The following is a 57,671-nucleotide window of genomic DNA, read 5'->3' as shown; positions in this document are numbered from 1 at the left end:
GTGTGGCGACGCTCGCCGGCAAGATTGGTGTTGCGAGAGGGACCATCAGTCATCGACTGCGAAGGCTGGAGGAGCGAAACATCATCGTGGGATACACGTTGAAATTGCGGCCCGACGCAGAACCATCCGATATCCGCGCTTGGATGGCAATTCAGGTGGACGGGAATCGGACTAACGAGGTTATCGCCGGGCTGCTGGGCGAGCCGAACGTCATCGCGTTGCACGACACGAACGGCCGCTGGGATCTAATGGCCGAACTGCGCGCGGCGTCGCCTCGCGACCTGTCGGGTGTCCTCGAGCGTGTTCGGTTGCTTAAAGCGATTCGTCACACCGAGACGAGCATTTTGCTGAGGACCTATCGGTAGGCGATCGTCCACGCGTGCAGACAACGCCTGCCGGGACGCTTTGAAATTGAGCGATCAAAAGGAATCGGAAACATGACATGCCACGTAGATGCCATCACTCAGTCGGTGATTCAGCACCGGCTTTCGGCAATCGCAGAGGAGATGGGCGAGGCAATGCTGCGCACAACTTATTCGCAGATATTGAACGCGAGTCGCGATTTTTCCATCGGCATTCTCGATACAAATGCCAGGCTGATTTCCCAGGCCGACCACATCCCCATTCATGTGGGGGCGTTGAAATGGGCGGTTAAGGCTGTAGAAGAACGGTTCGGGGGCGATATTTCTCCCGGCGACGTCGTTCTGTTGAACGACCCGTACCATGGCGGCAGTCATCTGCCGGACCTCACGGCGTTTGTTCCGGTGTTTTCCGGTGATCGGCGTTGTTTCTGGACTGTCGTACGCGGGCACATGGGCGACATTGGCGGCGCGACCCATGGCGCTTACAACCCTCATGCCACTGAGATTTGGCAGGAAGGACTACGTATTCCGCCGATGAAGCTTGTTGAGGCTGGCCGCATGCGCGAGGATGTGATGGAGATGATTCTCGCCAACGTTCGGCTCCCGCGCGACTTCCGCGGCGACCTGGCTGCGATGATTGGTGCGGCGCACTTCGGCGAGCGCAGTATGCTCGCGCTGCTCGCACAATATGGAGCTAGTGTGGTGAAGACCGCGGTCGACAATATACTCGACGGCGCGGAACGTCGTGCGCGAGAGATTGTTGCATCGTGGACCGACGGGCAGTATTTCGGAGAGGCATTCCTTGACGATGACGGTCACGGTCGAGAGGACATTGCCATTCGTGCCAGGGTTGTAAAGTCTGGGAGCACTCTCCACATCGATCTGTCTGAGTCAGACCCTCAGTCAAGGGGGTTCGCCAATTCATCTTATGCCAACACCGAAGCAGCGATCGCCATGGCGTTCGCATACCTGATTGGCCCTGAGATCCCCAAGAACGATGGGACTTTCAGGCCCATCACCACGACGCTCAAGCCCGGTACGGTTGTCTGCGCAAACAATAACGCGGCGGTAACCCTTTCGACGACTCACCCGTCAAATGAAATTGTCGAGGCGATCGTCCGTGCCCTAGCCCTCGCATGCCCTGACCGCGCAATGGGTGGATGGAGTCGCCGATTCCGGATCTCGATTAAGGGGGAGAACCCGCGAACCAACAAGCCATTTATCTGGCACATGTTCCACGCGAGGCCTGGCGGAGGAGCCAGTCCCGTGGGTGATGGGTGGTCTGCCGCAGGTGAGTGGCATTCGGTCGGCGGCATCAAATTTGGAAGTATCGAAGTCACCGAGTCCCGGTTCCCGTTGTTTTTTGAGCGCCATGAATTCCGTCGGGGTTCCGGCGGCGACGGAAAGTACCGGGGCGGGCTGGGCACGACCATGCATTTGAGGGTCGAAGTACCGGCTGTTGCGCATACAGCTGGCGAGGGAGCGCGTCATGGGGCGGCCGGCATCCTCGGCGGGGGTGACGGGAAGCCGCACGACTACACCTTGGTCAGCGAAGGCCAGATGCGCAAACTCCGCACGAAGGAATTTGGAGTTGTCATCAAGGCGAACGACGTCCTTGACGTGCGCTCGGCCGGCGGTGGTGGATGGGGGGCCCCTTCGCAACGCAGCGACTTTGCGCGCAGACGCGACGCCGAAGACGAACTGATCTGAATTCTGGCCTTATCCAAACCGCTTCTAGAAAAGGAGCACACGAAATGCCCTCGCAATACATTATTGGTATCGATGTGGGCGGTACGTTCACTGACTTCGCCGCTACAGATACGGACGGAAAAGTGACGTTCGCAAAGTCTCCATCGACTCCTCAAGATCAATCTATCGGCGTACTGGAGGGCCTTCAACGCCTGGCTGAGCAGCTTGGAATCACGTTGCCAGCAATGCTTGGTTCCACGCTCCGAATTGTGCACGGCATGACTGTCGCGACGAACGCATTGTTGGAGCGCAAGGGTGCACGAACGGCGCTTCTTACCACGGACGGGCATCGAGATGTGTTGGAAATGCGCGAGGGATTGAAGCCCGAGCGATACAACCTCGCGATGGTGCCGCCTGAACCCCTTGTGCCGCGTCACCTGAGGCTTGGTGTCCAGGAACGCGTGCGCTGGGACGGCACAGTTTCGACTGCTCTCAATGAGGCCGCGCTTCTTGAACAGATTACCTTTCTGAAAAAGAGCGGTGTGGAGGCGGTCGCTGTGTGTTACTTGCATGCGTACCGCAATGCTGTACATGAGCAGCGTACAGCGGATCTTCTACGGGAACACCTGCCGGATGTCTATGTCTCGCTCTCGTCAGAAGTGCTGCCCCAGATCAAGGAGTACGAGCGGGTATCGACCACGGTCGTCAATGCCTATGTCGGGCCCGCCATGAAGCGTTACCTGACGAACCTCGAGCACAAGCTGAAAGATGCCGGTCTTGGCAATCCGCTGCACATCATCCTTTCGCATGGCGGTATTACATCGGTCGCTGAGGCAATCAAACTCTCAGCAGCAACGGCGCTGTCAGGCCCGGCAGGTGGTATCTCGGGAACGCTTGCTTGCGCGGATATCGCGGGGACACCCAAGCTGATTCCGTTCGACATGGGGGGGACGAGTACCGACATTTCATTGGTGTCCGACGGAAATGCGGTCGTCTCGTCGGAGCGGGGCCTGGCCGGGGAGCGTATCGCATTGCGCAGCTTCGATATTCTGTCGATTGCATCGGGTGGAGGATCCATCGCACACATCGACGCAGGCGGCGCCTTTGATGTTGGACCCCAGAGTGCCGGCTCGTGGCCCGGCCCAGTCTGCTACAACCGGGGAGGGAAGAAACCCACGGTGACCGACGCGAATCTGATGCTCGGCTATCTCGACGCGGATAATTTCCTGGGTGGTCGGACGAAGCTCAATCTCCCTGCAGTGCAGAACGCGATGGGCGAACTAGGGGAGAAGCTTAATCTTTCAGCAATTGAGACTGCGTCTGGGATTCTGCGCCTCATCAACGTCAAAATGGCCGACGGTGTGCGGCTAATGACGCTGCGGCGAGGCGTAGACCCGCGGCAATATGCGTTATTGAGCTTCGGCGGTGCGGCTGGATTGCACGCGACCGAAGTCGCACGCGAACTCGACATTGCGCGCGTTATCGTTCCGACAGTGGCATCGGTGCTGTCTGCGTGGGGCATGCTCGCAACCGATCTGAGGTACGAGACAACCCGTAGCCACCTGGTCGACCTCAACCGCTTGGACGGCGCTGGCCTCAAGGCCCTGTTTGACGAAGCCGAGTCGTTCGCCTTTGCACAGGCAGACTTTGTCGACGATTTTGCGGCACCTCTGAAGGTCGAACGTAGTGCGCAGATGCGTTACGGCGAGCAAATTTATGAGGTCGACGTCAGCCTCGACGGCCTCGATTTCGACGACGCGAATCTGGTCGAGCACGTTTGCAGCCGTTTCCACGAGCGACATGAGGCGCTATACACCTATAGCTCTCCAGGACAGGAGGTCGTGCTGGTCAATGTGCACGTCGCTATTGTCGGCTCTGTCCCGCGGTTGCTCGGTAATACGAAAACATCGGCTGAAGCTAATAACAGTGTGAAGCGTCGGAAGGAAATCTTTACGGAAGGCGATTGGGTGGAGGTCGACGTTTTCGCAATGGAAAAGCTTGTATCTGGACAACAGATTTCGGGTCCGGCGGTTATCGAAGCCGAGACGACGACTATCATTTTGCATCGCGGTGACAAGGCGATTGTCACTGAGAACGGCTGGTTGGACCTCAGTGTGCGACAGAAGTAGAACGATGGCGCGTGTGGGCACACGCGCTGCGTCGGATTCCGGTTGTCGAGTAAAGCGGTAACACGGCACGCTCGCAGAAAATGCATCGACGCTGCGCGAGCGTGTGCCTCCATTTTTCTCCTATTGAATCTAAGCTATGAGCGCACCGAGCAATTTTGGCGTGACACGCCGAAACAACGTTGAACAAGCCGGCAACACGGAATCACAGCAAGGGCTTCGCCGGGTCGTCATCGCCGCGATGGCAGGAAGCGTAATCGAGTGGTTCGAGTTCTCGGTTTACGGGTACCTGGCCACCATCATGGGAAAGGTCTTCTTCCCGACTAGCTCCCCTGGTGTACAGATTATTGCGTCATTCGCCACATTTGCTATCGCTTTTCTGGCACGCCCTTTTGGCGGAATTATGTGTAGTGTTCTGGCGGATCGCTATGGACGAAAGAGCATCTTAAATGTAACGCTCTTTGTGATGGCAGCTGCGACTTTTGGAATCGGCCTTTTGCCATCGTACGCAACACTCGGAACGCTTGCCCCTGTCTTGCTTGTCGTCTTGCGACTGTTCCAGGGGCTATCGGCGGGCGGGGAGGTCAGCGCGGCAGCTATATATGTTGCCGAGCGCAGCGAAAACCATAATCGCACACTGATGACCGCCTGGGTAGAGGTCGGTGCTATGGCGGGCTTCTTGGCGGGTGCTCTCGTAAGCTACGTTCTCCATCTGATGTTTGACGACGCTACGCTTGCTGCATGGGGTTGGCGCGTACCGTTCTATTTCGCGGCTCCGCTCGCGTTGATTGGTCTTTATATCCGCCGCCGTCTTGAAGAGTCGCAAGCCTTCGTGGATGCCCAAAAGCGGGGACGCGTCGAACCAGCCACTATCCTAAAACAGGTTGCGAGGCTTGTGGGCTACAAGAAGCACATGCTGCAGGCAGCGGGCATGGTGATTGTGACCAATATCACGCTCTTTACGGTATTGAGCTATATTCCGACCTTTCTGAACCGCACTCTTCATCTAAGCGGAACAGACGCGCTAGCGATAAGCTTGTTGCCTATGCTTGTGCTGGTCCTGCTTATCCCTCTTTTCGCGATGCTTGCGGACCGCATTGGCCGAAAGCCCGTAATGATCGCGGGGAGCCTCGCTGTGCTCGTACTCGCAGCACCTAGCTTCCATCTTCTTCAATCTGGAAATCTGATTTTGCAGGTCACAGCCTTGGTCACGTTGAACGTATCCCTCGCCGCGCTGACCTCATGCATATTTGCTCAGGTACCTACGTTGTTTCCAATCAAAGTCCGCTTCATGGCGATGTCCGTCAGTTACAACGTTACGATCGCCATCTTCGCAGGAACGGCCCCTATGATTGACGCATGGCTCATCGAGAAAACGGGCAATCCAATCACCCCTGCGTACTACATGATTTTGGGATGTGTTGTGGGGTTGATCGCATTGCTCTCCTCGACTGACCAGACGGGGCAGCCCATGAAAGAAGAGTGAGTTTCCCCTCGGGTTTGCTTATACAGGGCCGGCTGGAATGCGATATCGGGGGGAAGCTCAGGCGGCAGGAACGAGCTCGTTTGTTGTACGCCACAACTTCTGGGTGAAGAAAATGCGCAGCCAGGGTGCCGGATCCAGAACCGAAGCGGCAGCTAAGTGGCATATCGCGATGTAGCTGCCGACAGTATTGGGTTCTTGCCAGCGAAAGCTATTGACACGAGCAAGTTCGACGCGCATTCCTAATCTCGATAAATGATGTTCGGAGATCATTCGGTGTGGTCCGAATACGAGGTGTTTTTATGGGGGAGCCTTGTGGCGAGGGGGGGTATGCACCTGGTGGTCGCGAGCGATATGCGGCTGGAGTCGTGCCTGTCCATCTCTTGAACGCCCTATGAAAGACCGCCACGCAACTGAAGCCGAGGGATTCTGAAATCTCGTCGAGAGTCTTTCGACCAAGACTCAGATCACGAATGGAGATGTCGCGGCGGAGGCCGTCTTTGATTTGCTGAAAAGTTGGACCTTCCGCGGCGAGCTTGCGAATCAAGGTTCTCCGCGACATGTTTAACTGCTTAGCCGCTTCATCCAGGCTTCTGTTCAGATTCGAGGACGTAAAGAGGTATTCACGCACCTTCAACTGAATCGAGTGTTCCTTGAAGTCGGTAAAGATCCAGTCTCTTGGTGCTCGAATCAAGAACTCGTGCATATCCGCCTTCTTTCTCTCGACGGGAAGGTCTCCTACTTCTGAATGAAAGACGATTGCCGACGACGGCGCATCAAACGTCACGTTCGACGGAAATAGAATCGGGTAGTCGTCGGCGAAAGGGGGGCGGGAGAACGAAAAGGCTACGCTTTCGACTGACAACTCTCTGCCAACAAGCCACGAAGCGATGCCATGAGTCAATTTCAGCAACAAGGCATGTCCGAAGCGATTCGGGGTGCTGTTTGGCGCTCGGCTGCAAAGTGCCAACGTAAGAGTCCGATCAGTCTTCTGGAGCTGCAGCTCATAGTCGTCAAGCAAGAGATTCCATACTTCCGTAAACCGGTGTAGGGCCACGCCTACCGAAGGCGCATCGATGACAACCCTGCAGATAGTTTTCAGTGCCTTGGGGCGAATGGTTCGACTCCACAGCCCCATCATTTCGTCGCCCGTGCTTGCGGCGGCGCTCTGATAGAGTTTGACCAGTTGGTCGTGGGTGATACGAGCTCCAGACGCGCGAAAGGCCGGATCCGAGATGCGGGCTTCCTGCAGGATGTGATCAAATGCCTCGGGTGAGCAGATGCGACGGAGGCTTTCCAGCAGGTCTTCGATGACTAGGAATGATACGGTCGAGATTATCGGAGCGTCGTCGCTTTTCATGGCATGCACGAATACCTCTCTTGTCATGCGAGCACCGCGTCGGATCAATTACATCCAATGATCATACCGCCCGACGCGGACATAGGAGGGAAAATCGATACTGCGCGCGTAGAACGAGGGCGCTCTTCATTTTTGTGACGGCATTAGTTGGTACCAGTCAGACTGCGGATTCATCCGTAGATGAGGAGTAGATCGAGATTTCTGATAGTCGTGTGCTTGCGGCGCCTATACCGATAGCAACCCGTGGTCTCCATGGCTGCGTGCCCTGGGCTAGACAAGGCACGCAGTTCCGGATGCGGTTCGTCGGACGGCTTGTCGACGGAGGCGTTGATGTGCGGTGTTTCGCTGAACGAGGGCGAACGCGCGGAACGATACCGACTACGTTACCGGACGCGTTCTTCGCCTCACTTGCTAGACCCTCGAGCCTTCTTCAGCCGGGCATCTTGGATGCCGGCTTGACTTTGTGGGCTCGCTTATTGACAAAGTCGCCCAGTCGTTCCTGAACGTCGATCCCCGTCTGTACTACTGCCGCCATCAATCCTTCAGCAAACAGTCCGTCGGTTGAGGCCATGTCTGCGATCCGGTTGATCGAGCTGACGATCGCATAGTTCGACAACTCCGCGTTCTCGGCGATACGCTGCGAAGTTTCGAGCGCGAAATTGTAAGCACTTACGGGGTTGCTTTCGGTACCGCAAACATAGTGAGCAAGTCCAATGCGAAGGCCTTCCTCCGCATCGACCACACGACCTGTCAGCATCATCTCGACCATACGATTGGGCGTGACGATTTTTGCCGTTCGCACCGTAGCGCCGCCGCCGGTGAAGATGCCACGCGTGCCTTCAGGCAACGAAAAATAGGTACTTTTATCAGCGATCCTGACATGGGCCGCACTAGCCAGCTCCAATCCACCACCGACAACCGCTCCCTGCATGCAAGCGACTACCGGGATGCCGCCATGTTGAATCTTGTCGAACGCCGTGTGCCATGCTTGGCACACGCGCATGAACTGTACCGCACTTCGCTGTTTGTCGTGGTGCTCTTTCAGGTCCAGGCCGGCGCAGAAATGATTGCCCTCCGCTCGCATGAGGATGACCCGGATATGCTGCGGGATGTGGGAAAAATATGCGTCGATTTCGTCGATCGCACTCTCGTCGAGTGCGTTCCGCTTCGCCGGCCTGTTCAAGGTCACCACTCCAACCTTGCCGATTTCTGAAATCTCAAGATACTTGATTGACATCATGTGCTCCCTGCTCAATCGAGGGTAAATGAATATATTGTTCTGACCAGACAATGCTTCCCGAGGTCTGGCTTTATGATTCTTTCCCGTTGCGCTCAAGGGCATGTCCTGGATGATCTGAACCCAATCCGGAATGGATCTCTCGGAACGCGTTCGTGAAATACATCGAGAATCTGCTGGGCAGACATACGACTACCTACCCGCGAGACACAAACAGAACAGGGCGCTCTCCCCACTTCTCGTCGGGTTTGGCGACACAAGCAGCGAGAAGAACGTCTTGCTTCCAGAGCGATGCTCTCAATCTCGAGTGACGATATTAATTCGCCACCGCTCTTGATCATGTCCTTACTACGGTCGGTATTTCGTAGATAGCCGTCGGCGTCGATGGTCGCGATATCCCCTGTATCGAACCAACCATCGTCCAGTGCGGAATGCATCCCAAAGTAACGTTCGATGACCCCGTTTCCTTTGAACATCAACCGACCGGGAGAGCGGCCGTCCTTCGCGACGTCGGCCCCCGAAACGTCCGGCAATTTAAACTGCAGGCCGAACAGCGGGCGACCTTGTGCTGCGAGAATGAGATTTCGGCTCTCGTCGTCAAGTCTCTGGTGCTGCGGCATCAGTCGACCCACGGAGCCGAGCAGGGAAACTTCGGTCGTGACCCAGCGTGGAAAACCACGATCCCTCGATCGCCTAGGTCCTCAATCATCTGTGGCGGGCATGCTGCACCTCCGATCACCGCTCGCTTCAGCGCGTCGAAGTGGAGGTTCCGCGAGCTCATGTATTCGAGAAGAGCTTTCCAGACTGTCGGGACGCCCGCTGCCACCGTAACTCCCGTTGAAGTACAGAGGCGATAGATCGCATCACCACCGAGATTGCCGCCCGGCAAGACCAGCCGCGCGCCAGACAACAAGGCGGAATACGGAAGGCCCCATGCTTTGACGTGAAACATCCGTCGAAGAATCGAGGTGACCACCAACGGAATCGTCACTATGCTTGTATCTGCAGGCATCATGTCTCCTTGCTCCTTTTCGCAATAGTAGGAGCATGTCTCGCCTCTTTCTATGAGGATCGGTGTCGAGAAATTTGCATTTCGGGCCAACTTCGGTGGATCCGGCAGGGGCTGAACACGATAGGAAGCGTATGGATGTCACATCTGCCTGGCGGTATGTTTGCGGCGACCGTAGGGGAGTTTGAATGCGCCGCATGCGGTTCGCTTGGCAGTAGCACTCACGTCAGGTTTGCGCGTCATCGCTGCCGTAATAGCGTCGCGCCAAGTCGAGGCGGTCGCATTCCACGGAGAGCACGATGCACGATGTCCGTGTACTCTTGCGTTGCTTGTGCAGTTCAACGCATAAGGAATGCTGTCCTATGCACCATCAGGTCCTGTAACGCACCAATATGCATGCCGCCATCACACCGCTCTTCGTCGGGTGGATGCGCGAGTGCATGCAGAATGACCACCGCGGGATTGCCATTGGTGAGCTCCGAGGAGTCGTTGCGCGGGCAAACCGGCCTCCTAGACGTGCCGGATCACCTGAGGTCGACTCTTCGCAAAAAGGGACCTTGACTCGACCCCTCAAGCCAAGGCCAAAGAGCTACGGACGGATACAGGTGGTTGCCCGTTAGCCGAAAGTTTTGCGGCTGTCGGGGCAGCTGAGATGTGCCACGAAGGCAGCACTTGCGTCATCGAGCGGTTCCCTTGACTTCTCGAGCTTTGAGCACATCACGGCGCCTTCCCATGCGTTCCAGAAGTATCGCGCGAGCGCCGTTGTATCTGCATCCTGGCGAATCTCGCCAACCCGCTTGCCTTCTTCAAGGCATTCACGGATCCGATAGCGCCAGTCGCCAAGCACGTCGAGCAGTGCTTTACGGAAATTCTCGTCCAGCGCGGCAAGTTCCTGGCTCAGGTTCCCTACGAGACATCCACGTTTAAATTTGTGTCGCTGCATGCCTCGTGCAGCGTCTTCGGTGAAAGCCTTGATTCGCTCAATTGGGGAAAGGGTAGTGTTTGTCAGATGTGTATCGAGTTTCTTCGCAAAGTATTCGCCATACGCCTGAATGACCTCGATAGCGTAAGCATCCTTGTTGTTGAAATAGTAGTGGAAGGAACCCTTTGGTACTCCAGCGAGTGCAACCAGTTCATCAAGCGAAAAATTGTAAAAGCCTTTTTCGGTCAGTATGGCTACCCCCAGCCGAACCAGCTCCGCGCGGCGACCCGTGTCGCGTTTTGTTGTTGTCGTTGCCATTTACCCGTCCTTCAAATTATCCAAGTTCGTCTACCAACGTGGCTTCTTCGCTAGTAGCGGCGACATTGCAAACAGGCCAAGTACCGGCCCCGGAAGTAGTAACAGCGAAATCCACGCACCTAACGAGTGGTACACGCTCGTCGAGGCAAATATCGAACATGCCGACAGAAAAAATCCAATACTGTTCTGCAGTGTCAGGGCGCCGCCGATTTGTTCCGGCGGGCACGCCCGCACAGAGAGGGCTGAGAACTGCGGAGAATCCGCGATGACAGCCAGACCCCAAACAGCCAGCAGCGCCAATGGAGTGACGCCATGGAACTTGTCGGCGACCAAGGGGTATATAAGACAGAGACTACCCGACACAAGGAGTGCGATAAACGCGGCGCGTGCACTTCCGAACCATTTACTGAAGAAGCCTCCCGCGACACAGCCGACCGCACCAATTCCAATAATAAAAAACGATAGTAAAGCTACATCTCTTGGGGATTCCATGGGGCCGCCGGCGACAGCTCTCACAACCAGCATCGGCACCAGCGTCCAGAAAGCATAGAGCTCCCACATATGGCCAAAGTATCCAAACGCAGCGGCCCGGAATTCACGAATTCGGAACACCGCACCTACTCCGCTGATCAGGGCGCCGGGCGCAGCACGACGGGTATATGGCCCCTCGCCAAGCGATAGAACCATCAATGCGCCCGCAACTGCCAGTAGCGACGACGTAAGGACAACAAGATGCCATGAAACGTTGTCGAGCACTCCCCTGATTGCGTGTACGGATGCTGTACCCAGCGTGAGCATCGCGACCAGCCAGGCAAGTGTTTGCGCCGCTCGCTTTGGCGCCCATGTTACGAGCAGCTTCATGCCAAGCGGATAAATCCCGGCCAGCGCAATCCCCACTCCGAACCGGAACACAATCGCTGACGCGACGCCAGAACTGCACAGCGCGAAAAGCGCGTTCAGAGCTGCACCCAAAAGTCCACATACGGCGAAAACTCTGCTGGTGGGGAGTCGATCCGCAATTCCAGTCGATGCTGAAATCAGTGTACCGACGATGAAGCCGAGTTGAACCGAGTTCGTCAACCACCCAATGCCCGTCGCGCTTAGATGCCATGAGGTCTGCAGGTCATGCATGGCCGCATTGGCGCTGAACCACAACGATGTACCGAACAGTTGCGCGATAGCGATCACCGCAATAGCGCGGCTCGCACGAACGCTCGTACCCGCCTCAGTATGGCCTGCATCAACCTGCGTCTCCACTTCGCATGTCTCCTGATGGTCGTTTTCGATTCGCCGCCCGATGGTCATCCGGCTTCCCGAAATGTCGGTGCCAGGACTTACCCGTAACCACTATAGTTTTTTGTAGACGACCAGTCAACCTAGAGCTATAACATCACTAACTGACCGGCCGTCTAGTTCATCCCATAACACTGAACGCCACCGAGCGTTTCAGACCAAGGAGACATGAGCAATGGAGAAGGTGAGCACTGGAGCAGCGGCGCCGATGGACAAACCGGCGCGGTCATACGGATTGCATGGGTTTACCCGTATGTGCGTCGTACTGGTCGAAAGGATCATGCCGGATCCATTCGTGATCGCGATTCTTTTGACCCTCATTACGTGCTCTCTAGCGGTAGCTATTGCGCCGCATGGAAGCATCGGTAACGTCGTAGTTAGCTGGTACGACGGCGTGTTCAAGATTGCCAGCTTCGCGTTTCTGGTTGCACTGACACTGGTCACTGGTCATGCGCTGTCAACATCGAAGCCGGTATCGCTACTTCTTCGCAAAATAGCTTCGATCCCGAAGACGGCAGGCGGTGCAATGGCACTTACGTTCTTCGTCTCGATGACTGGCGGATTGCTGAACTGGGCGGTTGGTCTTGTTATTTCGGCACTGTTCGCACGAGAAATCGCGAAGCGTGTTCGCGTCGATTTCGCATGGCTCGTGGCAGCCGCATATGCGGGCTGGTCGTTCTATGTGTGTGGCATCTCGAGTTCAATCGCGCTTCTGAGTGCGACACACGGCTCGCCCCTGAACATCATCGAAAAGGTGACCGGTAATGTTCTGCAGATGAAGGACTTTCTGCTTTCGCCGCTGAACTTCGTCCCCCTCCTTGTCCTCGCGGTAGTCATCCCGGTGGTGTTCCGCATGATGATGCCGCGAGACAATGAAACCATCGCTGCAGACCCCCGGCGGCTTATCGAAGAAGACGTCGTCGAAGTGTCGAAGAGTCGACCGACTACGTTGGCTGCCAGGCTGGATTCAGCGTGGGTACTAAACCTGATTCTCGTTGTCCTGGGTCTCGGTTATATCGTGATGAAGCTTGCCGTCGGGTCGTTCACGATGGACCTTAACATGCTGGTGATGATTTTCCTGTTGCTCGGTCTGGTGACGCACTGGACGCCGCGCGCGTATCTCACCGCTATCAACAATGCCGCACGAGTTGCGGGACCTATCCTACTCCAGTTCCCAATTTACGGCGGTATCATGGGAGTCATGACGGCAACCGGCCTTGCCGATGTCATCGCGAAGTGGTTTATCGGCTTCTCAACGACTCACACGCTTCCGTTCTGGAGTTTTGTGTCCTCGACGCTCATCAGCATGTTCGTTCCGAGTGCCGGTGGCCATTGGATCGTCCAGGCTCCATTCGTTGTTCCTGCCGCTCAGCACCTCGGTGTTTCGCAACACGCAGTAGCCATTTCCGTCGCGCTCGGCGAGGGTGTGGCAGACATGATTCAGCCGATGTGGGTCATTCCGCTGCTCGCGATTGCTGGGGTTGGTATGGGGCGTGTGATGGGCTACACGGTCATCATCTTCTTCATCATGTTCGCAGTGATGGGGGGGACGCTTCTCCTGCTGTAACTGGTTCGTTAAATCCTGACGCCCACTTTTATGACCTAAAGCTCATGGACGAAATGCATAACCTTGGTTTCCTGCTAGCAGCGGCGTGCCGAAAGTTCTATTCTGCGACTGCGATCGATGCTGTAGGGTCGACGTTGACCTATCAGGAGTTGTTGGAGAAAGCGAACGCAGTCGAACATGCCCTGAAGAAGCACGGCTGCCAGCAAGATGAACCTGTCCATGTCGCCGTCTCTAACCACCCATCCGATCTCGCTGGCTTCCTTGGGGTATGGTTGGCCGGAGGAGTAGTGGTTCCGATTCATCGGATGTCACCAGCCGAAATGGCCATCAGCATTCGCGAGAAGACAGGGGCCCGACTGGCGGTGGACCTCGCACGTTGTGCGGAGGCTAACGGTAGTCCGGTAATTCAGGTCGGTGAAATGCCTCCACGACCCCGGGGGGAACTCTCCAGCGCGGCACTGGTCATTTTCACGTCGGGCTCCACGGGTACCCCGAAAGGGGTCGTGGTCGGTCATCATGCTTTCTCCGGGAAACTCCGGGCAATCGACGCGATGATTCATTTCCGTCGCGGCCAGCGCACACTTCAACTGCTCAATATCACCTTCAGCTTTGGGATCTGGGTCAGCCTGCTGACCTTGATGGGCGGGGGGACCATTGTATTGCCGGAGAAATTTGTTCCGGCTCTTCTGCTGGAACAACTGAGCAACGAACGCATACATCGCGTTGGGGTTGTGCCAACCATGCTGCGAGCGATGCTTGCCGTGCTTTCGCAAGGGGTGGGCGCATGTCCGGGGTTCGTGCCGTCATGCCCAGCCCTGCGTCAGGTTCTCACGGGCGGCGAGCAATTGAGTGAGCAGTTGGCAGCGCAGGTTGCCAATCTGTTTCCGGAGACGGACCTTGTGAACATATACGGCCTCACCGAAACTTTGACGTGTGACTTCTTCCAGTTTCCGGCCGACAGACAGGCGAATCCTCACTCTTTGGGGCTTGCGTCGAGCCGTGTACGGTATCGCGTGGTCGGCGAAGTAGGGCAGGAGGCGGCTCCAGGGGAGGTAGGCGAATTGCAAATCAATAGCCCTTTCCTCATGAACGGTTATCTCGACGAACCCGCACTCACTGAATCGGCATTTGCCGGTGTTTGGTTCAAAACAGGAGACCTTGCGGCGCTCGACGGTGAAGGCCAGATCCGTCTCATGGGCCGCTCCAAGGAACTTATCTCACGTGGAGGCAACAAGGTCACCCCCATGGAAGTCGAGCGCGCAATCAAGCAGTTTGACGCGGTAAATGATTGCATGGTCGTCGGTGCGCCTGATGAGATTCTCGGCGAACGCATTCACGTTCTCATCGTCCCCAATTCAGGCTGCGCCATTGACGCCGATCCGCTGCGTGCGTTTCTCCTGACACGGCTTGACCGCTTTAAGTTGCCTGACTACATCTATGTGGGCGAGGGACTACCTGTTGGTAGAACTGGGAAGGCCGACCGCGGCGCCCTTCGAAACATGATTACAGGCGGCGCGCTCGTACCGCTTGTGGGTCGTTCGTGAAAACAGGATGGGAGACCGCAATGACTGACTTCTCGACGCTGAAATACGACGTCAGCGATTTCATCGCGACCATTACGTTGAACCGACCCGAACGACTCAATGCGCTCGGAAAGAAGTCGCTCGAGGAAATCAACGCTGCGATGGATCGGGCTGAAACGGACGGACGCGTGAGAGCAATCGTCGTGACAGGTGAGGGTAAGGCGTTTTCGTCCGGCTTCGACCTCAAGGAGCAGATGGAGGCACGGCCGGAGGGCGAAGCAATCTGGCGCGAAATTCTCGACCGGGATTTCAATACGACGATGCGATTCTGGGACTGCCCGAAACCAACTATCGCTGCCGTCCATGGCGCCTGCCTTGCCGGTGCCTTTGAAATTGCGCTTGCATGCGACATCACGGTAGCAGCCGACTCCGCTATTTTCGGAGAGCCCGAACTGAAGTTTGGCGCGGGCATCGTCACGATGCTCCTGCCCTGGATGGCTAATCCGAAGCAGGCAAAGGAAATTATCCTGACTGGTCTCGACCACATCGATGCTCGCAGGGCAGTCGAACTAGGGTTCGTCAATCGCGTTGTCCCGGATGGCGAGCATTTGACTGAGGCACTACGCATTGCACGCACGATGTGCGTCATCGACCCGAATCTGGTCCGCGCAACGAAACGGGCAATCAATCATAGTTTCGAGGTGAGGGGCATGAAGGAATCCCTACGCCACTCCCTCAATATCGACCATGCAATCGAGTCGGCAGGGTCGCCCGACAAGAAGGCATTCATGGAAGTCGCTCGCGAGCAGGGTATGCGCGAAGCTATCCGATGGCGCGACCGTCGATTCGAAGGTTGACGCCAGCTATCACAAACATCTGACAGGAGAACAACTGATGTCTGAACAGACTTTCAACGCAATGGTGCTTCGCGAAGAGGACAAGAAGACCAAGGCTGCCATCGAGAGCCTCACGTTCGATGCGCTGCCAGGTGAAGACACGCTAGTCAAGATTGAATATTCGACCCTCAACTACAAGGACGCCTTGGCTGTTACGGGGAAGGGCAAGATTGTGAAGTCGTGGCCCCTTGTTCCGGGTATCGACTTCGCGGGGGAGGTGGTCGAGACGTCGAATCCAAAACTGAAAGCGGGTCAAAAGGTCGTCCTGACAGGCTGGAGCGTCGGCGAAAAATACTGGGGTGGCTACAGCCAGTACCAGCGGGTCCGCGGCGAGTGGTTGGTGCCGCTGCCGAAGGGCCTTACGACGCGTCAGGCCATGATGATTGGCACGGCCGGCTTCACGGGCATGCTGTGCGTGAACGCGCTTGAAGACGCTGGCGTCACTCCGCAGAGTGGTCCGGTTCTTGTCACCGGCGCGGCTGGCGGCGTTGGCAGCGTCGCGGTCGCTATTCTGAGCAAGCTGGGCTACAGTGTCTCCGCTCTCACCGGCAGCACTGACAAGCATGAGTACGTGAAGGCGCTTGGAGCGCAGGAGTTTGTGGATGGTCCGGAATGGGCTGACCCGCCTCGTCCGCTCGAAGGCCAGAAATGGGCTGCCGCAATCGATACGGTGGGCTCGAAGGTCCTGGCACGTGTGCTTGCCGAGATGAACTACAACGGAGTGGTGGCGGCGTGTGGGCTTGCAGGTGGCGCGGATTTGCCGACGACCGTCATGCCGTTCATCCTTCGTGGCGTGAAGCTCCTGGGCGTGGACTCGGTCATGCTCCCGTCGAAGGACCGCGTCATGGCGTGGAATCGAATTGTTATCGACCTGCCCGGCGACCTCCTCGATGGCATCACAGCGCAGACGGTCCGACTCGAAGAAGTCGGCGCTGCGGCAGAAGCCATGCTTGCAGGCCAGCTGCGCGGCCGCGTCCTCGTTGACGTGAACTGAGAACGACTACATAAGCGGAGACTTGAAATGCAAGAAGATTCCAGCAATGTTGTATTGTGCGATGTGCAAGACGGTATCGCCTGGTTGACCATTAACCGTCCGGACAAGCTCAACGCCCTGTCCTCAACGGTCGTCATCACGATGCGTCAATGGGTCCAGAAGCTCAACGACGACGATGCAGTTCGCGTCATCGTCATCAAGGGCGCAGGGAAGGCATTTTCGGTCGGCTATGACATTGCCGAGGAAGTCGCTGCAGGCATCGAGCGGCCGGAAGACTGGCACAACGCCCTCACGCGTAACGTAGACCTGTCGATGTCGGTATGGGCCTCGCACAAGCCGACAATCGCGGCGGTTGACGGATGGTGCCTGGCTGGAGCGTGTGAGCTGGCGATGGCTTGCGATATGGTCATTGCCACTGATCGCTCCCAATTTGGTGAGCCTGAAATCCGCTTCGGTTCGGGCCCGGTCACCATCCTTATGCCGTTCCTTATTGGTCAGAAAAAGACCAACGAGCTGCTCCTGACGGGCGACGTTATCCAGGCTGCCGAAGCGGAGAGAATTGGCATGATTAATCGTGTCGTGTCGCCGGACGAACTGCTTGAGACCGTGGAAAAACTCGCAAAGAAGATTGCCGTTACCCCGAATATCACGCTCAAGCTGACGAAGATTGCCCTGACCCGCGCCTACGAGGCTATGGGATTGCGACAGGCGGTGAATGCAAATCTGGACGTCGCAGCCACGCTGAACGCAGCATATTCTCCCGAAAAGGCCGGTTTTGCGCAGCGAGTCAAGGACGAGGGCCTTCGCAAGGCACTCGATTGGCGTGATTCTCGATACGGCAAGCTTTGATTCGAAACCACGGCGGTGTCGCTATCACCGATAGGGCACCGCCATCGATTGTTGCACGTCGCACGGCTATGCTTCGGCTGTTCCGAGGAGCAGCGCGCTTGCCGTGCCATTGAACAAGAACAGTTCGGCGTCAGATTTTATTAATTTGGTATCCGAATCATTGGAGACAATGATGAAAAGCACCATGCAGGCAAATCAGCTCGGCCTTCCGTTGTTGATGCGTCATGCATACCGCGTCAACGGTCGCTCACTGCTGGTATCCGTGTCTTCTTCTGGAGAGCGAATCGAGCAGACCTTTGCTGATACGGCGTTCCGCGCGGGCCGGCTCGCTGACGCGCTCGAACGACGTGGATTCCCCACGGATACGGTTGTCGGAACGCTGGCCGGCGCTTCGCGCGAGCATCTGGAGGCATATCTCGGCGTCCCCGCGAGTGGACGCCTCCTTCACACCCTCAACACGAGATTGCACTCCGACCAGCTGGTGTACATGGCCAAGTGCGCCAAGGATGAAGTGTTCATCGTTGATAGCCAGAATCTCGAGAAGTTCTGGTCGTTCGCCGACGAACTGGAGAATCTGAAACTTCTGGTTACCGTAGGCGCCAGGACGTCTGGCGAGTCTCCAAAATCGGGATTCGAGGTCATCGATTATGAGGAGCTTCTGGCAGAAGGGCAGCCACGAGTAGACTGGCCAGATATCGATGAAGGCAACGCGGCCATTATCTGCTTCACGGGCGGGACAACAGGTCTGCCGAAAGGCGTCGCTTACAGCCATCGGTCCATCTGGCTTCAGGCGATGAGTCTCTGCACTACAAATTCCGTGGGGCTCAGCAGTACTGACCGTTTGCTACCGGCGGTCCCGCTTTATCACGTGAATGGCTGGGGACTTCCATTCGCAGCATTGATGGCCGGATGTGACCTTATTTTGCCTGGGACAGCGTTGCAGCCGTCGGCCCTCATTAATCTCATTGAATCTGAGTCACCGACAGTGGCCGCTGGTGTCCCTACCATTTGGTCAGACGTGCTTTCGACGATGCGTGAGCGAGGCCTCATCGATTTGGGACGATTGAGGACCATCAGCTGTGGTGGAGCGCAGGTCCCGAGCCGGTTGTCCGACGACTACCGGGCACTTGGTATCCGCATGGTTCAAGCATGGGGCATGACGGAAACGTCATCCATGTCTGCAATCGCGCAAACGCCGGCATGGGCTACCGACGTTGACGACCTCCAGCGCTGTTCTTCAGCTCAGGGGCGTGTGGTGTGCGGGCTGGAAGTTCGCGTTGCCGACCTCGACGGTACAGAACTGCCGAACAATGGCGTGGCGGTTGGCGAAATACAGATTCGGGGTGCGTGGGTCACGTGCTCATATCTGGGCACCGACGACGAGAGCCATCTTCAGGACGGATGGCTGCGAACAGGCGACCTTGGCACCGTAGACCCGGACGGATTTATCCACCTCTCGGACCGCATGAAGGATGCAATCAAGTCGGGCGGGGAATGGATTCCGTCGTTAGCACTTGAGGATGCCATTCGTAGCCACCCCGAAGTCCTGGATGTCGCCGTCATCGCGGTGCCGGATGATCGATGGCAAGAGCGCCCAGCGGCAATCGTCGTTGTCGCGAAGGATAAGGTTATCGGTCCAGCTGACCTTCAGGAGTACCTGATGACGAGGGTCGCGAAATGGTGGATACCAGACAAGTGGGCGTTCGTCGACGTGCTGCCTCGCACGGCTGTTGGCAAGGCTGACAAGAAACGCATGCGTCAGCTTGCCGAATCGAACCTTAGCTGGGTATCGACCGCTAAGCCGAATGTGGTGACCAGTTCCGCAACGTCAACATCAACGTCGTGACAGCTTTCAAGCTTCACTCTTCTTCCCGCTGCCGTGCGGCGGTAATTTTGACTTTACCAGGAGGCATCTAATGTCCAATGTACACCCGTTCCTTGACGCCAAAGCACTTTCCGAGACGATTGACGCGGTCCGTCAAGACCGAAGCCTCGGGCACGTAACATTCTCGCTGGAAGGCAAGTCTGCAGGCGATCTGCGCCTGGTTTCCACGACGGGACCCATCTCACAGGCTGGCAACAAGGATGAGAGCCGCCGCGGAAAGTTCACGCTGCAAAGCGACGAGCCAATGTCGCTTCTCGGGACAGATTCCGCGGTCAGTCCGGCAGAATACATAATGAAGGGACTCGCGGGCTGCTACGCGGTGACCCTTGCCGCCTTGGCGTCGCAGGAGGGTATCGCGTTGAAGAACATCGCCGTTGAGCTTGAGTTCGATGTGGATCTGAGCGGCTTTCTCGGTATCGACAAGTCCGTTCGACCTGGCGCCAAGCAGATTCGCGTCGACGTCGCTCTCGACAGCCCCGGTACCCCCAAAGCCGACCTCGAGCGCCTTGTCGTGAGGTTGCAGGAGCACTCGCCGATTCGTGACACGCTTGCGAACCCCGTGGACGTCGTGACGCATCTCAGGTAACCAACGATACCACGTGCAGGACGGCACTTCGTGTTCCAGGCAGCAACAGCGTGTGCCGTCCGCTCATAGGGTTACGCAGCACTTACGGGCCCGCGTGACCGCTGCAGGTTGGTTTTTGGGGGCGGCCAGGTGTCCCCGAGACGGAGAAATATATGCGAGTGATTCTTCTCGGCGCACCGGGCGCCGGAAAAGGAACGCAGGCTCAATTGCTGAGAACGAAGTTCTGGATCCCCCAAGTATCGACCGGGGACATGCTGCGCGCCGCCGTTCGCGCACAGACACCGCTTGGGGTTGCGGCCAAGCGGTTCATGGATGCCGGCGAACTCGTTCCCGACGCGCTCATGATTGGACTTGTCGAGGACCGCCTTCGCGAACCTGACTGCATGAACGGATATTTGTTCGACGGATTTCCACGCACTGTCGCTCAGGCCGATGCGCTCAGGAATGCCAACGTCCACATCGACCACGTCATCGAGCTTGACGTGCCGTTCGACTACATCGTAGAGCGCATGGTAGGTCGTAGGGTGCATTTGGCCTCTGGCCGAAGTTACCACGTGAAGTACAACCCGCCCAAGCGAGAGATGCTTGACGACGTCACGGGCGAGCCGCTCACGATACGTGATGACGATGACGAAGAGACGGTTCGTCGCCGGCTTTCTGTGTATTCCAGCCAGACCCGTCCGCTTATCGATTTCTACTCAAAAAGGCGATGTTCGACAGACGCTTCTCATCAGCCTAGGACACCGTTCTATCACAGGATCTTGGGGCTTGGCGGAGTCGATGAAGTGCACGAGCGCATCGTCGATTCGATTGCGCGAGTCGATGTTGAGGCGCTGGATACCGGAACGTTTACCCGGAGGGGCTCATGAAGCGGGTTGAAGTGGTCGTGTGGTCAGATTTTGTCTGCCCGTGGTGCTGGATAGCAAAACGGCGACTCGAACAGGCAATAAGGGCAGTTGAGACGGAGGTTGAAGTAGTCGTCGAGTTGAAGGCGTATCGCCTGGCCAAGGGGATGATGCCAACCGACTTCGCGACGGCGCTGGCGCGTAAATTCGGCTCAATCAAACAGGCAGCCGAAATGATGGGTGCCGTGTCAGACCAGGCTGAACTGGAGGGGCTCAGGTATCGATTTGACTCAATGCGGTTTGGAGACACGGTAGATGCCCATGCACTCGTGAAGTCCGCAGCTTCCAGAGAGGCGAGGGCGAGCATTGCTGAGATGCTTTTCCAGGCTGGCACAACAGACGGCAAAGATATTTTCGACCGTGCAGTGCTTTTACAAATTGGTGCTGATGCTGGAATAAGACCCGGTGAGGTCGACTTTGAGGGCAAATCGCTGTTGGCTCAAATCAAACAGGATGAGATGGAAGCAAACGCCATCGCAAGCGGGGTGCCTCTCTTCGTCTTTAATGCGAAGACATATATATCGGGCGCTCAACCCACGCGGATCTTTGAAAGAGCGTTGCGGGAAAGCGCTGTGAGTATCGATGCACAAGGGCAGGTGCAGGGGCAATCGTGCGGTCTGGATGGCTGTAGCTGATAGGGTGAGCTATCAAGGCGACGTCACCGCTTGGAACGACGCTGTTCCGCATGGGGTGGCAGCGAGGCCCACTCGATGTGGGAGCCAGTTATCATCAAATCCGGCGCAGCAGTCGATTAGCACCGGTGGTGATGCGTCGCACGGCAATCCAGTGAATCACAATTGCCCACAATTGAAAAGCCGCCGGGGCGTACTCCGTGGACATCGTTCCAGTTTGGGGCGGGATTATTTTTCTTATCCGGTCCACAATTGGAGGGATGACGGCGGACCATCGCAGATTCGCCGCGCGCGAAGCGGGCTAACCCTTGTCCACCGATGAGCCCAGCAGCTCCTCGATCAGCTTCTTCTGCAGCAACTCCGACGCCTTGTTGGGGTTGCTGCTTCGCCACACCAGAAACAGTTCCGCATGCACCGGCGGCTCTATCGGCAGCGCGCGAAACACCACGTTCTCGAACTTCAGCCGCCTGGCGGATTCCGGCACGAGGGCAATGCCGGTTCCCCCACTGACGAGCGAAAGCATGGTGTGTGTATTCGCGACGTACTGCACGTAACGCGGCGTCACCGACGCTGCACGGAACAGGCCGGCCAGCAGCTCATACGAATAGCGGCCATCGGACGGCGAGTACATGACCAGCGCTTCGCCGTCGACGCTGCGAAGCGTGAGGCGCCTTTCCTGTGTCAACGGATGATCCGACGGCATCGCCAGCACGAAACGCTCGCGCAGCAGGCACACGCTCTCGAGCCCCGGCGGACTCATCGTGAGCGGCCGGATCAGGCAAAGATCTAGCCGCCCGGCGTTGATCGCGTCGATCTGGTCGAGCGTGGTCATCTCTTTCAATTCCAGCTCGATGCCGGGGAACTCCTCCCGTACGACCGATACGACCTTCGGCAGCACGCTGAAGGCGGCCACCGCCAGAAAGCCCAGCGTGACGCTGCCCGTTTCGCCACCCCGTGCGCGTCGCGCCGTGAGCTGCGCATGTTGCACGCGCCGCAGGATGTCCTCCGCTTCGGGCAGAAACGCCTTGCCGCTTGCCGTGAGCTTGACCGAGCGACGGTCGCGTTCGAACAGCGATACACCGAGTTCGCGTTCGAGCAGCTGGATATTCCGCGTAAGCGGCGGTTGCGTCATGTTGAGCCGCAGAGCGGCGCGCCCGAAGTGGAGCTCCGCCGCAACCATGGTGAAGCAACGCAGGTGAATGAGCTGGATCATATTCCAGATTTTATATCACCGGATATCAACAGGGAATTGGACGCTCATGTGCCGAGCCCCTAGACTGCTCAACAACAAGTCGAACTCCAGTGTACGAGTTCCCGACCCACAATACCAGGAGACGTCATGTCGACCATCAGCATCGGCGACGAGCGGGCCACCATGAGCGACGTATTGATCCAGCTGCACCCGGACGATAGCGTGGCCATCTGCAGACGCGCACTGCGCGAGGGCGAGCGCCTTACGCCGGACTTTTCTGCCCGCCAGGACATTCCTGCTGCGCACAAGATCGCGATCCGGTCGTTGCAGGAAGGCGAACCGGTGCGCAAGTACGGTCAGGTCATCGGCTACGCGTCGCGCCCGATCGTGCCAGGCGATCATGTGCACGAGCATAACCTGAGCATCGGCGAAGTCGACAAGGACTACGCCTTCTGCATCGACAGGAAGCCGACACACTTCATCTCTCCCGCTGCGACTTTCAACGGCATCGTACGCGACGACGGGCGCATCGCCACGCGCAATTACATCGGCATCCTGTCGACGGTGAACTGCAGCGCGCACGTGGCCGAGGTGGCTGCGCGCTTCTTCGAGAAAAACCCGTTGACGGGGGAAGATCCGCTCGCCGCGTTCCCGAACGTCGACGGCGTGGTCGCCTTGACGCACAAGACCGGTTGCGGGATGAGTTCCGGCGAGCCGCTGCAGATCCTGCGTCGCGTGATGGCGGGCTACGCGACCCATCCGAACTTCTTTCGTGTCATCGTCGTGGGCCTCGGCTGCGAGGTGAACCAGGTTTCGACCTTCCTCGACAGGACTGGATTGCAGGACCGCGTCGTGTCGCTAAGCATCCAGTCGATCGGCGGCAGCCAGAAGGCGATCGAACACATCGTCGGAAGCGTCAGGGAATGCCTGCCGCTCGCAAATCAGGTGAAGCGTGAGCCGGTGCCCGCGTCTGCTCTGTCGGTCGCCCTCATCTGTGGCGGCTCCGACGGCTACTCGGGCATCACCGCTAATCCTGCCCTCGGCGCGGCGAGCGATCTGCTCGTGCGCCATGGCGGCACGGTCATCCTGTCGGAGACGCCGGAGACGTACGGCGCGGAGCATCTCCTCACGCGCCGCGCCGAAGACGAAGCGATTGGCAGGAAGCTCGTCGAACGGATGGCCTGGTGGACGCAATACGCCGAACGCGAGAACGTTTCGCTGAACGCGAATCCGACGCCGGGGAACAAGGCCGGCGGCATCACGACGATTCTGGAAAAATCGTTGGGCGCGATGACGAAGTCCGGCAGCACCAATCTGCGCGAGGTTATCGAGTATGCACAACCGGTGACGCAGAAAGGCTTCGTCTTCATGGACGCACCTGGATTCGATCCGGTCCAGGTGACGGGGCAGATCGCGAGCGGAGCCAACCTCGTCGCATTCACGACAGGGCGGGGCAGTGTCTTCGGCGCGAAGCCGGCCCCGTCGATCAAGCTCGCGACCAACACGAAGATGTTCCGTCACATGCAGGACGACATGGACATCAACTGCGGCACAATCGTGGACGGAACGGAGACGCTCGAGCAATGCGGGCAACGGATCTTCGATCTGTTACTGCACGTCGCCTCGGGAGAAAAGAGCAAGAGCGAACAGATGGATTTCGGCAAGTCCGAATTCGCGCCGTGGATTCAGGGCGCGTGCATCTGAGCGCCTGTGTCCCGAACCTTCGCATACGGACGTACGCATCCGTCAAAAGATAGCCCTCACTATATTCAGGATTTGCCATGAATGGAGCCAAGAGTCTCGTCGAGACGCTGTTGAAGTCCGGCGTAGATACCTGCTTTGCTAATCCCGGCACGAGCGAGATGCATTTCGTTGCCGCGCTGGATCAAAGTCCCGGCATGCGGTGCGTGCTCGGTCTTCAGGAAAACGTCGTTACCGGCATGGCGGACGGTTACTACCGCGTCTCCGGCAAGGTTGCCTGCACGTTGCTGCATTGCGGACCGGGCCTCGCCAACGGCATGGCGAATCTGCATAACGCGTATCGCGCCCGCAGCGGTGTCGTGAACATTGTCGGTGACCAGGCAACCTACCACCGGCAGTACGACGCACCACTGACAGCGAAGACCGTTGCGATGGCCGAGACCGTCTCGCAGTGGGTCCGTTCCAGCAGCGACAGCCGCAAGCTCGGCGGCGACGCGGCGCACGCGGTCGCCGCCGCGCTCACGACGCCGGGTCAGATCGCGACGCTGATCGTGCCGTCGGACACCTCATGGAACGAAGGTGGCGAAGTCGCCGCGGCCGTGCCGGTTCCGCAGCCGCCGCATGTCGCCTCCGCAGCGATCGATGCTGCTGCAAGGGCATTGGAGGACAACGGCGGCAAAACGCTGATCCTGCTGTCGGGCAAGGGCGCGCTGCGCGAAGGCCAGGCGCTGGCCGCGCGGATTGCGAGCGCGACCGGCGCGCATATCATGCTCGACTACACCGCGCCGCGCGTGCAGCGCGGCGAAGGCGCCCTGGCACTGGAGCGCGTGCCGTACGCGACGGACCGTGCGGTCGAGGTACTCGGCGCCTATGAAAACATCATCCTCGTCAACGCGAATCCGCCGGTCGCGTTCTTCGCGTATCCGGACAAGCCGTCCATCCAGTATCGACCGGACGCTGCGTTGCTGGTCCTGACGCAGCCGGACCAGAATGCGCTGGAAGGCTTGTCGCGGCTCGCCGACGCACTCGACGCCCCGCCCGTGAAGTTGCCTTCTCATGGCGAGCGAGCGCAGGTCGCCAGCGGTTCGCCGTCGCCCGAGAAGCTCGCTCAGACCATCGCGGCGGTGATTCCTGAGCACACCATCATCTCGGATGAAAGCGTGTCGTACGGCCGCGGCTTCTACGCGTTTTCGAACGCGGCGCCGGCTCACGAATGGCTGCACCTGGTGGGCGGCGCGATCGGCGACGGACTGCCGATTGCCACGGGTGCGGCGATCGGGACCGGCGGCGAACAGCGCGTGGTGTCCATCCAGGCCGACGGTGCGGGTATGTATTCGCTGCAGGCATTGTGGACCCAGGCGCGCGAGCGGCTGCCCGTGACGACCATCGTCATCAGCAACCGCAAATACAACATTCTCATCAACGAGTACAAGAACGTCGGCGCTGTGGCGGGCGAGACCGCAATGAACATGCTGAGTCTCGCGGACCCCGATCTCGACTGGGTCGCGCTGGCGAACGGCCTGGGCGTCGAAGCCGCTCGCGCGCACGACATGGAAACGCTGGCGGATCTGATGACGGCAAGCTTCAGGGAAAGGAAGCCTTTCCTGATCGAGCTGATCGTCTAGGACAGACAAACCACAACAATGGAGACAAGGAAGATCATGGAAGCCGTTCATAGCAAGACGTTGACCGAAAGAGAGATCCGCTGGATTCCCGTGATGGTCTTCGCCTATCTGCTGCTGCTGGCGGATGGCATCGACTTTCTCTATCTGGCGCTCAGCCTCACCAGTCTGAAGCACGACTTCGGCCTGACCGACGTGCAGGCGGGCTCGTTCGGGAGTGCTTCGCTCGCTGCGATGCTGGTGGGCGGTATCGTCGGCGGCTGGGCCTGCGACCGTTACGGCCGGGTGCGCTCGCTGGTCGTGGCGACCGTGATCTTCTCGCTGGGTACGTCCTGTCTTGGATTCACACAGGACTACTGGCAGTTTCTGCTGATTCGCTTCATCGGCTCGCTCGGTATCGGTGCGGTGTACGTCGGCGCGAACACGCTCGTCTTCGAGTACGCGCCGGTCAAACACAGAACGACGGTGCTCGGCACGCTGCAATCGGGCTGGACCGTGGGCTATGTGGTGGCTTCGGTGCTGGCGGGTGCGATCCTGCCGCACTACGGCTGGCGCTATCTCTTCTTCACGTCAGCCGTCCCGGTGGTGCTCGCGATCTTCATGCACGCGTTCATCCGCGATTCGGACGCGTACCTCGAAGCGAAGCGCAAGCGTGAGGCCGAGGCGCGCAGTGGTGCAGGCAAGCAACCCTCGATCCTGCGGAGCATCTTCGACAACCCCGAGCAACGCCAGCGCTTCATCGTCTGGACGATCGGTGCGACCCTGCTTCAGTTCGCATATTACGGTGTGGTCAACTGGATACCGGCCTACCTGCAGTCGCAGATGCACATCTCGTTCTCGTCGATTGCCGGTTTCCTGATTGCCACCTTTATCGCGTCGACCTTCGCGAAGATTGCGGCGGGCTGGCTCGCCGACCGCATCGGTCGACGCCTGATGTTCTTCCTCGCGAGTGCTTTGACTGCGGTATTCATTCCGATCGTCGTCCTCTACAAGACGCCCGACAACATTCTCTACCTGATGACGATCTTCGGCTTCTTCTACGGGATGCCTTACGGTGTGACCGCAACCTTCATGAGCGAGAGCTTCCCGACCGACGTGCGCGGCTCGGCAAGCGGCACCGCCTACAACATCGGGCGGCTGGGCGGCGTGCTGGCACCCGTGACTATCGGCTACCTCAGTGCAGCGGGACACATCGACGCCGGCTTCATGCTGATGGCAGTGGCGTTCCTCGCCTGCGGCCTGGTTCCCGCTCTGTTGATCCGGGGCAAGACTTACTAGATCCGTACGTCGTGGCGTCGAGACGTAGGGAATCTGTTTCCTTTCTCAATGTGATCTCTGTCTCCCCGCTGCGGTGGGGACGGCATCCTCTTTTCGCTCTTTTCATGGGATAGCCATGTGTGCAAGCCAGTTCATCGATAGCGACGAAATCAGAAGCCGCTTTTCGAAAGCGATGTCCGAGATGTACCGTCTCGAGGTCCCTCAATACAGTACGTTGATGGAGCTCGTCGCGGACATCAACGAAAGCACGATGGCTGATGCCGGTCATGGCATGCAGGTCAGCGCACCTGAGCGCAACCGTCTGCAGGTGGAGCGTCACGGCGCGATCCGTCTTGGCAAGGCGAGCGAGCTCGCTGACATCCGCCGGATCTTCGCGGTGATGGGCATGTTGCCTGTCGGTTACTACGATCTCTCATCGGCCGGCGTGCCGGTTCATTCGACCGCATTCCGGCCCGTCGCAGACGAGTCGCTGCTGCGCAATCCGTTCCGGGTATTCACCTCGCTGCTGCGCCTTGAACTGATCGAGGACGAAGCACTGCGCGAGCGTGCCAGAACGATTCTCGCCAGACGAGAGATCTTCTCGGCGCGGGCGCTGGAGCTCGTGCGTCAGTTCGAGTCGAACGGCGGCCTGACCAGCGAAGAAGCCGACGAGTTCGTCGGGGAAGTACGGGAGACGTTCCGCTGGCATCGTGAAGCCACGGTGGACGCAGACACTTACCGCGAGTTTCACGATGCTCATCGTCTGATTGCCGACGTGGTGTGTTTCAAGGGACCGCATATCAACCACCTCACGCCGAGAACACTCGACATCGACGCTGCGCAGGTGGAGATGCCACGCCGCGGGATCGGTGCGAAAGAGCTGATCGAAGGGCCTCCTTCGCGACGTCATCCCATTCTGTTGCGGCAGACGAGTTTCAAGGCGCTGGAGGAAGCGATCCTGTTCCCGAATGGCGCCGGCCATGAGGATGGCACGCACACTGCCCGCTTCGGCGAGATCGAGCAACGTGGTATGGCGCTGACCCGTGAGGGACGCGAGCTGTATGACACACTGCTCGCACAGGTGAACGCGCGCAGCGACGAGCGCTACGAAGTGCGCCTTACGCAGGCGTTCGCGTCGTTTCCCGACGACCTGGGTGCGCTGCGCGAACAGGGTCTCGCCTTTTTCCGCTATGAGGTGAAGGATGCCGCGCGCCTGAAAGACATGGCGAACGCCGGCGCCGGTTTCGACCTCGAACGCCTGATCGAGTCGGGCATCGTCGTGGCGCAGCCTGTCACTTATGAAGACTTCCTGCCGGTGAGCGCGGCCGGCATTTTCCAGTCGAACCTGGGCGAGTCGGGCCGCACGCATGGCAAAGGCAACAGTGCGCGGTATGCGTTCGAGGCGTCTCTGGGTGCCCCGGTGCTCGACGAGATGGAACTGTACGAACGGGCGTCACGCGAGTCGCTGGAACAGGTGCGCAGCGCCCTTGAGACGAAGGTCGCGTCCTGACTTCGGCCGCGGCGCAGAAAGCCATAACAAAAGGAGACGACATCATGATCGGAAGTACGCAATGGCAAGGGCGACGCGCAATGAGCGTCGGAGTGTTCATCTGTGCCGCACTCGGTGCGCTGGCGAGTCAGACCTGTCGTGCCGAGCTGCTCGTGTCGAGCAACGATGGACATACAGAACTCAAGGACGGTCAACTGCTGCCCTCCGCGTCGCCCAGACCCGACACGCTGACGGTCGTGGACGTCGCGAACAACGGCTATCGCGTGCTCAGCACGACCGACATGCCGGGTAGTGTGATCGGTCCGCCGATGAGCGTATGGGTTTCGCCCGATGAGTCGTGGGGGATCGTCACCGCCTCGTCGAAGATCGGCAACGACACACCGAAGAAGATCGTGCCGAACGACGAGGTGGCGGTCTTCAGCCTGGGCGGCGAACCCAACGGTGCAAAGGCGACGATCACGCAGCGCCTGCCCGCGGGCGCAGGCGCAACTACCGTGCGTCTGTCGCCGGATGGCCGGTACGCTGTGATCCCGAACCGCAACGGCGGGTCGGTGTCGTTCTTCAGGGTTGACGGCCACACGCTGACACCGTTCTACACGATCGATATCGGCAAGGACAGCGGCACCAACGGTGCGGTGTTCCTCAAGGACAGCCGGACCGTGCTGGTGACGGTGCAGAACCAGAACCGCGTGGCGGTGCTGCATATCGACGGCGACAAGGTCGTCGAAGACAAGCGCTCGATCACCACCGGTCTCGCGCCGCTCACGATCGACGTCAATGCGGACCGCACGCTCGCCGCAGTCTCGAACATGGGGCGCGGCGCCGGCGACGTGGATACGGTAAGCCTGATCGATCTGACCAGCGCGCCGTACCGGACGGTCGACACCGCCGCGGTGCCGAGCGGACCAGAGCCGATGAAATTCTCGCCCGACGGGCGCTTCCTTGCCGTGGGCTCGGAAAACGGATCGAGCAAGGGCTCGACTACACCGTTCTACCACACGTATGGCTATCTCTCGATGTTCGCCGTGAACCATGGCCATCTGTCGCTCGTGGCCCAGGCCCAGTCAGGCGCCTACCTCGAAGGGCTCGCGTTCTCTCGCGACGGATCCCGGGTATATGTTCAGGAAAACAGCAAGAACCTGATCTGGGTCTACGGATGGAACGGCAGCCAGCTCAACGTGATGGCGAAGATGCCGACGCCCACAGGCCCGTCAGCATTGGTAACGGCATGGCCTTGATGCGTATGGTAACGCCAGGGCGCAAACGACGCGGGCCGACTATTCCAACCTCCCATTGCCAATCATGACATCTTCACACTATACCGATACGCAACTCTTTATCGACGGCGAATGGTGTCCGTCGTTGGACCGCTCGACCATCGAAGTGACGAATCCAGCCACTGGCGAAGTGATCGGCACTGTGGCGCGCGCGCGCCACGCAGATCTCGAGCGGGCGATCGTCGCTGCGCAGTCGGGCTTCGTGCGCTGGAAGAATACCCCCGCGTTCGAACGGGCAGCAGCAATGCGTCGCGCTGCGTCGCTGCTCAGAGACCGCCTGGAGTCAATCGCCCGCCTGCTGACCCTTGAGCAGGGCAAGCCGATCACGGAAGCGCGCATTGAGGTGCTGTCTGCGGCGGATATCATTGAATGGTTCGCCGACGAAGGGCGCCGCGTCTACGGCCGCGTAGTGCCTCCCCGCACCATGTGGGCACAGCAACTGGTCCTGAAGGAGCCGGTGGGCCCTGTCGCTGCGTTTACACCGTGGAATTTTCCGATCAACCAGATCGTACGCAAGCTGTCTGCCGCACTTACCACTGGTTGTTCGTTTCTGGTGAAGGCGCCGGAGGAAACGCCGGCGGCGCCAGCTGCACTCATCAAGGCGTTTGCAGACGCGGGCGTGCCGGCCGGCGTACTGGGTCTCGTGTTTGGTGATCCAGCCGAGGTCTCGAGCTATCTGATTACACATCCCGCCATCCGCAAGGTGACGTTCACGGGTTCCACTGTCGTTGGCAAGCAGCTCGCCGCGTTAGCCGGCCAGCACATGAAACGGGTCACGATGGAACTCGGTGGACATGCCCCGGTCATCGTGGCTGACGACGCGGACGTTGACCTTGCGGCGAGAGTGATGTGTGCAGCCAAGTTCCGCAACGCCGGGCAGGTCTGCATCTCGCCCACGCGGTTTCTCGTGCACGACAGCATTCGTGACGCCTTCGCAAATGCCCTGGTGAGCCATGCGCAGGCGTTGAAGGTTGGGCATGGTCTTGAAGAGGGCACGCAACTTGGGCCGCTCGCCAATGAGCGGAGGCTGCAGGCCATGCGCGACATCGTGCGTAATGCTCGTGAGTGCGGTGCGACCGTCGCGACGGGCGGAGAACGCGTCGGTTCCACAGGCAATTTCTTCGCGGCAACCGTGCTGACGGACGTCCCTCTCGACGCGGACGTCTTCAACAATGAGCCGTTCGGTCCGATCGCGGCTATACGGGGCTTCACGAATCTCGAGGATGCGATCAACGAGGCAAACCGTCTGCCCTTCGGACTCGCCAGCTATGCGTTTACGCGCTCGGTCAGGAACGTCCACGTCTTGAGTCATCGGATGCATGCGGGCATGTTGTGGATCAATCAGGCGGCAACGGCCTGGCCCGAACTGCCGTTCGGTGGAGTGCGCGATTCGGGTTATGGCTCGGAAGGTGGCCCGGAAGCGCTCGAGCCCTATCTCGCTGTGAAGACCGTCTCTGTATCGGCAATAGAGTGACCAGCATGTGAGAGCTCATGTCTGATTGGCCAGGCGCTTGCCTCGGAATTTGCAGCCTCTACGTGAGACACAGATGACAGCACATCAGGAGCGTCGCCGTCGCTTTCTGCAGCAGGTGATCGCTGTAGTTCCCGTTTCCACCGCCGTTACAGTGACCCAATCGGCCTGCAGCAGCCGCACGAGCCCGGAAGGTCCGGCGACAGCGACCGGTCCAGCAGACAGCGGCGCCATGTACTATCCGACCTTTTTCACTTCGGATGAGTGGACCTTCATCCGGGCGGCCGTCGACCGTCTTGTACCCGAAGACGAGCTCGGCGCTGGAGCGTTGAAGGCGGGCGTGCCGGAATACATTGACCGTCAGATGGAAACGCCCTATGGACACGGCAAGCTCTGGTACATGCAGGGACCGTTCCATCCAGACCAGGCTCCCGAGATGGGCTACCAGATGAGCCTGACACCGCGCGACATCTACCGTAACGGTATCCGCGACTGCGACGCTTATTGCAGAAAGCAGTACGGAGGCAGGATTTTCGCGCAACTCGATCACGCCAGCCAGGAGGCTGTGTTCCACGCCATCGAGGCGAATACGGTTCACTTCGACTCGCTGCCGGCGCGTACCTTCTTTTCCTGCCTGCTCGGCAATACGAAAGAAGGCTTCTTTGCAGATCCGATCTACGGCGGCAACAAGGGCATGGTCGGCTGGAAGATGGTGGGTTTTCCAGGCGCGAGGGCGGACTTCGCAGACTGGATTGATCAGCCCGGCGCACATTATCCGTATGGCCCGGTGTCGATCGATGGCAGGCGGGGGTGAGGAATACCAATGCGAAAGGAAAAAGTCGATTGCGTGATTGTCGGATTCGGCTGGACTGGTGCCATTCTGGGCCAGGAGCTGACTGATGCCGGGTTGAATGTCGTTGCACTCGAACGCGGCGCGATGCGTGACACGCCCACCGATGCGGAATATCCGAAGGTCGCCGACGAACTGAAGTATGCGGTGCGCGGGCATCTGTTCCAGGATCTGTCCGGCGAGACAGTGACCATCCGTCATGGTGTGAACGATCTTGCTGTGCCTTACCGGCAGCAGGGTTCTTTTTATCTTGGCAACGGTGTGGGGGGCGCAGGGTTTCACTGGAACGGCATGCATTACCGCATGCTGCCAGAAGAACTGCAGTTGCGGACACGCTACGAAGAGCGGTACGGCAGCAGGTTCTTTCCTGAAGGGATGCAGGTTCAGGATTTTGGCGTGACATACGATGAGATGGAGCCGTTCTTCGATTTCGCGGAGAAGGTATTTGGCACGTCGGGCAAGGCTGGTAACCTCAACGGCCGGATCCAGCCGGGCGGCAATCCGCTCGAGGGAAGACGCACGAGCGAATTTCCGACTCCACCGCTGAAGAATGGTCTGGGCGCGCAGCTCTTCGAGAAGGCAGCACGTGACGTCGGATTTCATCCGTATCCCGCACCGGCGGCGAACACATCGCAGCCGTATACGAATCCGTACGGCGTGCGGCTTGGTCCGTGTAACTTCTGCGGATTCTGCGAAGACTTCGGCTGCTATATGTATTCGAAGGCGTCGCCACAGACGACAATCCTGCCGGTCCTGCTGAAGAAGCCCAACTTCGAACTTCGCACGCAGTCCTACGTGACCAGGATTCTGCTCTCACCCGACAGGAAGTCTGCAACCGGAGTGACGTATATCGACGCTCAGGGTCGGGAGATCGAGCAGCCGGCCGACATGGTGATCGTCGCGGCATTCCAGATGCACAACGTGCGTCTGCTGTTGCTGTCGGGCATCGGCACGCCGTACGATCCCCACACGGGTCTGGGGACGGTCGGGCGCAACTACGCCTATCAGATGAATGGCAGCATCAACGTACTGTTGCCCAGGGGCGCGCAGCTCAATCCTTTTGTCGGAACGGGTGCTGGGGGGGTGGGCATCGACGATCTGAACGGCGACCAGTTCGACCACGGGCCGCTGGGCTTTGTGGGCGGTGCGAGCATTCGGCATATCCGCTATGGGGGCCGTCCGATCAAGCAGACGCCGACTGTTCCCGGCACCCCGACCTGGGGTCGCGGCTGGAAGGCTGGTGTGGTGGATGCCTATCAGCGCTTCATGACGATCGGCATTTCCGGTTCAGTAATGCCCTACCGCGACGCGTATCTCGACCTCGACCCCACGTATCGCGACCGTTATGGCTTGCCGCTGTTGCGGATGACGTTTGACTGGCACGACAACGAATACGCAATGATTGGCTACATGGGTGACCGAATGGAGGAAGTCGCGAAGGCGATGAATCCGGAAAGGTATTTCCGCGCGATTCGCAGGAAAGGTCAGCACTATGACACCCGGGTCTATCAGACGACACATACGACCGGCGGCGCGGTGATGGGCACGTCGCCAGAGACGAGCGTGGTCAACCGGTATCTGCAAAGTTGGGATGTGCCGAACGTGTTCGTGATGGGTGCGTCGGCGTTCCCCCAGAACATGGGCTATAACCCCACGGGAATCGTGGCCGCTCTGGCGTTTCACACGTCGAAGGCGATCCGTGAGCAGTATCTGAAAAATCCCGGCGCTCCGCTGGTTCAGGCTTGAGGCGCAGTGTGAAGACCATGAAGACGCACATGTCGATCGTGTTCTCGTCAGCAGCCATTTTCGTTGTGACGGCGATGGCCGTGTTCGGCCGGATTCAGGCTGCCACGCAGCCTGGCGAGGCGATCGTTGCGCTGGCACAAACCGGTGCCACGGACAATGCCGACCCCGCAATGATCGCAAAGGGCAGGTATCTTGCGACTGCGGGAGACTGCATTGCATGTCACACAGCAAAAGGAGGCAGGCCATTCGCCGGGGGGCTCGGTCTGGACTCACCGATCGGGCAGATCTATTCGACGAATATTACGCCGGACCGGCGCACCGGTATCGGTGACTACAGTTACGCGGACTTCGACAACGCCATACGTCGCGGGATCAGAAAGGACGGTTCGAGCCTGTATCCTGCGATGCCGTATGTGTCCTACTCCAAAATGCGGCCGTCGGATGTGAGGGCTTTGTACGCTTACTTCATGCACGGGGTGACGCCCGTCTCGCAACCGAACACGACTGAAGATATCGCGTGGCCACTGTCATTGCGCTGGCCGCTGCGTTTCTGGCGCATGGCATTTTCACCGGAGGCTGAGGTGAACGAGTCGTCGGTCTCAGCGGATCCGGTCACGCGAGGTCGATATCTGGTTGAGGGTCTCGCGCATTGTGGCGCATGTCATACGCCACGCGGGGTTGGCTTCCAGGAGTTGGCGCTCACCGATGATGGCAGGACCTTCCTGTCCGGGAGTGTCATCGATGGGTATGTCGCGAACAATTTGCGGGAAGACCAGAAGGATGGGATTGGCAAGTGGACTGAATCCGATATTGTCGGGTTCCTGAAGAGCGGCCGCATTTCACATTCAGCGGCCTTTGGTGGCATGGCGGAAGTCGTCGAGGACAGTACCCAGCACATGACCGATGCGGACCTCAAGGCGATCGCCGCGTACCTCAAAACGCTTGCACCGAAAGGTGCGTCGACCCCCGCGCTGCAGGGCAATAACGCCGCAGGCAACGCACTGCGTGCAGGGACCGTTCATGGCAACGGTGAGCTGACGTTCATCGACAATTGTGCCGCCTGTCATCGCACCAGTGGCAGCGGCTACGACAGCACGTTCCCGAAGCTCGCGCTTTCATCAGTTGTCAATGCGGACGATCCTACCTCGCTGATCCATATCGTGCTTGACGGTGCCCAGATGCCCTGGACAAACGCCGCCCCAACGCACTATTCGATGCCAGGCTTCGCCGGACGTCTGACCGATCGGGACATTGCAGATGTGCTGACGTTCGTGCGTTCGAGCTGGGGAAATCATGCAGCACTTGTGTCTGCAGGACAGGTTCGCAAGGTGCGAGAGTCGTTGGGATTGCCCGGACAGCCCGTCCTCCCACAAAACTAACGACGGACCTGCCACTCGTCGGACGCGAGTCCAATCCGGGAGCGAACTGGTCATAATCGTCGCTGCTGACTGTTGACGTTCATCCAGAGATGACCTGATGGCACCCTCGATGATTCTGGGCATCGTCCCGATGCCCATCCTCGCGGCTGGCTCAGCCTTCGTCAGGCCGCAGGCGAGAAGACGGGACACCGATTTCAATTTTTCCGGTTGCAACGTCGTACACGAGACCCGAGACTGCGTAACCTCCTGGGACATCGGCGTTCGCCCTGAGCGCCGCCACGTCCAGCGCCACCGCTTTGTATGGGTCGTTAATTTCCAGGGTGTCGAGTTCGGCCGCCGTAACGCCCATATGTTCTGCCAGGAGCCTGGGCTCATGACAGTAGCACCGTTTGATGCCGCAGTCGGTATGGTGCAGGACGATGAGGTTCGAGTCGGGCCCGATGTTGCCGCCCGCCGCAAGGGTGACCGTGCGCAGAATCCGGAGCGTTTCAACTACGGACGGATTCACCCGGCCGCCGACATTACGGAAGATCGCGGCTTCCCCGGGCGCTAGCTTGAAAATATCCATGGGGTCGACGCGCGGGTCCACGCATCCAATGATGAGCGATTTGCTCGTCGGCATCATCCGTAGGCTAGGGTTGAAGCCCTCTCCGGCGAACTCAGCGTTACGACGCATCAGGGTGTCGATGTAGTCCATGACGTGTTCCTTGGAGATGAAATGTGAAGAATCCAGGCATTAGGGCAGTCTGGTCGACATCATTGCCTGCAATGCCTTCGGGTCCGCGGTGTAGCGCTCGTAAAGCACGCGCGATTGGCCGCCCGCCACGACCTCGTCATTCGCGCCCGCTTGCACGGCATCTAGCGCGTCTGTAACCAGTTCCCGCGGCGGCATACGCGGCTCAGGCATGTTTGCACCCATAGGTGTATCGGTCTGCACGGCAATCACACCAACCACCTGTGTGCCATTCGCGCCGAGTTCAGCGCGGATACTTCGGGTCAGCGAAAGCGTCGCCGCTTTGGACGCGGAGTATGTCGCCGCCTTCGGCAAGCTCACGAGCGCGAGCATGGAGAGCATGTTGAGCACAGCGCCACCGCCCGACGCCGCGAGAATTGGAGCGAAGGCACGCGTCATCGAAAGCGTGCCGAAGTAATTCACTTCCATTTCGCGTCGCGCAGCTTCCATATCAGGTGCCGCAATCGAGCCCTCGAAAGCCGAGTAGCCAGCGTTGTTGATGAGCAATGACACGTCACTCGCCACGCTGGCTGCAGCGGCGACCTGGTCCGGGTCCGTCACGTCGAGCGGCAGCGGTACGAGGCGCTTGTCGCCATCTTTGAGAAGTTCGTGAAGCGAAGCGGTATCGCGTGCTGCCACGTATACCTTGGCTGCGCCGCGGTCCAGCAGGTCCGTGGCAAAAGTCCGTCCCAAGCCGCCATTGGCACCGGTGACAAGAGCAATCGAGCCTGTGATGTTCATGATGATTTTCCTTTTCTCGGGGGGGCCGGCTCGAAAGCCGGAACCTTGGCTATTAATGAGCGTTGAGTCTGTCTGCGTGGAGCCTGGCGAATTCACCAACTGTCATGGAGCGGCGGCCAGTCAGCGTCTCGACGTTGTTGTCAGAGCCGGACATATGGCCGTTCTGATAGTCGAGCATTGCGCCTGCGAAGTGCTTGACGACGTATTCAGGTACGCCCATTTCGGTGAGCGACGCCGTGTACTCGTCAATCGGCAGGTCTTGAAACACAATCTTGCGACCGAGCGCTTCGCTCAGTTCTGCGGCCATCTGCTCGTGGTCCATTTCGGACGGACCCGAGAGGTCAATCGTCGTACCAATATGGCCTTCCGGGTTCTTCAGTAACGCTGCAATCGCGCGGCCCTGGTCTGCGACTGCGATGGGCGAATGGCGACCCTTGCCGGCCGGAATACGCAGGATCCCGTGCTGGAGGTACGGGAGTTGGAACGGATACAGCAGCCAGTCGAGGAAGTAGGTAGGGCGCAGATGAATGACAGGCACGCCCGACCAGTTGAATACTGCTTCCGAAATAAACGTATCACGACATGAGTCGCTGGTCGAATGACGATTTGCTGACCGCTGCGAGAGGTTGATGACCGCCTTCGTGCCCGCTTCCTTTGCCGCCTGTGCGAAATTGACGGTGGCGTGGAGAAGTCCCGGCGCAACAGGGTACACAAAGTAGGCAGCTTCGACGCCTTCGAGTGCGGCACGGATTGGGTTGACGTCAAACATGTCACCGACTACCACTTCGGCACCCTGAGCCGTTAGCGCATCGGAACGTTCGTCAATCTTGCGCACCATTGCGCGGACATGCAGGCCGAGGGCAATCGCTTCACGAACGGCTGCGCCACCGGTGTCACCGGTGGCGCCCGTAATCAACACTTTCTTCGACATGACAGTAGCTCCTGAGAAGTCACATTGGCTGGAACGCCCACGACACGTGTCGTGATCGCTGCGTTGAGGTGAATGATGGAGTTGCTGCCTCTGACCCGGTAGCCATTGATTTCGTCTAACATTTATGCTGAGACAGCATAGATCGACGTATGGCGCATGCCGACAGATGGAAGGGTCAGCGAACGCGGCGCGCGTTGGGGGTGCTGCCGCTGTGCACGATGGGGAAAGCCGATTGCCTTCAATCTATGCGGGGCTGATATGACGTCGTCCGCTCGCTTTCGAGCGGCGACCATGCGACGGAAAGAGGTGAAACTTGAAAGACCTTCTAACTCTCAAGCTCTACACCCGCGTTGCGCGGCTAGGTAGCTTTTCCGCAGCGGCGCGGGAAGGTGGCCTGGCGCAGTCGCAGGTCTCGCGGATGGTCGCAGAACTCGAGGCGAACCTCGGCGTCCGGTTGTTGACGCGTACGACGCGCGCCGTCGTCCCAACGGAGGCGGGGCTCGAGTTTCTTTCTCGCATGGAGCCCGCATTGGCCGCCATTGAGGACGCCCAGAACAGCGTACGCGAGACGGGCGAGCTTCGTGGATTGCTTCGTGTCGGCATGCCCTCGACGATGGGCACGCGAGTCATCATGCCACGGTTGTCGCCATTTACTGAACGGCATCCCCGGCTTCGCGTTGAACTCCTCCTGGACGACACGTGGCAGGACCTGGTGCGCGATGCCGTTGATGTCGGTATCAGGGTAGGCGTTCTTCCAGATGCGTCTGGAACCAGGCGGCTGCTTGGGACAATGCACCGGGCATTTGTCGCATCGCCAGCCTACGTTGCGCGCCACGGCATGCCCAAAGAGCCGGCGGACCTGGAGAAGCATCGAATCGTTACCGGGCCGGCAGCGCCGAATTCACGGTCCTGGAAGTTTGAGCGTGACGGAAAGACGGTGGCGGTCGAGGTGGAACCGCATGTCGCGACGAACGATACGGCGGGCGCGCTGGCCGCTGCGGCGAGTGGTTTAGGGATTGCCGCCACAACCTCCTGGGCTTGCAGGCGGGAAGTGCAAACCGGCGAACTATTGCTGATGTTGCCCGACTGGAAGACGACGGAACTCCCCGTCCACGCGTATTTCCCGATGGGACGAGCGACCCGTAAGGCCGCTCGCGCCTTCGTTGACTTCATCGCTGTGGAACTCAAGACCAATCCACCTCTAATTCGCGAATCCGAGTGAAGCACGAGGAATGAATCAAGGCGTCCCTAATCGGTTGAAACGCATGCATTGCTAGTATGCGCGCGAACTCAACGACGAAGAATACCCCTGCGGTGTGCGTGTCAGCTTGCGCGCAAGTCGATAAGGTTGTGGCCGTCATAAGAGAGGAATCCTTATCCATACGTCGGCATTGCGCAGCCAGTATCGGATGGAATCGAGATCTCGGTGCATGTGCCAAATTCCGATTTCACTAGCGCTACCGAAAAGATAGACAAGGCGTGGATCCGCAGAGGGTCCTCGCGTTTCGTGCGCCGCGGAAGGTACCAACATTGCGCCGACTGTGCAAAGGACCGGCCATCGCACACTCCAGGTGGCACATCAGATTCGAGGCGTGCGTGATGACCGTCGCGTAGCGGCTTTGCCGCCAGTTGGCTGCTTCCGACAGGGAGTAGGGCGACCCGGTGGTAGTATCCCAAAGCTTTCTGCTACTTGCGTCCGATTTTTAGCGCATCGATACTCGTGGGCACTTTTGGCCCCAAGAGCGGCCGTCGCCACCGTCCAAGGCGCAATTTGGACCCTGACCTTTGAAGAAAAATGAACGTTTGTGTTCTTGGTGGTGGCGTCATCGGGGTGACGACTGCGTATTTGCTCGCGAGGGAGGGATGCCAGGTTACGGTCGTTGAGCAACATCGGCAAGTGGGACATGAGACGAGCTTCGCTAACGGCGCGCAGCTCTGTTACAGCTACGTTGCTCCGCTAGCGGCGCCGTCGGTCTTTTCCCATCTACCGAAATGGCTATTCGACCGCAATGCACCGCTCCGCTTCCTGCCGAGTTTGGACCCGGACCAGTGGGTTTGGAGCTTGAAGTTTCTCCTGCAGTGCACGAGCGAACGTAGTCGTCAGAGTACCGTAGAGCTGCAGCGGCTAAGTGCATATAGCAAACAGGTAATGGACGAGATTTTGAGCAATGAAAGTATTGACTTCGACTTCACACAGACAGGGAAGCTCGTTATCTATCGCGATGCGGATGACTTTGCAGCTGCTCGGAGGCAAGTTGAAATTCAAAGCTGGTCTGGTGTCGTTCAAACTGTGCTAGACGCTCGGTCGTGCGTTGAGAAGGAGCCCGCGCTTCAGTCGATGGAGCAAGTCCTTGCGGGCGGCATCTTCACTCCGACCGAGGGGGCTGGCGACTGCTATGTCTTCACACGAGAGCTTGCGCGTATCTCGGCGGCGAAGTACGGGGTCAACTTTGTCAACGGTACGAAGCTACTAGGACTTCGGCAGGAGGGTGATCGTATCGTCGCTGCGCGTACATCGGGTGGCGATGTGAATGCCGATTTCTTCGTCGTAGCATTGGGGAACGGCAGTCGGGAGGCGTTGGCCCCACTTGGCGTGAGGCTTCCTCTCCTGCCGTTGAAAGGGTACAGCCTTACGTTGCCTATTGGGGAGAAGCACGCTGCACCGACCATCAGCGTAACCGATGTGCATCATAAGATTGTTTATGCGCGACTCGGTTCTCGTCTGCGAATAGCAGGCATGGTGGATATGACACCCGCCGGATACAGAGACGACCCGAGACGGGTCGAATTGCTTAAGGCGCAGGCCCAGTCAGTTATGCCGAATGCGGGTGACTTTACGAAAGCAGAGGTCTGGACAGGATTTCGGCCGGCCACTCCCGATAGCAGGCCTGTTTTGGGGTGTTCGGGGGTGTCGAACCTTCGCTTAAATGCGGGCCACGGAGCACTCGGTTTTACATTGGCTTGCGCCAGCGCGCGACTCGTAGTTGATGAGATATGCGGTGTACCGACTGCGCTTGATCTGGCTCCGTACAGCCTCACGGGCCGGAATTCGCGTCGCCAGTATGGAGCGGTCACGTGAAAGCGGATGTGGCCGGCGCATCACCGTATCCGGACACTCATTTTGCTCTGCTGAAAAAGCGACGACGGATCCACTTGCCTGCTCCTGTAAGTATATACATCGGGTGAGACGTCGACACCACGTGGAAGGCGCGTAACTAGGTCCTTCCGCGGTCGTGCAAATCAGGTCTGCCGTTGCCATGGCCCTCTCTGTCCTTGAGCAAGCCGCGAGCGGTCTCCAAACGTGTCGTCTCGAATCAATCGCTTCCGTATTGCTCGGTGGCTACTACGAAATCCCGTCGAAACCAGTCGCAGTTCACGGCGACGCCGCAGTCGTGAAGGGCAACGCCAGGGAGCGCGCGTAGTGTCGACGATTCGCAGGCTTCCTGCGGCAACGGGTGGTCGGGAACGGAGCCCCATCGCCCCAACGCAACGACCAGAAACCGATCTTTTCGCAGTTGATTGGAACCGCTGCATTGATCGCGGCAGCGGCAGCTGCTCACCGATAATGACCTGTACCGAAACTGTCGGCGTGGCTAGCATTCTGCGCGCTGACAATAACTCGTCCGTCATGCAGGTCGCAAACTCGTGTTATGCCCTCCATGAAAATAAAAAGAGCGCGACACCGCAATATTCGTGCATCGGCGTGTCTTTCGATGTGAGGTTCGTGCACAGAAGTCGCGACAGGTGCGACCTTCTCGAACAGCCCTGTGAGAGCCTCTAGCGCCAACTCCCAGACACGCCTTAGAATCGAGCGCAATTCTACTTCGCGCACTCAACATGCATTGAAGTGTGGTCGTGCAGAGCCGGATCGCGCACTCAAACGGTCCTCTTAGACTTGCTCGCCGATGGCTCCGCGGATTGCCTTTGTGATAAAGGTGATTGTCTGCCGGATCTCCGCGATATTGCGCAGGTCGCGATGCAAGACCAGCCAGATATCCAGCTTGTAGGGTTCGCCATTCTCGGCAAGCCGTTGCAGCCGCGAGTCGCGATCTCCCAAGAAACAAGGGAGAGACGCCACGCCCACGCCACTGCACGCTGCCGCGTACTGGGTCGTCAGATCTGTGACGCTGCAGGCGATTTGTCGCCCTTGTGTGAGGCTGTTGAGATAGCGTCTATGCGCGAAATCCTTCTCTGTCTTGTCATATGTAATGAACTGCCAGCTTTCGGGGGCGTCCCGATATGGATAGTCCGTTGTCGCGTAGAGGCTGAAACGCAATTCGCCGAGCTTCTTCACGACGTAGTCGGGCTCGGTCGGCCGGAACAGCCGCAATGCTAAGTCCGCATCCAGTCTGGATAGCGAGACGGGCTTCTCCTGACTCGATAGCGACAGGCGGATCTGTGGGTGAAGTCGCTTGAAGTCTCGCAGCAAGGGGGTCAGCAAGTTGAATGACAGCACAGGCGGTGCGCTGATGACGACTTCCTTGTATGCCGAGGTGCGCTCCGCTAGCGATATGCGCTCCACGCTGTAGGCGTGCGACTCCATCTCGAGTACCGAATCGCGCACGCGCGCACCCGACGCCGTCAAGGGGCAGGACCGAGGTAAGCGTTCAATTAATCTAACGCCGAGATCTGCCTCTAGCGCGGAGATGCGTCGTCCGACGGTTGCATGATCGACCTTCAACGTCCTTGCTGCGGCCGAGAACGAACCTTCACGTGCGACCGCCAAGAAAAACCGCAGATTTTCCCAGTCCATATCTGTGCATAAATTCACCGATGCTACGAAAATCATAGCATTTACGGTCAAAATTGTGGGGGCTATTCTCCGTCTGTCTTGCTCGAATTCGCTCGCGAACGGAAAGATTTGGCCCTCAAAGAGGTTGATTCCACGCGATTTACAGCGCCTAGACGCCATCGAATGATGGTTGTGACCAGATAGGAGCGCGCATGATCATCACGCCTGAACAGGCAACTCAATTTGCGAAGGATGTATTGCTAACGCACGGCGTTGCAGCATCGAATGTCGAGATCCTTTGCGATCTCATCGTACGTGCCGAATGCGAAGGCAGCCGCAGTCATGGACTAATGCGCCTGCCAGATTACGTGGCGTCGATGCGCGCAGGATGGCTGGATGGAGCGGCCGTTCCTGACGTCGTGACGGGTGAGTTGGCCACTATTGAAGTCGATTGTCGAAACGGGTTCACACAAGTTGCAGACGTGATGGCGCGGCAGCAGTTGCTTGAGAAAGCGAAGCGATTCGGCATGGCGATGCTATCGGTGAAGAACGGCCATCATATCGGCGCACTGTGGCTGGACATCGTGCCACTTGCGGAGGCTGGGATGGTAGCGATCAATTACGTGAATTCTCGTTGCCGCCTCGCTCCGTATGGGGCGACAAAGCGGTTGATCGGCACTAACGCGATGGCCTTCTCGGCCCCAGATGGTAATGGAGGTGCCCTGGCGTGGGATCAAGCGTCTGGTGTCATGTCATTGGGTGACATCAAATTGCATGCGGCAGCGAATCAACCCCTGCCGCCCGGTGTCGGGTTAGACAGTCAGGGGCGCCACACACAAATGGCCGCTGATGTGTTGAACGGGGGGGCGATTTTGCCCTTTGGTGGGCATAAGGGCGCCTCCATTGCAGTTATGGTCGAAGTGATGGCGGCGGCTATGACCGGCGCCAACTTCGGTTTTGAAGACAATTCCAAACAATTCCCTGGTGCTGCTAGTTCCAATGCCGGCCAGTTGGTCGTCGTGTTCGATCCGCAAGCAGCGACCGGGGTCCATATTGCCGGCCGAATGAAAACGCTCATGCGGAATCTACGAGAAGGCGACGATATCCGCTTGCCCGGCGACCGGCGTGCAGAAATGCGGAGACGCGCCGAAACTGTGGGGATTGAGCTAACGGAAGCCGAGTATGCTCTTCTCACTGAGTGCACGAAAAATCCAGCAACGACACATACGTGTCACCGTAGTCTTACCTTTTAACCCAAATTTCGCACAGACGAATTCACAGAAAGCGATCGTGTCTCCGTCCGTCCGAGAAGTGAAATAAACCCAACCCTAAACCAGAGGAATCAATTGAAGAATACGCCGATCATCGAGTTTGACTACGACGAAAAGCGCGATGCACAATTCAAGCCGTGGCTTGACGCAGAGCAATTGGACTTGTCTCAAAACACGTTCTTCAAGCGCGGGTATTACTACACGCGCGAAGAGCATCACGGCATGTTCGCCGGCTTTTGTGAGCTGCGTGGGATCGATCTTCAAATCGCGTCTTTCCCCGTTGATCAATTCCTGATCGTTGTCGCTGGACAGATTGAGATTACTGACGCGCAGGATCGCAAGACGATCCTGAAGCCGCGCGATACCGCAGCTATCCCGCGTTTCTTGAAGTGCAGGTGGCAGCAGACAGAAGGTACGAAGTTCTTCTTCATGAACTACGAGGGCCCGTCGAAGACCGTCGATAACGTTGCAGACTTGGCCGTGGTGGTGCCCGACCTTGACGACAAGTTGGATCCGATCAGCGGACCGGCGCCGGAGCTAATTACGTCCTCGCCACTGCCAACGGTTGGGCGAAAGATTATCTACACAGATCCCACTGGGCAATTCACTGTCGGTCTGTGGGAGGCGACGTCCTACACTCGCAAGCTCGCAGCGTTCAAGGACTATGAAATCATGCACTTTATCGAGGGTCAAGTCGAAATGACCAATGCGATAGATGAAGCTAAGCTGTACCAGCCGGAGCAGACTTTCCTGATTAATCGTGGCGTCTCTAACGCATGGAAGACGGACACATATATCCGCAAGGTCTACTGCAAACTAAGTCCGGCGACGGAAGTTTGAGACTGGGCCGGCAGGGTGCAACCAATCATTGGACAAAAGCATGCAGAATGGGCTGTTAAAGGATAAGGCGCTGATCGACGGTCAGTGGACAGGTGCAGAAGATGGAAGCATCTTCGATGTCTTGAACCCGGCGACTGGAGATGTTGTCGGTACGGTGCCTGACATGGGGGCGGCAGACACGGTACGCGCCATCGAAGCAGCGTCCCGATCGCTGCCCGAGTGGCGCTCACGGACGGCCAAAGAGCGCGCGGGCGTTTTGCGCAAGTGGTTCGACCTTCTCAGCGCAAATCAGAACGAGCTCGCGGCGCTTATGACGCTTGAACAAGGAAAGCCGATATCTGAGTCGCTGGGCGAGGTCACGTATGGCGCTTCCTTTATTGAGTGGTTCGCGGAGGAGGCCAAGCGCGTTTATGGTGACCTGATTCCGGCTCCACGTCGAGATAGTCGTATCTCCGTGCTGAAGCAACCGATTGGTGTCGTAGCGGCCATCACTCCGTGGAATTTCCCCATTGCAATGATCACGCGGAAGGTGGCGCCTGCACTGGCAGCAGGCTGCACGATCGTCGTCAAGCCGGCGGAAGATACCCCCTTGTCCGCACTGGCGATCGCGGAACTTGCCGTGCAGGCTGGTGTTCCGTCAGGCGTTTTGAATATTGTCACGTCGAAGCGCTCTGCCGAAGTGGGCGAAGTTTTAACCACGCATCCTGTCGTGAAAAAAGTATCCTTCACCGGTTCGACGCGGGTCGGCAAGCTGCTCATGCAGCAAGCATCTGGCACAGTTAAGCGCGTGGGCCTGGAGTTGGGTGGCAATGCCCCATTCATTGTCTTTGATGACGCGAATCTGGATGCTGCCGTTGCCGGCGCTATGGCGTCGAAGTACCGCAACGCAGGACAGACTTGTGTCTGTGCGAACCGTCTTCTTGTGCAGGACAGTATCTACGACGCCTTTGTCGAGAAACTGACTGTTGCGGTCAAGGCGTTGAAGATGGGCAATGGTATCGAGCCGGGTGTGAATGTCGGACCTCTCATCAACCGGGCGGCAAGCGACAAGGTTGCGCGACTGGTTAGCGACGCTGTGTCGAAAGGTGCTGTATCGGTTATCGGTGGACGGCGGAACGCCGAATCTGGCAACTTCTTCCCACCGACCATTCTGACAAATGTGACGACGGAGATGGATTGTGTGCGTGACGAAATCTTCGGTCCGGTCGCACCAGTGATTCGCTTCACCACTGAAGAAGAAGCGATCGCATTGGCGAATGCAACGCCATACGGACTGTCGGCCTATTTTTTCAGTCGTGACATTGGTCGGATCACGCGGGTCACCGAAGCACTGGAAGTGGGAATGGTTGGAGTGAACGAGGGGATCATTTCTACCGAAGTAGCACCGTTCGGCGGCGTCAAGGAGTCCGGTCTCGGGCGAGAGGGCTCGAGATATGGCATCGATGACTACCTCGAAATGAAGTACGTTTGCACATCTGGCGTTAGCGCCTGAGTCTCGCGCAGGAGTTCAGTAGATTGCTGGACTTCCTGCCCAAACAAACGCCGGGCAACTGTATGTGGGATTTTTCTTCATTTAACGAGGTTACGTATGAAAAAGCGTGAATTCCTGAGTTCGCTCCCCTTTGCGGCAGCCGCCGCTGTCCCCCTCGTGGCTGCTCCACTTGCAGCTGTGCCCACGCCGGCCATGGCGGAAGTTTCAGGCAAAAGCACCTGGGACAGAATTCAGTCAACCAAGGTGCTTCGCGTAGGAGCGGCGATTCTGGAGCCTTGGTATTTTAAAGACACCACCGACTCTTCGGCGCCGGGCAAGGTCATGATCGATGGCGTTGCATGGCGCGGCATCTGTCCCGCGATTGCGCAAGAAACGGCAAAAGCCATGGGTGTCAAGCTTCAGATGGTGGAGACCACATGGGGCAACGCCGTTGCAGGTCTTCAGGCAGATCAGTTCGACGCCATGTTCATGCTCGATGCTACGCCTCAACGCGCCATGTCGATCGATTTCGTGCAAACGCCGATGCTTTGGTATCCGCTCGGGATCGTTGCGAAGGAGTCGATTTCGATAAAAAACTGGACGGACCTGAACGACCCAAAGTACAAGCTGGCAGTGGCACTCGGCACTAACTCTGACGAGTACATTTCGGATGTGGCGCCGAAGGCGACCATTAGCCGTTTCCAGTCGTTCGGTGAAGTATTTGCAGCGTTTCAATCGGGCAGAACAGATGCTGCAGTTGTTTCTGCCATTGCCTCGGACCTCGCCAGGGCCCGATTGAAGACTGCCAAGACCATCGTGCCTAAGCCGACATTCGGCATCCCCGGTGCGATCGCTGTTCGCAAGGAGGCCGATCAACGTTGGAGCAATTTCCTTAATGTTGTCGCGTCCTACTACTACAACTCCGGCAAGACGCAAAGGTTCTACGAACAATTTTTGACATTCAGAGGCGTCGATCCGAAGACCGCCGTTCCCGTTCAGCGTGAGCTCTGGACCTGACAGTCAGAGCGAGTTTCAGTGACCACCCCGCCGAGCGCGGTGGCTGTAGCCAATCAACAATTCGAGGGGCATCTCTCGTGCAATACCACTGGACATTCTTACCTGTTTTCCAGAACGCGAGCCTTTTGTGGGCTGGTGCGCTGGGTACGATGGAGCTGGTTGTACTTTCCCTGCTCCTGGCCCTTCCCATCGGTCTTTTGTTGGCCCTGGTTCGGATCGCGCGCGTTCCCGTCCTTTCTACGCTGGCGACCGTCTATGTGGAATGCTTCCGATCAGCGCCCTCGATCATTTTGATCTACTGGTGTTACTTTGCTTTGCCCGTACTGGCGAAAGTCACGTTCTCGCCATTGACGGCCGCAGTGCTCGCAGTAGGGTTGCAATCCGCTTCGTTCTTCTGCGAAGTCTTTCGAGCCGGGATCGCGGCGATCCCGAGGGGCCAATGGGAAGCGTCTCGCGCGCTAGGCATGCGCTCACATGTCGTGTTCTGGACCATTGTGCTACCGCAAGCAATTCGGCACATTGTCCCGGCATTCCTGAATCGGCTGATCGATCTAGTCAAAACAACCGCACTGGCTGCAACGATCGCGTACTCGGACATTGTTTATTCTGCAATGCAGATTTCATCGAAGACCTATCGACCAATCGAAACATTCTCGGTGCTGGGCAGCATATTTTTTGTAGCGCTTTTCGCAATGAGCTTTACAGCGCGTCGTTACGAGCAACATCTGAGACGGGTGGAGGTTTGAGGAATGGATGCCTATCATTGGGACTTCTCGTTTCTCGCGGGATATAACAATGCGTTGCTTCAGGGTGCAGCACATACCGCGTATCTTTCATTGACGATCATGTTCTTTGGAATGGTCATAGGAGGGGTGTTCGCCGGGCTTGCCTCGTCTAATACCACTATCCTGCGAAACATCTCAAAGCTCTACGTGGAACTGTTTCGTAACGTGCCCGCGCTCGTCATGCTGTTCTGGTTCTTTTACGCGATTCCAATCATGACAGGAATCCAGAATAGCAGGCTTCTTGCCGCGTCCATCGCATTCTCGCTTTACACGGGCGCGTATTTTTGCGAAATATTTCGCAGCGGATTGCAGTCGATCCCGCGTGGACAATGGGAGGCCGCTCGAGCACTTGGATTCAGCAGAAAGAGCATGTTCATCACGGTGATTTTTCCGCAGATGATAAAACGCATTCTTCCCTCGTTGACGAATGAAATCGTCGAAGTAGTGAAGATTAGTGCAGTGGCTGCCACGATCGCGTATCCGGAATTGCTCTATCAAGCGCAGCTCATCAGCGACACGGAATATCGCCCGGTGGAGGCATACACAGCGATTGCACTGATCATGACCGCTGGCATCATGGCGTTAAGCGGAGTATCGCACTACGTCGAATACCGTATGAAACGTTCGGACTAGCCGGATGGCGAGTTTCCATGACGTTCGATCCCCGCCACGCTTTCCATCTACTCCATAAAGTTTGATATGTCACATTTGATCGCCGTGCGAAATCTGCATAAGAGCTTCGGCAAGCTCGAGGTATTGAAAGGCATCGATTTGTCCATCGACAAGGGTGAGACTGTCGTAATTCTCGGGGCTAGCGGCTCGGGGAAGAGCACGCTGTTGCGTTGCCTGAATCTTCTGGAGCTGCCTACTTCTGGATATCTCGAATTTGACGGTCGGACAGTCGGCTGTGCCGACGCAGGTGGCCGTGTCACGTACCGTGAACGGGACCTCTGTGAGTTGCGTAAGCAGGTGGGAATGGTTTTTCAGCAGTTCAACCTGTTTCCCCACCTGAGCGTTCTTGACAATGTTGCAATTCCGCAAGTCAAAGTCTTGGGGCGGAACAAGGATGAAGCGCGCAAAAGGGCTGGCGTCTACCTGGAGAAAGTTGGCATGTCACAGAAGGCCGATGCATTTCCGGCCCGTTTGTCCGGCGGCCAGCAGCAGCGCGTTGCGATTGCCCGTGCGCTTGCTATGGAGCCTTCCGCAATGCTGTTCGACGAGGCAACGTCGGCGTTGGATCCAGAGTTGGTCGGTGAGGTGCTCAGCACAATGAAGCAGTTGAGTAACGAAGGAATGACCATGGTGATCGTTACGCACGAGCTTGGCTTTGCCTACAACGTTGCGCATCGCGTCGTATTTCTGCATGAGGGATGCGTCTACGAGGAGGGCTCTCCGGGTGAGGTGCTGGTTCATCCAAAGAAGCCGAAGACTCAGGATTTTCTGCGCGGACATCAGACGTTCAGTCTTCCTAAAGCGGAATTTAGCTCCGTCTCGCCGTTGACGAAGGTGGTCGGTTGAATTGTACCTAATCGACATACTGAAGGATCCGCTGTCTAAGCGTAGAAAGAAATAGACCTGATCGTCATGTGACTATTTAATTAGAGATCCTTATCATGATCGCCGATTCACTTCCGTCGTCACAAAGTCCGCTGTTCTGGCATCTCGCTGAATTCGCTGGGCACATAAGTTTCGGGAATTTCCCGGAGGCGGTCCTGACAGAGGCGAAATACTGCCTGCTTGACACAATCGGCTGCATGATCGCTGGGGCCTCTCTGGCCGAGAGTGTAGACTTTGCACGTGCCGAAGCGGCGATGTCCGAAAAGGTAGAGGCGCGCATCGTTGGCCGCCAATTACGTTTGTCAGCGATGGCCGCAGCGCGTGTTAATGGCTACAGCGGCGATGTCCTTGAATTGAACGACCTGATCGGCGGCCATGCAAGTATTGGGGCAGTGGCAGCGGTGCTGGCACTTGCCGAAGTTGAGCGACTGGATGGCATGAGCCTGCTGCGCGCGCTAATCGCAGGCATTGAGGTCACGGCCCGCATCAATATGGCTTACCGGGAGAGCCACGGCGGCAGGGACAATAAGGCGTTCACAGACGTCGGCGTGTCATCGGAAGGAATTCCTTCGACCATCGGTGTGGGGGCGTTGACGTCAGTCGCATTGGGCCTCAAGGATACTCAGATCGCAAACGCACTCGCGATCGCTGGAACGCTTGCTGGCTGGTGTCCAGTTGAGGTTCTGTTCGGGCCAAGTAGCACGATCAAGCCGATTATGTTCGGAGGCTGGCCGGCCAGCGTCGGGATGTTAGCTGGGCGCTATGCATCGCACGGGCTGACCGGGCCACGCGATCTGCTGGAGAGTCCGGTAGGGCTTTACGCAACTCTCGCAAAGGGATTTGATGCGGATATTCTCAAAGGCTCATTGGGATGGCAGCTTGAGAAGCCCCGGCGAAAATGGCACGCGTGCTGCGGATTTACGCACGCAGGAATTGACGGGGCTATTAAATTGCGCCGCGCCCACGGTGGCTCGATTTTCGACAATGCACGTATCGAGATCTTCGTCGTTCCTCCGGTCGCGGAATTGATGGGAAGCGCAAAGGCGCCAACAACCGAGACAGAAGCCCGCTTCAGCGGCAAATATTGCGTTGCATTGGGGGCGAGAGGTGCTGATCGCATCGTACCGGATCATAGCTCAAGTCTGGGAGTTTATATGACGGACCCCGCGATCAGAGATCTTGTTGAGCGCATCGAATATAGACCGATGGAGAGCTTGCCGCATTTTTCACACTCTAGGGTCCGTGTTTCCGGGCCGGAAGGAGAGCGCGCAAGTGTTTTGGTCACCGGCTACAAAGGTTCCCAAAGCAATCCGCTGACGCATGCCGAGGTTGAGGCAAAATTTCGTGATCTCACCGCCGGGAAGCTCAAGGATCCTGAGGGATATATCGCGAAGATTCTAACGATGGAGAAGGCGACGGATCTTGACTGGCTGTATGACGACGTTATTTCGGCGATCTGAGCGTAGGTGAGGCGCATACGACAATGGACAAGGATAGATTCAGGCAACACAGTAGCCATTGGGGAACGTTCAGCGCGCGTGCTCATGACGGAAAGCTCGAGCTGAAGGGCTTCCCGGATGATCCCGAGCCCTCCTCGATTCTTGACAACCTCGGGGCGTCAGTTGCTCATCCGCTGAGGCTCGCACGCCCCCTGGTTCGGGAAGGTTGGTTGAAAGACGGTCCGGGACCGGATCATCGGCGGGGGCACGACCGTTTCGTCGAGATCGGGTGGCCGGACGCGCTGGAACTGGTCGTTCGTGAATTGCGGCGACAAGGGGCCGGACCCGACGCGGCAAATCGGTCGCCTCTACCGGGGGCACATGTTTTCGGCGGCTCGTATGGCTGGGCGAGCGCCGGTCGCTTTCATCACGCTCAGAGCCAAGTGCATCGCTTCCTGAATCTGGCATTTGGCGGCTACGTTAAGTCCGTTGACAGCTACAGCTCAGGCGCAGGTGCGGTAATTCTAGGCTACACACTGGGACCCGCAACCACCATTACACGGGATCATCCATATTGGGAGGAGCTTGCCCGGCATTCGGAGCTGGTTATCGCTTTTGGTGGATTGCCTCTGAAGAATACGGCAGTCAGCAACGGTGGGAACTCTGTACATTCGGCTCGAGATTGCATGCATCAAGCACGGATTCGGGGCACTCGGTTTGTGCTTGTAGGACCGATTCGTGATGATCTACCTGATGAAATCCCGTGCGATTGGATAGCGCTGCGACCGGGGTCGGACACGGCGTTCATGCTTGGCATGGCGTATCACCTGCACGCGACCGGTAAGGTCGATCGTGGCTATCTGAAGAAGTTCACCGTTGGCTATGAGGTCTTCGAGCGCTATTTGACCGGGGCATCGGACGGGATACCTAAGACCCCGGCTTGGGCAGCTGCAATCGCCGGTGTGCCGGTAAAGGCGATTGTTGAATTGGCCGATGCTGCAGCATCGAAGCTGACGTTCATCAATGTTAGCTATTCCCTGCAACGAGCTCAACATGGCGAGCAGCCGATCTGGATGGCGTTGGTTCTCTCGGCGATGCTTGGACATATGAACAAACCAGGAGGCGGGTTCTCCTACGGTCTCGGGTCGATTGGCAACATCGGAAAACATGCGCTCGGCGTGCCGCTGCCAACATTCTCACAAGCTCAAAACGGAGTGCGAGACTTCATTCCGGTCGCTCGTATCGCCGATCTGCTTCTGCAGCCAGGCGACTCGTACACCTATAAATGCGAGAAGCGCGTGTATGCGGATATCCGTCTAGTGTATTGGGCCGGCGGAAATCCATTTCATCACCATCAGGATCTGCTTCGTCTGGAGAGAGCCTTCCGGAGGCCAGATACCATAATCGTGCATGAATCTGTTGCGACCGCTACCACACGCTTCGCGGACATTGTACTACCCGCGACGACGACACTCGAGCGCGACGACATCGGCGCAAGTGCGAACGACCCTTTCATGTTTGCCATGGAAAAGATCGTTGAGCCGTACGGCGACGCGCGTGATGACTATGACATCTTCGCGGATCTTGCGGCTGGGATTGGTGTCGGGGAAGCGTTCACAGAAGGACGTAGCTCAGCAGAATGGTTGCGTTACATCTATGAACCGACTAGGAAGGAATTGGCTGATAAAGGTTGGTACGCGCCTGATTTCGATACGTTTTGGCAGAAACAGAGAATCGACCTGCCATTGAGTCCCGTGCCGGGAATGGTGACCAGATTCCATCAAGATCCAGCGGCTCACGCCTTACCTACGCCAAGCGGAAGGATCGAAGTCGCCTGTCAGGCCATTGCAGAGAGTCCATATGCTGGGGTCCCCTCGCACCCGATGTGGATCTCGCCAGACGAATGGCTCGGATCCGAGCTTGCAACTCGGTTCCCGTTCCAGCTGGTGGCGAACCAGCCGAAGACGCGCCTACATAGTCAATTAGATTTTGGGGCGTATAGCGCTTCGTCAAAAATCTCTGGCAGGGAACCCGCGAGAATGAATCCGCAAGACGCGGCGCGATTGAAGGTCGGAGACGGCGCAACGGTGCGGATCTTCAATGACCGCGGTGCTACGTTAGCCGGCGTCGTTTTGGACAACCGCGTACGGCCTGGTGTGATCCAGCTTGCCACAGGAGCGTGGTACGAACCGAAATTGGCGGGAGTGAGCGGCGTGCTGTGTAATAAGGGCAATCCAAACGTCGTCACGAGAGATATCGGCGCATCTCCGCTTTCCCAAGGATGTACGGGACAGTTGTCGTTGGTGGATGTCGAACTATTTACCGAAGCGAATGCTCCGGGCGTGGGATATGGTTCATGGGCGGTGTAGGCGTACGCAGCGCCCGGGAATGTGCCGGAGGCGCCGACATGTAGCGGACGTTAGCGTCGTAAATATTGGTAACTAAAGGCTGTAACGAAGAGATTTCATGCAACTTGATAAGTTTCTGCTCGCGAAAGCACAAGGGCCCCTTTCGGAATACCTATCGGCAATGACCGAGCCCGAACCAGAGACTGTTCCACTATCGTCAGATGTGGATACAGATGTCGCCGTCGTCGGCGCCGGATACACAGGACTCTCTGCCGCGATCGAGCTTGCAAAGAAAGGGCTTTCCGTCCGAGTTTTGGAGGCGCGTTCAATCGGATGGGGTGCGTCCGGGCGGGCGTGGGGACAGGTCGCCGCTTTTTCGAAGTTCATGCCAGCGAAAGTCGAGCGCGATCTAGGTGAGGCGATCGCCGCCAAGGTAAACGCAGCATGCGCTGCGGGTCCGGATTTGGTGTTTAGCTTTATCGAACGGTACCAGATGCAGTGTTCTGCATACCACACTGGAAATCTGGTTTCGGCACATACACCGGCAAAAGGGGCTGAACTTGAGGCAATTGCCAGGGACCTTGAGCGACGCAAGCTGCCGGTGCAACTTCTCGATAAGGCAGCAACTAAAGCTTACATCGGGAGCGAGCGCTACTCAGTTGCCCTGTTCGATCCGCGCGGGGCATCATTGAACCCACTTGGCTACGCTCGAGGTCTGGGTCGAGCGGCGATTATGGAGGGTGCTCAAATTCACTGTCAGACGCCCGTTCGGGCTCTCGTAAAGACTGCAGATGGTTGGCGTTTGCGGACGCACGCTGGCTCCGTGAAAGCAAGTCGCGTGATTTTGGCGACCAATGCGTTCAACAGCGATGAACTATTCCCAGGATTAGGTCGCGCTGTGTTCCCGGTTCGGGCCTATCAGATGATTAGTGAGCCGCTGAGCAAAGAGGCGTTGGAGATCGTGTTGCCCGGGAAACAGCCGCTAAATGACACCCGCAAGCTTTTCTCAGGTGTACGACTTTGGCCGGACGGACGGTTGCAGGTAGGCGTTGATGGGCCACCATTCGCAATGGACGGTGAGGCAATGCTAAACGCCGCACGTCGCCGTATAACAATGATGTTTCCTATGTTGAAAGACTTGCGCTGGGAATACAGTTGGGGAGGTTGGGTCGATATGACGTTGGATGAATACCCACGAGCTTACCCTTTGGCTGACGGCTTATGGACAGGTTTCGGATTTAGCGGACGCGGTATCGCAATGGGCACCATGCTGGGACGAGATCTCGCGACATTGGCCGTGGGCGGTTCCGAGCGCGATACAGTGCTCCCGATTTCGACACTGAAGCCCATTTGGTTTCATCGAATACATCGTCCTCTCATCAACTGCCTTGTCTGGAAATATCGTTTTGAAGATTATTTGAGCGATTTAAGATATGGAAAGATCGGTGCGTGATCGTTGTTTAAGTAATTGCTGGATAACTAGATGAATTTCGATCGGCTTTAGATGCTGTTCCTCGATGTGATTGTCGAGCCACCCAAAGTCGTGCAATCACATCGCTCCAATGCACATGTACAAGGTGGTACCGAGGCGTGTGCAAAGTTATTTGCTGGAGCGACGAGGAGGTCGTGAAGGGGGCGCGAGTGCGTTCGTCCCAACGTGGAAATGAGGCCATCCATATTTTAGTGGTTGTCTCCAGCTTATCGGTAGTGGGGGGAGCGTCACCTCTTGATCGGGACAAATTGCGTCGCTTTTCACGACGCGGCGCCGCTTTTTGTCGATTCAAAGTGAGTTCCGAGTGTGGGGAGTGGCTCGTCCGTGTTTTCTTAAGCTAATAAAATCGATAGAGATACGGCACTTCCAATTATTGCATGTCTTGTGTCTCGTTATTATGGAGGCTGAACTTAATACAATTTATTTAGTATTACAAAACGACAAATAATGTTTATCAACGTCACAGAGGAAAACGTGAAAAATCGTTCATTCGCCTATCTGGCAATCAGCACGCTATATTTTTCTGGCGCTACAGCGTACGCTCAGTCAAGCGTCGCTTTGTACGGCATCGTCGATGCGGGTTTCAATTATTTCTCGAACAGTCACGGGGCAAAGGCGCATTTCAACTTCGCTAGCGGCGGTGATTACGCAAATCGCTGGGGTGTGAAAGGCAATGAAGACCTTGGCGGAGGTTTGTCTGCGATATTTACTTTAGAAAATGGTTTCGACATTGGGACTGGAAATTTCTCGTCTGCTGGGACGGAATTCAACCGGCAGGCGTTCATGGGGCTGTCCAGCGATCGCTATGGAACCGTGACTTTCGGACGTCAATATTCGACCACCACCGACTTGCTCGAAAACTATGGACCGGACTTAGGCTCAGGAGGTATCGCCACTTATCCTGGTGATATGACCGACGTTGACAATAGCGTCCGTATTAATAATTCTGTTAAATACAGAACGCCGACATTTAATGGTCTGACCGGAGAGGTTATATACGGGTTCGGTAACGTCGCGGGTTCAATGAGTTCAGGAAGTACTGCTACAGCTGGCTTCTCGTACGCCACGGGTCCGTGGTATCTCGCGGCAACTTACTTCCGGTCCGTTAACGCAACCCCCAACACAACCTCATGGTCGGGAAGCGCGAATGCTATTCCCAACGCATCTTTGGTCCTCGGCTTCAACGGCGCACACAGCGTGCAGATTGCCAACGCGGTTGCAGATTACACGTTTGGACGATGGACCGCCGGCTTAAACTATGGATACACGCAGTATCGTCCGGGCGGCGCATCAACAGTATTCACGCATCCAGTAGCGTTCAATTCTGTTGGTGCAGTCGTGTCAGTAACGCCGAGGCCCGATTTGACTTTGGGTCTCGGTTACAATTTCACTTTTGGGCAGGCGGTCGATGCGGAGTCGAAGGCGGCAACACCGCGGATTCATCAAATCGGCGGCAGGGCGATCTATTTGGTAAGCAAACGAACTGGATTTTATATGTTTGCAGGTTACTCCCATGCCGATGGGGAGACACTGAACTCGACTGCTACAGGGCTAGTTCCGGTGACAGCGAACTTGGGTGATACCGCGAATGGAGCGTGGTCGAGTTCTCGGAATCAGGCGATTGTGAAGATTGGGATGTACAACCGCTTCTAAAGGTGACCTTTCGAATAGGATTTTTCGCGTATCGGACTCTAGGTTCGGCGCGAAATGCCTGATCGCCCCTGACTTGGAGCGATCAGGCATCCGTACAAGGAGCCGATGCTCAGGCTGCTACGTCACTGGCTCAATCGAGCGAATTTCAGAGACGGGACTGAATAATCAGGCATCTCGCGGTTCCACGGTCGGGTGTTGGCGAGATACGTTCGCATAGAAAGTTGGCGCAGTTAGCAAGTTGACTGTCATTTTTCTTGCATACGCGTTGGGCGCGTGTCACAAGAGGACATACGAACTGCATTTTCCGTTCGCGCAAACATCGCGATCGGTGACCAAGCTTGACAAATTGTTCACGACGATTGAGGCAGAATACGGATATTGTCGGCGGAACAAGAAATCTTAATTGTTACGTCGATACGTAGTCTGTTCGATGCGTGGTTGAACTGGAACGGTCATTTGTCGCTAGATCGCTGCTCCAGACTCAATGAACAAGCAGAACACGTTAGGTTCTGATGAGCGGGGAAGCAGCGCAAGGCGACACGACATGGGCGCATCGTGAGATATTAAGCATTGCGTAGCAATGTCAGGTCGTCCCAGAGCAGTCCTGCTTGGGTTCCGCTTCCAAAGACCTCTGCCGCCATGTCTCTCGCAAGAAAGCGGCCTCCTGCCGCAACAATCGCGGGCGCCGCAAGCTTCCCATAGGCTGCAACCTTATCAGGATCGTTTATGTTTGGGTAAATACTGATCCAGTAAGCCTTGGCCATTCCCGTTTGTCTTTTGATTTGATGCAAAGATAGCTCGTCAATTCCGCTGGATTCGGCGTCTGGGGCTAGCCGAGAGGCACGTGCTGGTACTGATCTGGAGAGGTTCCCGGCGACGTCGCGGCGAGAAATCTGAAAGGTCGTCAGCAGACCCGGTTCGGCTCAAGGCGCTCTCAGGATCTTCGCGACCGCGTCAGCGACTGCGTCGAGGTTGCGCGTGTTCAGCGCGGCCACGCAGATGCGGCCCGTGCTCACGGCA

Annotated in this window: 46 protein-coding genes (1 of these 46 running past the window's edge); 35 read left to right on the top strand and 11 right to left on the bottom strand. The window is 57.7% G+C overall.

Annotation, left to right across the window (positions count from 1 at the left end; genetic code table 11):
- From U5A65_RS25545 to U5A65_RS25530, 4 genes are all read left to right on the top strand, one after another.
- A protein-coding gene (locus tag U5A65_RS25545) for an Lrp/AsnC family transcriptional regulator (RefSeq protein ID WP_321948061.1) crosses the window boundary here: on the top strand, positions 1 to 365 show its 3' portion. 55 nt of this gene lie to the left of the window's left edge; the window shows 365 of its 420 coding nt (coding positions 56-420); its start codon lies off the left edge, out of view; it ends in the stop codon at positions 363 to 365.
- Between the two features lie 72 nt (positions 366 to 437).
- Positions 438 to 2,072 (top strand): hydantoinase B/oxoprolinase family protein, encoded by a 1,635-nt coding sequence (locus U5A65_RS25540; protein WP_321948059.1) that lies wholly within the window; start codon positions 438 to 440, stop codon positions 2,070 to 2,072.
- 44 nt (positions 2,073 to 2,116) lie between these two features.
- A complete protein-coding gene (locus U5A65_RS25535) occupies positions 2,117 to 4,180 on the top strand; it encodes a hydantoinase/oxoprolinase family protein (protein WP_321948057.1) in 2,064 nt (687 codons plus the stop codon).
- Positions 4,181 to 4,316: 136 nt separating this feature from the next.
- Positions 4,317 to 5,663, top strand: coding sequence for an MFS transporter (locus tag U5A65_RS25530; RefSeq protein WP_321948056.1), 1,347 nt, complete (start codon positions 4,317 to 4,319; stop codon positions 5,661 to 5,663).
- A gap of 208 nt (positions 5,664 to 5,871) precedes the next feature.
- On the opposite strand, the gene U5A65_RS25525 is transcribed toward U5A65_RS25530, so the two are convergent.
- The 5 genes from U5A65_RS25525 to U5A65_RS25505 all read right to left on the bottom strand — a co-directional run bounded on the left by U5A65_RS25525 (position 5,872) and on the right by U5A65_RS25505 (position 11,811).
- Positions 5,872 to 7,020 (bottom strand): AraC family transcriptional regulator, encoded by a 1,149-nt coding sequence (locus tag U5A65_RS25525; RefSeq protein ID WP_321948054.1) that lies wholly within the window; start codon positions 7,018 to 7,020, stop codon positions 5,872 to 5,874.
- A 430-nt stretch (positions 7,021 to 7,450) separates the two neighbouring features.
- Positions 7,451 to 8,257: a crotonase/enoyl-CoA hydratase family protein gene (locus U5A65_RS25520; RefSeq protein ID WP_321938820.1), complete on the bottom strand. Its 807-nt coding sequence runs from the start codon at positions 8,255 to 8,257 to the stop codon at positions 7,451 to 7,453.
- A gap of 619 nt (positions 8,258 to 8,876) precedes the next feature.
- Entirely contained in the window at positions 8,877 to 9,272 is a 396-nt protein-coding gene (locus U5A65_RS25515) for an AMP-binding protein (protein ID WP_321948053.1), read from the bottom strand.
- Between the two features lie 610 nt (positions 9,273 to 9,882).
- Positions 9,883 to 10,506: a TetR/AcrR family transcriptional regulator gene (locus tag U5A65_RS25510; RefSeq protein WP_321943858.1), complete on the bottom strand. Its 624-nt coding sequence runs from the start codon at positions 10,504 to 10,506 to the stop codon at positions 9,883 to 9,885.
- Positions 10,507 to 10,536: 30 nt separating this feature from the next.
- Complete coding sequence (locus tag U5A65_RS25505) at positions 10,537 to 11,811, bottom strand: MFS transporter (RefSeq protein ID WP_321948051.1); 1,275 nt, start codon at positions 11,809 to 11,811, stop codon at positions 10,537 to 10,539.
- Positions 11,812 to 11,974: 163 nt separating this feature from the next.
- Here U5A65_RS25505 and U5A65_RS25500 point away from each other — a divergent pair, with 163 nt between their 5' ends.
- The 9 genes from U5A65_RS25500 (at position 11,975) to U5A65_RS25460 (ending at position 21,639) form a co-directional block, all read left to right on the top strand.
- Positions 11,975 to 13,366, top strand: coding sequence for a short-chain fatty acid transporter (locus U5A65_RS25500; protein WP_321948048.1), 1,392 nt, complete (start codon positions 11,975 to 11,977; stop codon positions 13,364 to 13,366).
- Between the two features lie 44 nt (positions 13,367 to 13,410).
- Positions 13,411 to 14,910, top strand: coding sequence for a class I adenylate-forming enzyme family protein (locus tag U5A65_RS25495; RefSeq protein ID WP_321948046.1), 1,500 nt, complete (start codon positions 13,411 to 13,413; stop codon positions 14,908 to 14,910).
- A 20-nt stretch (positions 14,911 to 14,930) separates the two neighbouring features.
- Positions 14,931 to 15,746, top strand: coding sequence for an enoyl-CoA hydratase/isomerase family protein (locus U5A65_RS25490; protein WP_321948044.1), 816 nt, complete (start codon positions 14,931 to 14,933; stop codon positions 15,744 to 15,746).
- Positions 15,747 to 15,783: 37 nt separating this feature from the next.
- Positions 15,784 to 16,779 carry an MDR family oxidoreductase gene (locus U5A65_RS25485; protein ID WP_321938766.1) on the top strand — a complete coding sequence of 332 codons (996 nt, stop codon included), beginning with the start codon at positions 15,784 to 15,786 and terminating at the stop codon, positions 16,777 to 16,779.
- A 27-nt stretch (positions 16,780 to 16,806) separates the two neighbouring features.
- Positions 16,807 to 17,628: an enoyl-CoA hydratase/isomerase family protein gene (locus U5A65_RS25480; RefSeq protein ID WP_321938764.1), complete on the top strand. Its 822-nt coding sequence runs from the start codon at positions 16,807 to 16,809 to the stop codon at positions 17,626 to 17,628.
- A gap of 103 nt (positions 17,629 to 17,731) precedes the next feature.
- Positions 17,732 to 19,474 (top strand): long-chain-fatty-acid--CoA ligase, encoded by a 1,743-nt coding sequence (locus U5A65_RS25475; RefSeq protein WP_321948042.1) that lies wholly within the window; start codon positions 17,732 to 17,734, stop codon positions 19,472 to 19,474.
- Between the two features lie 70 nt (positions 19,475 to 19,544).
- Entirely contained in the window at positions 19,545 to 20,099 is a 555-nt protein-coding gene (locus U5A65_RS25470; protein WP_321948041.1) for an OsmC family protein, read from the top strand.
- Positions 20,100 to 20,251: 152 nt separating this feature from the next.
- Complete coding sequence (gene adk, locus U5A65_RS25465) at positions 20,252 to 20,968, top strand: adenylate kinase (protein WP_321948039.1); 717 nt, start codon at positions 20,252 to 20,254, stop codon at positions 20,966 to 20,968.
- Positions 20,965 to 21,639, top strand: a complete 675-nt coding sequence (locus U5A65_RS25460) for a DsbA family oxidoreductase (protein ID WP_321948037.1) — start codon at positions 20,965 to 20,967, stop codon at positions 21,637 to 21,639. The genes adk and U5A65_RS25460 overlap by 4 nt, the downstream gene beginning before the upstream one ends.
- A gap of 298 nt (positions 21,640 to 21,937) precedes the next feature.
- Here U5A65_RS25460 and U5A65_RS25455 read toward each other — a convergent pair whose 3' ends face one another.
- Positions 21,938 to 22,849, bottom strand: a complete 912-nt coding sequence (locus tag U5A65_RS25455; protein WP_321938756.1) for a LysR family transcriptional regulator — start codon at positions 22,847 to 22,849, stop codon at positions 21,938 to 21,940.
- A gap of 126 nt (positions 22,850 to 22,975) precedes the next feature.
- Here U5A65_RS25455 and U5A65_RS25450 point away from each other — a divergent pair, with 126 nt between their 5' ends.
- From U5A65_RS25450 to U5A65_RS25410, 9 genes are all read left to right on the top strand, one after another.
- Complete coding sequence (locus U5A65_RS25450) at positions 22,976 to 24,532, top strand: altronate dehydratase family protein (protein WP_321948036.1); 1,557 nt, start codon at positions 22,976 to 22,978, stop codon at positions 24,530 to 24,532.
- 77 nt (positions 24,533 to 24,609) lie between these two features.
- Positions 24,610 to 26,154, top strand: coding sequence for an acetolactate synthase large subunit (locus tag U5A65_RS25445; protein ID WP_321948035.1), 1,545 nt, complete (start codon positions 24,610 to 24,612; stop codon positions 26,152 to 26,154).
- Positions 26,155 to 26,190: 36 nt separating this feature from the next.
- The gene (locus U5A65_RS25440) at positions 26,191 to 27,429 is read left to right on the top strand and encodes an MFS transporter (protein ID WP_321948034.1); all 1,239 of its coding nucleotides are present in this window, start codon (positions 26,191 to 26,193) and stop codon (positions 27,427 to 27,429) included.
- A gap of 115 nt (positions 27,430 to 27,544) precedes the next feature.
- Positions 27,545 to 28,918 (top strand): VOC family protein, encoded by a 1,374-nt coding sequence (locus U5A65_RS25435; RefSeq protein ID WP_321948032.1) that lies wholly within the window; start codon positions 27,545 to 27,547, stop codon positions 28,916 to 28,918.
- 44 nt (positions 28,919 to 28,962) lie between these two features.
- Complete coding sequence (locus tag U5A65_RS25430) at positions 28,963 to 30,156, top strand: YncE family protein (protein ID WP_321948030.1); 1,194 nt, start codon at positions 28,963 to 28,965, stop codon at positions 30,154 to 30,156.
- A gap of 64 nt (positions 30,157 to 30,220) precedes the next feature.
- Entirely contained in the window at positions 30,221 to 31,669 is a 1,449-nt protein-coding gene (locus U5A65_RS25425; RefSeq protein WP_321948029.1) for an NAD-dependent succinate-semialdehyde dehydrogenase, read from the top strand.
- 73 nt (positions 31,670 to 31,742) lie between these two features.
- Positions 31,743 to 32,480, top strand: a complete 738-nt coding sequence (locus U5A65_RS25420) for a gluconate 2-dehydrogenase subunit 3 family protein (protein ID WP_321948027.1) — start codon at positions 31,743 to 31,745, stop codon at positions 32,478 to 32,480.
- Between the two features lie 9 nt (positions 32,481 to 32,489).
- The gene (locus U5A65_RS25415; protein WP_415765589.1) at positions 32,490 to 34,262 is read left to right on the top strand and encodes a GMC family oxidoreductase; all 1,773 of its coding nucleotides are present in this window, start codon (positions 32,490 to 32,492) and stop codon (positions 34,260 to 34,262) included.
- Between the two features lie 8 nt (positions 34,263 to 34,270).
- Positions 34,271 to 35,641 (top strand): c-type cytochrome, encoded by a 1,371-nt coding sequence (locus tag U5A65_RS25410; RefSeq protein WP_415765587.1) that lies wholly within the window; start codon positions 34,271 to 34,273, stop codon positions 35,639 to 35,641.
- A 151-nt stretch (positions 35,642 to 35,792) separates the two neighbouring features.
- Here U5A65_RS25410 and U5A65_RS25405 read toward each other — a convergent pair whose 3' ends face one another.
- From U5A65_RS25405 to U5A65_RS25395, 3 genes are read right to left on the bottom strand one after another with little or no spacing between them, the layout of a single operon-like run.
- Positions 35,793 to 36,338: a carbonic anhydrase gene (locus tag U5A65_RS25405; RefSeq protein WP_321948026.1), complete on the bottom strand. Its 546-nt coding sequence runs from the start codon at positions 36,336 to 36,338 to the stop codon at positions 35,793 to 35,795.
- A gap of 39 nt (positions 36,339 to 36,377) precedes the next feature.
- Positions 36,378 to 37,211 (bottom strand): SDR family NAD(P)-dependent oxidoreductase, encoded by an 834-nt coding sequence (locus U5A65_RS25400; protein ID WP_321948025.1) that lies wholly within the window; start codon positions 37,209 to 37,211, stop codon positions 36,378 to 36,380.
- Positions 37,168 to 38,046, bottom strand: a complete 879-nt coding sequence (locus tag U5A65_RS25395; RefSeq protein WP_321948023.1) for an NmrA family NAD(P)-binding protein — start codon at positions 38,044 to 38,046, stop codon at positions 37,168 to 37,170. Before U5A65_RS25395 ends, U5A65_RS25400 begins: the two co-directional genes overlap by 44 nt.
- A gap of 313 nt (positions 38,047 to 38,359) precedes the next feature.
- Here U5A65_RS25395 and U5A65_RS25390 point away from each other — a divergent pair, with 313 nt between their 5' ends.
- Positions 38,360 to 39,268 carry a LysR family transcriptional regulator gene (locus tag U5A65_RS25390; protein WP_321948021.1) on the top strand — a complete coding sequence of 303 codons (909 nt, stop codon included), beginning with the start codon at positions 38,360 to 38,362 and terminating at the stop codon, positions 39,266 to 39,268.
- A 573-nt stretch (positions 39,269 to 39,841) separates the two neighbouring features.
- The gene (locus U5A65_RS25385) at positions 39,842 to 41,125 is read left to right on the top strand and encodes a D-amino acid dehydrogenase (protein WP_321948019.1); all 1,284 of its coding nucleotides are present in this window, start codon (positions 39,842 to 39,844) and stop codon (positions 41,123 to 41,125) included.
- An 810-nt stretch (positions 41,126 to 41,935) separates the two neighbouring features.
- Here the strand turns inward: U5A65_RS25385 and U5A65_RS25380 are convergent.
- Positions 41,936 to 42,835, bottom strand: coding sequence for a LysR family transcriptional regulator (locus U5A65_RS25380; protein ID WP_321948018.1), 900 nt, complete (start codon positions 42,833 to 42,835; stop codon positions 41,936 to 41,938).
- Between the two features lie 155 nt (positions 42,836 to 42,990).
- On the opposite strand from U5A65_RS25380, the gene U5A65_RS25375 reads away from it, so the two are divergent.
- The 11 genes from U5A65_RS25375 to U5A65_RS25325 all read left to right on the top strand — a co-directional run bounded on the left by U5A65_RS25375 (position 42,991) and on the right by U5A65_RS25325 (position 56,651).
- Positions 42,991 to 44,031, top strand: a complete 1,041-nt coding sequence (locus U5A65_RS25375) for an Ldh family oxidoreductase (RefSeq protein WP_321948016.1) — start codon at positions 42,991 to 42,993, stop codon at positions 44,029 to 44,031.
- Positions 44,032 to 44,124: 93 nt separating this feature from the next.
- On the top strand, positions 44,125 to 44,889 hold the full coding sequence (locus U5A65_RS25370; RefSeq protein ID WP_321948014.1) for a hypothetical protein: 765 nt from the start codon (positions 44,125 to 44,127) through the stop codon (positions 44,887 to 44,889).
- Positions 44,890 to 44,929: 40 nt separating this feature from the next.
- Positions 44,930 to 46,381: an NAD-dependent succinate-semialdehyde dehydrogenase gene (locus U5A65_RS25365; protein ID WP_321948012.1), complete on the top strand. Its 1,452-nt coding sequence runs from the start codon at positions 44,930 to 44,932 to the stop codon at positions 46,379 to 46,381.
- A gap of 96 nt (positions 46,382 to 46,477) precedes the next feature.
- Entirely contained in the window at positions 46,478 to 47,377 is a 900-nt protein-coding gene (locus U5A65_RS25360) for a transporter substrate-binding domain-containing protein (protein ID WP_321938723.1), read from the top strand.
- Between the two features lie 77 nt (positions 47,378 to 47,454).
- On the top strand, positions 47,455 to 48,123 hold the full coding sequence (locus tag U5A65_RS25355; protein WP_321938722.1) for an amino acid ABC transporter permease: 669 nt from the start codon (positions 47,455 to 47,457) through the stop codon (positions 48,121 to 48,123).
- A 3-nt stretch (positions 48,124 to 48,126) separates the two neighbouring features.
- On the top strand, positions 48,127 to 48,795 hold the full coding sequence (locus tag U5A65_RS25350) for an amino acid ABC transporter permease (protein WP_321948011.1): 669 nt from the start codon (positions 48,127 to 48,129) through the stop codon (positions 48,793 to 48,795).
- Positions 48,796 to 48,861: 66 nt separating this feature from the next.
- The gene (locus U5A65_RS25345; protein WP_415765581.1) at positions 48,862 to 49,680 is read left to right on the top strand and encodes an amino acid ABC transporter ATP-binding protein; all 819 of its coding nucleotides are present in this window, start codon (positions 48,862 to 48,864) and stop codon (positions 49,678 to 49,680) included.
- A 95-nt stretch (positions 49,681 to 49,775) separates the two neighbouring features.
- A complete protein-coding gene (locus tag U5A65_RS25340) occupies positions 49,776 to 51,179 on the top strand; it encodes an MmgE/PrpD family protein (RefSeq protein ID WP_321948009.1) in 1,404 nt (467 codons plus the stop codon).
- 23 nt (positions 51,180 to 51,202) lie between these two features.
- Complete coding sequence (locus U5A65_RS25335; RefSeq protein WP_321948006.1) at positions 51,203 to 53,527, top strand: molybdopterin-dependent oxidoreductase; 2,325 nt, start codon at positions 51,203 to 51,205, stop codon at positions 53,525 to 53,527.
- A 97-nt stretch (positions 53,528 to 53,624) separates the two neighbouring features.
- A complete protein-coding gene (locus tag U5A65_RS25330) occupies positions 53,625 to 54,959 on the top strand; it encodes an FAD-dependent oxidoreductase (RefSeq protein WP_321948004.1) in 1,335 nt (444 codons plus the stop codon).
- Between the two features lie 486 nt (positions 54,960 to 55,445).
- Positions 55,446 to 56,651: a porin gene (locus U5A65_RS25325; protein ID WP_321948002.1), complete on the top strand. Its 1,206-nt coding sequence runs from the start codon at positions 55,446 to 55,448 to the stop codon at positions 56,649 to 56,651.
- A 563-nt stretch (positions 56,652 to 57,214) separates the two neighbouring features.
- Here the strand turns inward: U5A65_RS25325 and U5A65_RS25320 are convergent.
- Positions 57,215 to 57,415: a DUF1330 domain-containing protein gene (locus tag U5A65_RS25320; protein WP_321948000.1), complete on the bottom strand. Its 201-nt coding sequence runs from the start codon at positions 57,413 to 57,415 to the stop codon at positions 57,215 to 57,217.
- Between the last annotated feature and the right edge of the window lie 256 nt (positions 57,416 to 57,671).

Origin of the sequence: Paraburkholderia sp. J10-1, from assembly GCF_905220165.1 — a bacterium.
Classification (GTDB): Bacteria; Pseudomonadota; Gammaproteobacteria; order Burkholderiales; family Burkholderiaceae; genus Paraburkholderia.
Note: the sequence above shows the minus strand (reverse complement) of the source record. Positions and strands in the feature narration are given on the sequence as shown.

Excerpts from the sequence above, each read along its gene's own strand:
- U5A65_RS25540 (WP_321948059.1), top strand. The coding sequence starts at position 438 with ATGACATGCCACGTAGATGCCATCACTCAGTCGGTGATTCAGCACCGG.
- U5A65_RS25535 (WP_321948057.1), top strand. The coding sequence starts at position 2,117 with ATGCCCTCGCAATACATTATTGGTATCGATGTGGGCGGTACGTTCACT.
- U5A65_RS25530 (WP_321948056.1), top strand. The coding sequence starts at position 4,317 with ATGAGCGCACCGAGCAATTTTGGCGTGACACGCCGAAACAACGTTGAA.
- U5A65_RS25525 (WP_321948054.1), bottom strand. The coding sequence starts at position 7,020 with ATGAAAAGCGACGACGCTCCGATAATCTCGACCGTATCATTCCTAGTC.
- U5A65_RS25520 (WP_321938820.1), bottom strand. The coding sequence starts at position 8,257 with ATGTCAATCAAGTATCTTGAGATTTCAGAAATCGGCAAGGTTGGAGTG.
- U5A65_RS25515 (WP_321948053.1), bottom strand. The coding sequence starts at position 9,272 with ATGATGCCTGCAGATACAAGCATAGTGACGATTCCGTTGGTGGTCACC.
- U5A65_RS25510 (WP_321943858.1), bottom strand. The coding sequence starts at position 10,506 with ATGGCAACGACAACAACAAAACGCGACACGGGTCGCCGCGCGGAGCTG.
- U5A65_RS25505 (WP_321948051.1), bottom strand. The coding sequence starts at position 11,811 with ATGACCATCGGGCGGCGAATCGAAAACGACCATCAGGAGACATGCGAA.
- U5A65_RS25500 (WP_321948048.1), top strand. The coding sequence starts at position 11,975 with ATGGAGAAGGTGAGCACTGGAGCAGCGGCGCCGATGGACAAACCGGCG.
- U5A65_RS25495 (WP_321948046.1), top strand. The coding sequence starts at position 13,411 with ATGGACGAAATGCATAACCTTGGTTTCCTGCTAGCAGCGGCGTGCCGA.
- U5A65_RS25490 (WP_321948044.1), top strand. The coding sequence starts at position 14,931 with ATGACTGACTTCTCGACGCTGAAATACGACGTCAGCGATTTCATCGCG.
- U5A65_RS25485 (WP_321938766.1), top strand. The coding sequence starts at position 15,784 with ATGTCTGAACAGACTTTCAACGCAATGGTGCTTCGCGAAGAGGACAAG.
- U5A65_RS25480 (WP_321938764.1), top strand. The coding sequence starts at position 16,807 with ATGCAAGAAGATTCCAGCAATGTTGTATTGTGCGATGTGCAAGACGGT.
- U5A65_RS25470 (WP_321948041.1), top strand. The coding sequence starts at position 19,545 with ATGTCCAATGTACACCCGTTCCTTGACGCCAAAGCACTTTCCGAGACG.
- adk (WP_321948039.1), top strand. The coding sequence starts at position 20,252 with ATGCGAGTGATTCTTCTCGGCGCACCGGGCGCCGGAAAAGGAACGCAG.
- U5A65_RS25460 (WP_321948037.1), top strand. The coding sequence starts at position 20,965 with ATGAAGCGGGTTGAAGTGGTCGTGTGGTCAGATTTTGTCTGCCCGTGG.
- U5A65_RS25455 (WP_321938756.1), bottom strand. The coding sequence starts at position 22,849 with ATGATCCAGCTCATTCACCTGCGTTGCTTCACCATGGTTGCGGCGGAG.
- U5A65_RS25450 (WP_321948036.1), top strand. The coding sequence starts at position 22,976 with ATGTCGACCATCAGCATCGGCGACGAGCGGGCCACCATGAGCGACGTA.
- U5A65_RS25445 (WP_321948035.1), top strand. The coding sequence starts at position 24,610 with ATGAATGGAGCCAAGAGTCTCGTCGAGACGCTGTTGAAGTCCGGCGTA.
- U5A65_RS25440 (WP_321948034.1), top strand. The coding sequence starts at position 26,191 with ATGGAAGCCGTTCATAGCAAGACGTTGACCGAAAGAGAGATCCGCTGG.
- U5A65_RS25435 (WP_321948032.1), top strand. The coding sequence starts at position 27,545 with ATGTGTGCAAGCCAGTTCATCGATAGCGACGAAATCAGAAGCCGCTTT.
- U5A65_RS25430 (WP_321948030.1), top strand. The coding sequence starts at position 28,963 with ATGATCGGAAGTACGCAATGGCAAGGGCGACGCGCAATGAGCGTCGGA.
- U5A65_RS25425 (WP_321948029.1), top strand. The coding sequence starts at position 30,221 with ATGACATCTTCACACTATACCGATACGCAACTCTTTATCGACGGCGAA.
- U5A65_RS25420 (WP_321948027.1), top strand. The coding sequence starts at position 31,743 with ATGACAGCACATCAGGAGCGTCGCCGTCGCTTTCTGCAGCAGGTGATC.
- U5A65_RS25415 (WP_415765589.1), top strand. The coding sequence starts at position 32,490 with ATGCGAAAGGAAAAAGTCGATTGCGTGATTGTCGGATTCGGCTGGACT.
- U5A65_RS25405 (WP_321948026.1), bottom strand. The coding sequence starts at position 36,338 with ATGGACTACATCGACACCCTGATGCGTCGTAACGCTGAGTTCGCCGGA.
- U5A65_RS25395 (WP_321948023.1), bottom strand. The coding sequence starts at position 38,046 with ATGTCGAAGAAAGTGTTGATTACGGGCGCCACCGGTGACACCGGTGGC.
- U5A65_RS25385 (WP_321948019.1), top strand. The coding sequence starts at position 39,842 with ATGAACGTTTGTGTTCTTGGTGGTGGCGTCATCGGGGTGACGACTGCG.
- U5A65_RS25380 (WP_321948018.1), bottom strand. The coding sequence starts at position 42,835 with ATGATTTTCGTAGCATCGGTGAATTTATGCACAGATATGGACTGGGAA.
- U5A65_RS25375 (WP_321948016.1), top strand. The coding sequence starts at position 42,991 with ATGATCATCACGCCTGAACAGGCAACTCAATTTGCGAAGGATGTATTG.
- U5A65_RS25365 (WP_321948012.1), top strand. The coding sequence starts at position 44,930 with ATGCAGAATGGGCTGTTAAAGGATAAGGCGCTGATCGACGGTCAGTGG.
- U5A65_RS25360 (WP_321938723.1), top strand. The coding sequence starts at position 46,478 with ATGAAAAAGCGTGAATTCCTGAGTTCGCTCCCCTTTGCGGCAGCCGCC.
- U5A65_RS25350 (WP_321948011.1), top strand. The coding sequence starts at position 48,127 with ATGGATGCCTATCATTGGGACTTCTCGTTTCTCGCGGGATATAACAAT.
- U5A65_RS25345 (WP_415765581.1), top strand. The coding sequence starts at position 48,862 with ATGTCACATTTGATCGCCGTGCGAAATCTGCATAAGAGCTTCGGCAAG.
- U5A65_RS25340 (WP_321948009.1), top strand. The coding sequence starts at position 49,776 with ATGATCGCCGATTCACTTCCGTCGTCACAAAGTCCGCTGTTCTGGCAT.
- U5A65_RS25335 (WP_321948006.1), top strand. The coding sequence starts at position 51,203 with ATGGACAAGGATAGATTCAGGCAACACAGTAGCCATTGGGGAACGTTC.
- U5A65_RS25330 (WP_321948004.1), top strand. The coding sequence starts at position 53,625 with ATGCAACTTGATAAGTTTCTGCTCGCGAAAGCACAAGGGCCCCTTTCG.
- U5A65_RS25325 (WP_321948002.1), top strand. The coding sequence starts at position 55,446 with ATGTTTATCAACGTCACAGAGGAAAACGTGAAAAATCGTTCATTCGCC.
- U5A65_RS25320 (WP_321948000.1), bottom strand. The coding sequence starts at position 57,415 with ATGGCCAAGGCTTACTGGATCAGTATTTACCCAAACATAAACGATCCT.